Below are 57671 nucleotides of genomic sequence, written 5' to 3'. Positions count from 1 at the left end.
CGCGCGCCAGGTTTAATCCCTTGGCGCCGTCGCTGGCCTTGAACTGGTCCAGCCACTCGGCCTGGGCCTCGGCGTCGAGTTCGCGGTACAGGCCCATTGCTTCCTTGGCGCGCTCGACGAAATACCGCTCGCGGATCGCTTCGATGGAGGCATCGGCTTTCGACTTGGGCGGCAGCGCCTCGATTGTCTTTTGCGCGACCGCGGTGTTGCTGACATAGCCTTGGCGCAGCGCCTGCTTGAAGTATCCCGCCGGCGAGGTCAGCTCGGGCGCCTTCTTGTTTCGCAGCCTGGCCTCGACCAGGTCCAGCGTCGCCTTGAGTTTTGGCTCCTCGGTCGTGGCCAGCAGGTTGCAGGCGTCTTCCTGGGACAGGCCCAGTGCCATCATCCGCTGCACGAGTTCAGCGTCGACAACCGGCGGCGCAGACAGGGCGAGCGATTCCTGGTTGGCAGGCGCGACGCGGAATTGCAGGCTGGCGACCTTGCGCCCGTTCTTGTGCTCGATCAGCTCGACGTTGATGTCGGTGACGGTGTTGATTTCGGTGATTGCGTATTTCAAGACATCACGCTTGAAATACTTGTATTCGGGTATGGTCTCTCCAACGGGGTTGCCGGTCAAGACGCCGTACCACCATTCCCATTCGGCCCTGTTCGTGACACGCGAAGGGTTGGTGGCGTACCGGCGGCAGATTTCGTAGAGCGCCAGGCTTGCGCCGCTGCGCAGCAATGCTTGGTAATAGACGGACAACTTGGTGTACGAGCCCGGCGCCATCACCATGTTTTCGACCTCGGGCGGAAAAGCGAAGCCAAACCACAGCATGCCGCCCTGCTTTTTCAATCCCTTGGGATTGACCAGCTTGACCGACGACACGAGCCGCTCGCTCGTCCACTGGATTGCGTCTTCCGAGTAGATTCGTATGTTCTGCAGTTCTTGCACCTGTTCCTTGAACAGCTCGGTGTCCCGGCTGTCGTACGCCGCGTCGCGGGCGAGTTCGGCCATCGGGATCCAGTAGTAGTTCTTTGCAACCTCGGTGTCGATCGGCGCGTTCTCGCCCTTGTTGCGGATGCGCTGGGCGTGGTACACCATGACATTGAAGATCTTGCGGGACAAGAGCGACAACCGGCCTTCGGATATGCGCAGTCCGATGGCTTCATTGGTCTTGCGGAACTCCTTGAGTTCCTGGCTGTTCGCTGCGAGCGCTTTGCCGGGCTTCTTTTTCGTCGCCATGGGATGGTGAACGGTACGGGGTAATTTTCCTCACCTTCGGATGTTGCCTGAAAAGTGAACGGGTAGCAATCACCTTGTCCTAGCATGGCTTGATTCCCTGTAAAAGCTCACCATAGCCGATGCCATCTACCCTGTATCCACTCACCATACCTCCTGCAAAGGCTCACCCAGATTGGATAAGGTCCCTGATTACACTCACCTTGATCCCTGTGGAGGCTCACCTTTGTTCCCGTCGAAGCTCACCTCACCGGCTGGAAAGCCAAGGCTGGCGCGGGTTTCACAGTCTTTAAGGTTTACAAGGTTTCAAGGTGTTTACTTTCAAATCCTCAATCCCGGCGGAAGGCGGTGACGGCAAGCAGGAAAACTGAGGCAAGGAGTAGGTTGATTTGAAAGCAAGTGCCTGTAAAAGCTCACCATTCGATGTCATAGGTAGCGAGATCTGGCTTCGCGGTTGGGTGAAGTGCGTTTCGGCGCTCGGAATGAAGAAAACGGCCTTGGCCAAGGTGTCTAGGGCTTTTAAGAGCGTGGTTTGGGTATATCAATCTGCTTTGAATCCCTGTAAAAGCTCACTTTAACGGTTTGGTCCCTGTAGAGCCTCACCTTTCAGCACTATCTGGCCGACGTTGAGGTTAGTGTGTGCGGGGCGGATAAAGACTCGCAGAAGCGTATTTGTTTCAAATCGGCAAACCAACTCGCGCGAAAAAGACAAAAGGTGAGCTTCTACAGGGACTGTGATTCCCGTAGAAGCTCACCTTTAGCTGGTGAGAGCAGGTCCTTTTCTAGCGATACCCGTAAAAGCTCACCTTTGCGTCGGCGCAGAGTGCGGCAATAGCATTTTTCTGCACGACATGGCGTTTCGGTTCAACAAAGAGTGGAATCAACTGCCTACGGGGCTGCCAAGGCGGTTCTGTGCTTGCTTGACGGCCCGGGGCATCGTTTCTAGTCCCTGTAAATCCTCACCATTCCCGCTTCAGGTTGGCCTAAGCGAGGGCAAGAACCCATACCGACCTGTCTCTTCGTCGTTACGAGTAACGTTTGAAATTCTTCAAGATTTTCCGAATTAGATAGTATCATGCCATAAATTCGGAAATTTTCAAAAAAGGGAGAAAAGATGGATAACAGTACAACTGGGCTCGCGCAAGTGTCCATGCACGAGCTTGCCGAACTTGCAGGCACGGCCGAGGATGTACTTGCCCAGGTAAGGGAGGCGATGATCGAGCCCCATCCCCGCAAAGTGGCACCGACTTTCAGTAGCGCCATGATCGCCGATTTATGCGGCGTCGACAAAACGCAGGTGAAGTATCTGGCGCAGAAGCATGGACTGCCACAAGGAAACAAGCAACCCGGTTCCAAGGCCAAGGATTATTCACTGGAGGACGTCATCACCTGGGTTCGCACGGTGGCGGGCCGTCCGCAGCGTCCCCAAACACAGCAAGGGAAGGTCATCGCGGTCTGTAATTACAAGGGTGGCGTAGCGAAGACTTCCACGACCGTGGCCCTGGCACAAGGCCTGACCTTGCGGGGACTCAGGGTCTTGGTCATCGATTGCGACGGACAAGGGACCGCGACCCAGCTGCTGGGCATCAGTCCCGAGCAAGATGTCGACGTCGAGCAGACGATCATGCCTTTCATTCATGGCGATGAGCCGGACCTGGGTTACGCCGTGCAGCCAACCTACTGGCACAATCTTTCCGTCATTCCGGCATCGAGCGGATTGCTGGCCGCTGAATTTGCCATCCCTGCCAAGGCAATGTCGCAGCGTGGCTTTCGGTTCTGGGAAATGCTGAAGTCTGGCGTAGCGCCCTTGCGCACCGAGTTCGATGTTATTTTGATCGACACGTCGCCCAGCCTTTCGCACCTGACCGTCAACGCCATGATTGCGGCTGATGGCTTGCTGATGCCTTGCCCGCCTGACGCCCTTGACTTTGCTTCCAGCGTCCAGTTTTGGGGAATCTTTTCCGAATTGATGGAGGGTTTGCCGGACGCCATGGACAAGCGCTATGACTTCATCTCCGTCATCTACACGAAGGTCCAAGCCAATGAAATCTCCCGAATCGTAAAAACCTGGATGCACCAGGCCTACGGACGCCACATCAATGGCATCGAGATCCCCGACAGCACGGCGGCGCGGACCGCCTCGGCGCAATTGAAAACGATCTATGACCTGAGCAAGCCGGACGGCAGTGCGGAAGCCTATCGCCGCTACAAGGATCCCCTTGACCGGCTGGCTGACTACGTACTGGATCAACTAGCGCTCGCATGGAGGCAGAAATAATGAGTATCTACGACAAGATTGGTGCAAAGACGGCCGGCATCAAGGCGAGGACGGTTGAAAAGACGGGTGACAAGACGCCCCGTACGGCTCCTGGGATGTTCTTGAACGCGACGCAGCGCATGGATGCCGCAGAGGCGAAGATCGAGGAACTGGAAGCGCAGCTGAAAGAGGCCCGTACGCAGACTGCGGAAATCGCTCTCGACGAACTGCATGAAGTCGACGGACGGCGCCGCAAGCTGACCGGACAGCAGTACCACGAGCTTCGCGAAAACCTGCGCCAGAATCCGCTGGTGACACCGATTACCGTGCGACGCCGTGCGGAAGGTGGCTATGAGATCGTGTCCGGCAACAACCGAGTCGCCGCCTTTCGGGAGTTGGGCCGTACTCACATACCCGCCGCATTGCTCGAAAGCGACGATGACCAAGCCGAGATTAATTCCTTTTACGCCAACCTTCTGCAACCCGACTTGCCCGATTTTGAAAAATACCAAGGATTCCGAAAGATCCTTGAGCGGCGGCCTGACTTGACCCAGGCCCAGATCGCGGAGGGAGCAGGAGTTTCGCGTTCGTTCATTTCCCAATTGATGGCGTTCGACGATTTGCCGGCTGAAGTCCTAGCTGCGTTGTCGGACCGGCCGAATCTGATTGGGGCCAACGCGGCACAGGATCTTGGGGCGCTGACGAAACGAGGACGGGCGGATCAGGTGACACAATCCGTCTACCGCTTGGCACGAGGTGAAATCGATCAGTCCACTGCAGTACGTGAGGCTAGCCTTGACCCTGCGGTAAAGGTAGAAGCAAAGGCAAAGCCGGAGCCAGTACGCATCAAGATGGGAAAGAAAACCTACTGTGCGCTACAGCGTGCAGACAGGGTCTTGCGTATCCAATTTCAGACCCCGGAAGAAGCGGCGGCAGTACAGGATGCAATATGCGAAGTGCTGGAGCGTCGCGCGAAAGAACTCAAAGAGGCTGAGGATTGATAGTATCACTCCCAATAAAATCAATAAGTTAGGAAAAGCAATCTATATCGGCATTCTTTGGCGACATCGACGCAAGCCTTTTGCATGCCGCAACACCATTGGCCCCAATTCACTGGGGCCTTTTGTTTGGTGAATCGAGCGTAATGGTATTGATCGGCACGTTTTGCCTTGATCGATAGTATCACCCGCTTATAAAACAAGGGCTTAGCGAAAATCGAGATTCGAGCGTGCGCCTTTGGACATGCCTAATCCTTATTCCATGAAACCAAGATCTGTCATTCAGCCGATTGTGGCCCTTACCTTCAAACTTTCAATGGTGAGCTTCCACGGGGATTAGGCGATGACCCAGTCGGTCAGTATCACTGCCTCCCGATATCCTCGTGCTTGCGACAGCTAGCGAGCTTGGTTATGGCTCAAAAATCAAAACAGGGCAGTTTCCGGATTGGTCGCATTTGAGCATCACCTCCTCCACATCCGAAAACGCGTCCTCACCCTGTCCAACAATGAAGAGCGAAGGTGAGCTTCTACAGGGAAGATGTTCACGCAAAATCACATTGAATGAAAAGGTGAGCTTTTACGGGTATCGCAGACGCCTAGTCGCCTCACGCCCAAAGGTGAGCCTTTACAGGTACCTCAAGCCAACCATTCACTGATTTTCCCCGTACAGAGTATTGCCTAGCGCATATACTTATCATCCATCAAAAAAGCAGTGTACACTTGGACCATCTTGCCGTACTGCAGCCATATAGTCCATGCAATCAACCACTTACATCCGATTCTTGGCAACGAGTCTTAAGCGCCTAGCCTCGAGCGCAAGTTCCCTTCGAGGCGCTGCGTACAAAGAGCTCCAAAATCCCTGCTACTTCTCAAGCATGCCAAACCCGATGGTGGGACGCTAGCCATGAAGCATCCCGCACCTCCTCGCAAATTACATCGCGGCCACATCGCATTCATGCGCGCAGTGGTGCAGGGCCTGGATCCAAGACGAAGCTGGGAACGTTATCTGCAAGGGGAGGGCGAGCATGCCTCCTCGCACCGGATACGGCAGACCATCCGATGGATCCGCGACGAATTTGCCTCCGCCGCGCGTCGTCACGCACGGCATGGCCTGGCGCGCCTCGTCCAGATCGATGCCTCCACGGTGGAAGACTCGCGTCATGTGCCGCCTCTCGCGGACTTCGTGCACGAGCACAATCTGGAAGATTTTTCGGAAGAGGAGCAGCTTTCGCTTTACCGGGAGCGCCATCCCTTCGTCGCGCGCAGTCATGGCCGGCGCGCACGCCTGGTGGCGCGCCAACTGGAGGCACTGGCCTGGTTCGAGCAGCGAAGCGTATCGTCTCCACTGCCCGACGATCCGCTGGCGTCTTGGTTGGCGCCTAACCTCGTGGCTCGACTAGAAGCAGCGGATCTGCACACGCTACGGGCTCTCGTCGAGCGAATCAACCGACGCGAAGGGCGATGGTGGAAAGGAATCGATGGCATCGGTGCCGGCAAAGCCGAGCGCATCGTTGCCTGGTTGCTTGACCACGAAGCGACGACCGGCCTGGTCCTGGGTGCCCGTGTCTGGGCAAGGCAACCAGGCAGTTCGGCCAACCAGCACGGGCAAGCCGATGCGGAGGAGCAGGCCATCGTGCCCTTCGACCGGCTGACCGTTCCGAACCGCCTGGATGGATCGCGCGGAAGCTTGCGGGCCCCGGCGCACCTCTGCGAGATCGGCGCAAGTACCGACCGTGACGCTATCCTGGCCTGGCTGCATGCGCTTCGCCGGTCACCCGGTGTCCAGGCGCCCGACGAGACCGCATGCCGGCAGACAGGCGAGGTCAGCGGCGCCCGCGTGGCGGCCGAAGCGCCGATCACCTTGCCCAGGTCTCACACCTGCCGCGCCTACTTGCGGGAAGCCGAGCGCTTCCTGCTGTGGGCGCTTCATGAGCGTGGAAAGCCTTTGTCGTCGATGACCAGCGAGGATTGCGAGGCATACAAGCAATTCCTCGCCGACCCGCAGCCTGCGGAACGCTGGTGCGGTCACCGAGCGACGCCGCGCCACAGCCCGGGCTGGAAACCATTCGAGGGACCGCTTTCCGTTTCCGCGCAGCGCCATGCAACGACGGTCTTGAAGGCGCTCTTCAACTTCCTGCTCGAGAAGCGTTACATCGTCGCCAACCCCTGGAAGGAAATGGCTGCCAGTACCTCCCGCGCCATTCATCCTTCGCAGCGCAGTTTCACCGAATCACAGTGGGATTTGCTGCAACGCGAAAGCCGCGATCTGCTTCCGACACCGGCCAATGCGCGGTTGTGCATGGCACTGCGGTTACTCCAGGAGACAGGATTGCGCCTGAGCGAAGCAAGCGCCGCGACCGCCGATGACCTTGACCCGGCAAGCGGCGGCACGGCCGTGGCGGCGAATGGCTGGACCCTGCGCGTGCGGGGAACCAACGGCCGGATCAGGCGCATCCCTCTCTCGGACGCCTTGATGGCACAAATTGCCGAGTATCTGGATGCACGCGGCTTGCATGCCGACGTTCGACACGAAAGCAATGCCGGCGCGTTCCTGCTCGGCGGGGCGGGGCAGGGAGGCAGGATCCGCCGCAAGAAGGGCGCCGCCGATAGCGAAGCCGTCCCGACCCAGGAGAATGTCCGGCACGCGAAATCAGGGGTGAGCGCCTCGGTGCTGGCGCGCCAGCTCAAGGCATTTTTTGCCGCGTGCGGCGCATGCATCGCCGAACACGATGAACAGGCCGCCCGGAAGTTCGCAAGCGCCAGCGCACATTGGCTGCGACACACGAACGCGACGCAATCTATCGCCGGCGGCATGCCCATTCCTGTCCTGCAGCGGCGGTTGGGGCATGCGGCGCCATCAACTACTGCGCGGTATTCGCGTCCCGCGCCTGAGCAGCCGAGCCCTCAGGATCGCTGAGCCGGCCGACGAGAAAAACTGGTTACAACAAGCTGTGAATCAGATCCCGCAACGCCTGTACCGCCTCTGCATCGCCCAGTTCGCGGCGCCAGGCCGGAAAATTGACCGTCTCGCTCGCGCCAATCAACTTTGCCGACTTGAGGCTGGCTTCGATCAGGGATTCGGTGAGCAAGCCCTGCGATACCTTGAGAACCAGGAAGGGAGTAAGGCTGCACGACGGCGTCGCCCTGACGAACTGAAGGAGTTCCGCCCAGCGGCTTTCATCGAACTGCAGGGTGCAGATGATGAGATCGCATTCTCCGGCGAGAAGAAAGGACTCGGCATCCTCGACGGTGTGGCAGAAAGTCGTTGAGGCATTCAATGGCTCAAGGACAGCGAGAAACATGTCCCGCACTGCCGGGTTTGCTGCGACGAGGATGTTTTTCCTGTTCATTGGATTCCGGTAACCCCACCATGAGACAGTCACTTCGCGATTGTAACTGTTATGCCAGGGAACTTAGCATCTTGAACAGGACAAAAAAAAACCCGCCGACCTTTCGGTGGCGGGTAAATCCAATTCAAGGAGAGTTGGAGGAGACAGTTCCTACTTTAGTGCGGTGCAACATCAAAGTCCAATTCATTTTCATGATGACCTGATATTCACCAACTCCATAATGGAAAAGCCCGCCTGGCTTGTGGCCGGCGGGCTTTATTGTCTCGTCTCTCGTCCTTGTGTCTGGATTTTTTTGTGAAGCTGCGAAAGCATACAGCGAATGTGCACAAAAATGAAGCATTCATGTGAAATCATTTTTAAGAGTAGCGACATCGGAGCGTCATCATGATTCCCTTGTGAAATTTTTGCCGTCCCGGGCTACTGGACCCGGATAATTGCCCGCAGATCGCGATACGGCTGCTACCTTGAGTCGCGCGCAGGCGCGGTCAAATAATGCAGCCGGCGTCGTGCCGCAGGATCTCAGGCAAGGCTTTCACGCTCAACGAGCGCAAGCGGTGGCCGACACGATCAATGGCAGGCCAAATCTCTTCAAGGAAACGAAAGGCAGCAAGGTAAATGGAAAAGCTGATCGCGCAACTGAACAGGCTTTATCTTCCCCGAGGCGAAATATCCCCCGACGAATTATTGCGTCACCTGCGCGGCGAGCAAACGACCTCGGTCAGCCTGGCGGCGCCGGATCGACACCTGCGCGCCGTGATGATTCCCTTCGACAGAATGGCAAGGAACGACGAGCTCGACCACTGGCATCAGCTATGCGCAGTCGCCAACGTCTTGCACGCCGACCTGGAGTTGCCGACGCCTGCGGTCAGCGTATCGGGCAACAAAGGCTATGGCCTGTGGATGTCCTTCGAGACACCGATGCCCATGGAGCGGGTGAGCCGTTTCCTCGACCTGCTCCGCAAAGCCTACTTTCCAGACATGGCGCTGCCGCCCAATGTCCTCGATGCACCGGTCGAGATTCCTCCCTGCCTGAACCAGCACACCGGCAAATGGGCCGCCTTCATCCATCCGGGAATGGGAGCGTCCTTCGCCGAGGATGCAGGGCTGGAAATGGCGCCGCCGCCGGCCGGACAGGTCGCCTTTCTGGAACACCTTGAAAGCATCGGTTCGGAACGGTTCGCGCAAGCGCTCGACATCCTGCAGCGCGCCATCGATACACATGCGTCCGGCGTCGCGACGAGCACGCCACCGGTCGAGGCGGCCAGCCCTGGCAAGCAGTCAGCCGCTTCAGGTTCAACCCCCGCAGATGATCTCCTGCTCAAGGACGCGACGCTGGAAGACATCGTGCGCTTCCTGCACGCCAGGAACATCGAGCCAACCTTCAGGCACCTGATCCCGCGTCAAGATTCGCACAAGGGTTCGCAGCAAGACGAGCCGTGACCAGCGGGAGGCCGCATAGGAAGAACCCTGCCGGTAGTCTGTCCCGAGCCGTCATGCTCCGGCCACGTCATCAAGCGGATAAACCGGACGGCGCACCTTCTTGAATGAAAACAGCGCATAGTTCGAGCTGGTCGGACCGCCACTGTCGGAGTCGCACTCGACCAAGCCCTTGCCGAGCGGCTCGAACACCGGGCGGCAATACATGCGCGACTTGAGCACCAGGTAGGACTTCTCGGCAGGATTGATGCCGACGCAGGTATAGACGCCGACGTCATAGGGTTCCACCCGCTCCTCCGTCACGACGATCTGGGCGGCGCCGATGTCGAACAGCACCGTGCGTCCCATGTTGACGATGGACCCGGTATAGATCGGCCCGCTGACCCGGAACCGTCCGTCGCCGATCTGCCGCACGATGCCGGTCATCACCGGCGCCTGCTTGGTCAGTCCCAGCGCATCGAGCCGGGTCTTGTTGCCGAGCGCCACGGTCGCCGTGCCGCCCACGCCAACCTTCACCAGTTCGGCGACCGCCTCCGGATCCCATATCGGCCCGGCGGCGATATTCGCGAGGCCTGCGGCCAGCGCGGCCTGCAGCACGTCCATCGTGTCGCAGCTGCCGCCCGACATGACGTTATCGCTATGGTCGAGCAGCAGCACCGGGCCGCTTCCCGGGCCGGCGGCGAGTTCCTTCGCACGCTGCAACGATTGGCTCAATGGCTCGCTGGCATAGACGAAATCGCGGCGCTCATTCCAGATGAGGTCCGCGATGCGGTCCGCCACCGCCTCGGCATGGGCTCGGTCCCGGTTTGCCACGACCACCGCCGAGACGCCGGCATCGTTGAAATCCGCCAGCGAAAAACCGGCCAGCACCGAAACCGCCAGGATGTCAGGTTCGGCTTCCGCAGCCACCGCCGCATTGACCGCGCGCTGCATCGCCGAGGCCGAGGTATTGCTCATCAGCGTGTGCGACAGCAAGGGCAGCTGCCGCCAGGTCATTACGGGGGCGATGCGCTTCTCGAGCATGTCGACCAGCAAGCGGCCCGCATGCGCTCCGGTTTCGTACATGTCGATGTGCGGATAGGTCTTGAAGCTGACGATGATGTCGCAGTTTTCCACCATCTTGCGCGTGACGTTGCCATGCAGGTCGAGCGCGACGCAGATGGGCACGCCGGGAGCCAGTTCCCTGATCCGTTGCAGCAGCGTGCCTTCGCCGTCGTCCGCTTGCCTTGCAACCATCGCGCCGTGCAGGTCGAGCATGATCGCATCGCAGCCTGCCTCGACGGCTTTCAGGATGGCGGCAGAGATGGCCTCATAGGCTTCGGCCTCGACCGTGCCGCTGGGATAGGCCATCGCCGCGACCGGCGTCGTCATGGTCGCTCCCGGAATGGCTTCCGCGATCTCGATGAAGGCGCCCATTGCGGTGCGCGCGCCTTTCTGGTCGCGGTAGGCGTCGCCGTCCCACATCGGATTGAACGCCTCGAGCGGCGTTGCTATCGGCGAGAAGGTATTGGTTTCGTGATTGAAGCGAGCGATAACGAACCTGTATGACATGGCCGTGCTCCTGTCAGGTTGATGGGGCGGCAACTATTTCATGCCGCGCGACGTGGATAGCATGGCCTGCAGCAGCACGTTGGCACCCGCCGCGAGGTGCGCGGGATCCGCGTCTTCGATTTCGTTGTGGCTCACGCCGTCCTTGCACGGCACGAAGATCATGCCGGCCGGCGCGACCCGTGCCGCGTAGATCGCGTCATGGCCAGCGCCCGACACCACATCCATGGTCGAGTAACCCAGCATGGCGGTGGCCGCCCGCACCGCATCGACGCACGTCGGATGAAACGGGCAGGGCGGATAATGAGAGACCTGCTGCAAGGCGATGTCGAGGCCGGTTTCGCGCCGGATGCCTTCGATGTAGTCATGCAGTTCCTGGTTCATGCGGGACAGCAATTCCTCGCTGACGTTGCGCAGGTCGATGGAAAACTTCACCTGGCCCGGGATCACGTTGCGGCTGTTGGGGCTGACCTGCACCATGCCCACGGTACCGCGGCCATAAGGCGGCGTGCGGTTGGCGATGGCCACGACCTCCTGCATGATGCGCAGCGCGACCTGCAGCGCATCCTTGCGTATCGCCATCGGCGTGGGGCCGGCGTGCGACTCGAAGCCCGTGACCACGCAGTCGTACCAGGTGAGGCCGAGCACGGCCGGCACGACGCCGATCACGCGGTCGGCGTTTTCAAGTACCGGGCCCTGTTCGATGTGGGTCTCGAAGTAAGCGCCGATCGGGTGGTCGCCGGGAGTCTCCGGCCCGATGTAGCCGATGCGTGCGAGTTCATCCTTGACCGTCTTGCCGGCGGTGTCGGTCGCGGCATAGGCATGCTCGAGGCTGAACGCGCCGCAAAACACCCCGGAGCCCATCATGACCGGCACGAAGCGCGAGCCTTCCTCGTTGGTCCAGACGACGACCTCGAGCGGCGCCTCGGTCTGGATGCCGTGTTCGTTGAGCGTCCGGACCACCTCCAGGCCGGCCAGCACGCCATAGTTGCCATCGAACTTGCCGCCGGTGGGCTGGGTATCGATATGCGATCCGGTAACGACCGGCGGCAGGGCATCGTTGCGTCCGGGACGGCGCATGAAGATATTGCCGATCCGGTCGACCGTGACCGTCATGCCTTCCTCGCGCGCCCATCCCGTGACCAGATCGCGCCCCTGGCGGTCGAGTTCGGTCAGCGCCAGCCGGCATACACCGCCCTTGGCGGTTGCGCCTATCTTTGCCAGCGTCATCAGGCTTTCCCAGAGGCGCGCCTGGTCGATGCGCAGGGTGTCGAGCGAGAGTTCGGTATTCATTTGTGATCTGCCTGTGGTGTCGGGGTGGAGACATTGACGCCGAGATAGCGGTCCTTGATGGAGTCGTCGGCCAGGAACTCGGCATTGCCCGCGCAATGGACGATGCGGCCCTGCTCGATGATGTAATGCCGGTCGCCGAGCTGAGTGCAGACCGCGAGGTTCTGCTCGACCAGGATGATCGGCATGCCGGCCTTCTTGATCTGCGTGAGCTGCGCCACGATTTCCTCGACGATGACGGGGGCCAGGCCTTCGACCGGCTCATCGAGCATCAGCACCTTGGGATGCGTCATCAGGGCGCGGCCGATCGCCAGCATCTGCTGTTCGCCGCCCGACAGCTGCGAGCCGCCATTCTTGCGCCGTTCCTTCAGCCGGGGGAAGATCCGGTACACGTCGTCGAGCTGCCAGGGAGAATCCTTGCGCGCCGCCATGGTGAGGTTTTCCTCGACGCTGAGCAGCCTGAAGATGCCGCGGTGCTCCGGCACCAGGCAGATGCCCCCGGCCGCGATGCGGTATGCCGGCAGGCCGGCGATGTCCTTGCCCATGAAGCGGATGCTGCCGCCGCGCGGCGCGACGACGCCCACGATGGTCTTGAGTGTGGTGGTCTTGCCGGCGCCGTTGCGGCCGAGCAGCGTCACCAGCTCGCCGGGGCCGACCTCCAGCGACACGCCTTGCAGGATGTGGCTCTTGCCGTAATAGGCGTGTACCTCGCGGACTTCGAGGATCATGCCGCGCCTCCCGTGATCATGCCGCCGAGATAGGCCCGGCGGACGCGTTCATCGTTGCGGATCTCATCGGGCCGCGCTTCCACCAGCACCTGTCCGAGCTGCATGACGGTGATGCGGTCCGAAATGTCCATCACGATGTCCATGTTATGTTCGATCAGGACCACGGCGCATTCGTTGCGCAGGCCGTGGATCAGCCGCTTCATTTCGCCGATGTCGTCGATGCCCATTCCTGATGTCGGCTCGTCGAGGAAAATCACCTTGGGCCGGCCTGCCATCGCCATTCCCACCTCGAGCCGGCGCTGCTGGCCATGCGACAGTTCACCGGCGGGGCGGCTTGCGACCGCGGCCAGGTTCAGGCGCTCGAGCAGCGCTTCCGCCGTGTCGCAGGCAGCGGTCAGTGATTCCGCGTCCCGCCAAAGACGGAAGGCCTGGCCGGGGTGGCGTCCCTGCGCGGCCAGGCGCAGGTTCTCGCGCACGCTCAGGTTCAGGAACAGGCTGGTGACCTGGAAGGAGCGGGCGATGCCCTTGAGCACCCTGCGGTAATCGGGAAGGTGGCCTACCTCTTCCCCGTCCAGCAGGATGTTGCCCTCGGTGATCGGCACCGTCCCCGTCAGGGAATGGAAAAGCGTGGTCTTGCCCGCGCCGTTGGGGCCGATCACGGAATGGACCGTGCCCGGCATGATATCGATCGACACGCCATTGACCGCCGTGAACTTTCCATAGCGCTTGACGATGTTGCGCGCCGAGAGGATGGGGGCGGTCATTGCTTGCCTCCTTCCTTCAGCGCCGCCGGAGGCTGGTCGCCGTGTCCTGGACGCACGATGCCGGCCAGCCGCATGCCCAGTCCCCACAATCCCTTCTGCATGTAGAGGCTGACCGCAATCAGCAGCAGGCCGAGCAACATCAGCCAGCGCGGCCACAGGGTCGAGAGCCAGTCGCCGACCAGGACGTAGAATGCCGCGCCCAGCACCGAGGCGAACAGGTTGCCGGTGCCGCCGAGCACGGTCATGATCAGGATGGATTCGCTTGCGTGGTACTCGATGTTCGAGAGCGGCGCAATGCCGGTCAGCATCGCATGCAGCGCGCCGGCGAGGCCGGTGACCGCGCCGGAGATCACGAACGCGATCAGCTTGAACGATTTGATGTTGTAGCCGATCGCCGCCGCCCTCGCCTCGTTGTCGCGGATGGCAAGCAAGGTGCGGCCGAACACCGAGTCGGCGATGCGCTGCAGCAGCGCGAAGGCGATGAGGAACAGCACCGCGACCACGCCATAGTACTGCCATGGCGTGGCTGTCGGCATCAGCGTGGCCCCTAAAAGCGAGAGCTGCGGCCGGGGGATGTTGAGCAAGCCGTTGTCGCCGCCGGTGATGTTTTTCAGGGTGTAGGCGAGGAAATAGAACATCTGGGCAAAGGCTAGCGTCAGCATCACGAAATACACGCCGCGCTGGCGGATCGAAAACCAGCCCACGACCAGCGCCGCCAGCGCTCCTGCCAGCATGGCGAGCAGGAGCGCGGCCAGCAAGGGCGCCTTCAGGTGCAGCAGCGCCAGGCCGGCGGCATAGCTGCCCAGCCCGAGGAAGATGCCTTGCCCGAAGGACATCAAGCCGGTGTACCCGAGCAGCAGGTTGCAACCTAGGGCAGCCAGCGCGAAGATCAGGACTTCCGTGGCAAGCGAGGCGGAACTCAGGGTTGCCGGCAGCAACAGCACCACGGCGAGCGCGAGCAACAGATAGCGGTAGGTCTTGAGGATCTTCATCATGCCCTTTCAGGTGCGGCCGAACAGGCCGTTCGGACGCAGCAGCATGACCGCCGCCATGGCGACATAGATCATCAGGCGGGCGCCTTCCGGCCAGATGGTGCTCATCAGGCTTTGCACGATGCCCACCAGCAGTCCGCCCGCGAGCGCGCCCCAGAAACTCCCCATGCCGCCGACGACCACCGCGACGAAGGCGATGCCGAGCGCTTCCACGCCCATGAAGGGCTCGACGCCGCGGATGGGCGCCGCCAGCACCCCGGCCAGCCCCGCGGTCAGCGCGCCCAGCGCAAAGACCAGGCTGAAGACCCGGTTGATGTTCAGGCCGAGCAGCGACACCATCTCGGTGGATTCGCTGCCCGCACGGACGATGGCGCCGAGGCGGGTGCCGTCCAGGAGCCACCAGAGCAGCAGCGCCATGGCGGCGGTAAAGCCGATCACGAACAGGCGGTAGGTGGGATAGACGAAATCGCCGAGGATGAACACGCCTTGCAGCTCGGACGGCGGCGCCACATTCTGGCCAAGCGCGCCCCACTGCAAAATGACCGCTTCCTGCAAGACCAGGGCGACCCCGACGGTGAAGATGATGTGGAACTCATGCGGCAGCTGGTAGATGTGGCGCAGCAGCGCCTTTTCGGCCACCCATGCGAAGGCGCCGACCAGCAGGGGAGCGAGCAAGAGCGTCCACCAGAAGTTGAGGCCCATGTCCACGGCCTGGAAGCAGACGTAGGCGCCGATCAGGAAAAAGGCGCCGTGCGCGAAATTCACGAAGCCGAGCAAGCCGAAGACGATGCTCAAGCCCACGGCCATCAGGAAGTAGAGCATGCCGATCCCGATGCCGTTCACGATCTGAAGCAGATAGATGCTCATGCAAGGACAACCATGGAAATGCCCCTTCTCTGAAAAAGCAACCGCGCCAGGCGCGGTTGCGGGCGTGCGTCTTTACTGCGCCAACGTCAGCTCATCTTGCACTGGGTCTTCTCCAGCGGCAGGAAGGATTTTCCGGAAGAGATGATGTCGGCGAAATCCGTCTTGTTGCGCATCTTGCTCTTGCCCTTGCCCTTGAGCAGGTAGTAGTTCTTGATGACCTGGTGGTCGCCCTTGCGGATTTCCTCTGTGCCGGTCAGGCCCTCGTACTTCATGCCCTCCATCGCCGCGATGACCGCCTTGGGATCGGTGCTGTTGGCTTTCGCGATCGCGTCGAGCACGATTTTCGTGCAGATGAAGGAACCGGCCAGGCTGTAGTTCGGATCTTCCTTGAAGGCCGTGTTGGCGAGCTTCACGAATTCCTTGTTGAAGGGCGCGTCGATGGCGTGCCAGTACTGGGCGCCAAAGTACACGTCTTCGCACAGGTCCGCGCCCAGCGACTCGAACTGTTCCAGCCCCGAGGCCCATGCCATCACGATCGTCATGTTCTTCTTCATGCCGAAGCTCACCGCCTGCCGCAAGGTGTCCGAGCTCTGGGTGCTGAAGTTGAGGAGGAGCAGGACGTCGGGCTTGGCGGCGATCGCATTGGTCAGGTAGCCGCTGAACTCCTTCTCTGCGAGCGAGTGATAGCTGTTGCCGACATGCTCAATGCCTTTTTCCTGGAATACCGCCTTGGCGGCACTGAGCAAGCCTTCGCCGAACACGTATTGCGGCGTGATGGTGTACCAGCGCTTCGCCTTCGGCAGCTTCTCGATCAGCGGCCGCACGGTCTGCTCGATGGCGCCGTAGGTCGGAACCGACCAGCGGAAGGTCGACCGGTTGCATTCGCTGCCGGTGAGTTCATCGGCGCCCGCCGTGGTAATGCACACGCCGCCCGCCTTGTCGACTTCCTTGCCGATCGCCAGCGCCTCGGACGACAGGAAACCGCCGAGGAAGAAGCGGGTTCCCTTCTGCTGCGCTTCCTGTACCTTGCGGATCGCCGTGGCCGGCTTGCCTTCGGTGTCGATGACGGTGTAGCTGGCGCTCTTGCCCAGCACCTTTCCGTATTTGTCGATGGCGAGCTTCATGCCCATGTCGGCAAACTTGCCGTTCGCCGCGAACGCGCCGGACATCGGCACCGCGCACCCGAACTGGATCGCATCGGCTTGGGCAGCGGCGACTCCCAGGTAGCCAAGCATGGGTGCGGCGGCGGAATACTTGAGGAAATCGCGTCTGCTAGTCATGTTTTCTCCTTATTGGTCTTCGTCGTTCATCAGTCATGCTAACCAAGCTCCGGCGGCGTGCGCCGGTGCCAGTCCGTCACCTGCTGGAATGCGGCGCCAAGCTGCAGGAGCAGGCCTTCCTGCCACTGCTTCCCGACCAGCTGCACGCCGATCGGCAGGCCGTCTGCGGAGAACCCCGCCGGAAGGCTGATGGCGCAGGTATCCACGTAATTGATCGCGCGGTTGAAGGCGCCCAGCGGCGTGACGTTTTCATCGATGTCTTCCACCGGACAGGCAACGAACGGCAGGGTGGGCGTGAGTAGCGCGTCATAGGGCTGCATCCAGCGGCTGAAGCTTGCGATCGTCTGCTCGCGATGGGCAAGGATGGCCTGGTAGGCGGTGGCATCGACCGCCTTGCCGCCGAGGATGCGCTGGCGCACCCAGGGACCGATAGGCAAGTCCATGTCGTCGATGTAGCCGGCATGCACGTGGTGCGCTTCGGCCGCGATCAGCGTGCCGTTGCGGCGCATCAGGTCCGCGAAGTCGAAGGGCACGTCCACTTGCTCCACCGTCGCGCCGAGCGATTGCAGGGCCCGCACCGCGTTGTCGGTCGCGGCCTGCACGTCCGCCGTCACCTCCCACGGATACTGTTCGGGCCGCATGACGGCAATGCGCAGATGGCGCGCCTGCAGCGGTTCGCCGGACGGAGGCTGGAAGAAAGCAGGATGCGCCAGGGTGCCCGGATCGCGCGGATCGGGTCCGGCCAGGGCAGCGAGCAGCAGGGCGGCATCCTCGGCGGTGCGGGTCATCGGTCCGATCGTGTCGAGGCTGGGCGACAGCGGCACCGTGCCGTACAGGCTGACCAATCCAGAGGTCGTCTTCAGCCCGGTCAGCCCGTTGAACGCGGCGGGGGCCCGGATCGAGCCGCCGGTATCCGATCCGATCGCGGCCGGTGCCAGTCCCGCCGCGACGGCAACCCCGGAGCCGCTGCTCGAGCCGCCCGGCGCGCGGTGACGCCCGCGCATGTCCCAGGGATTGCGCGGCGTTCCCATCAAGGGATTGGAACCCCAGCTGCCGAACGCGAACTCCACCATATGGGTCTTGCCGAGAATGATCATGCCCGCGGCCAGCAAGCGCTCCACGACCGTGCTGGTGACGGTGCTGCGCCGGGACAGCCATGCCTTCGAGCCGGCAGTGGTTACCTGTCCGCGGATGTCGCACAGGTCCTTGACCGCGATCGGCAGGCCGTGCAGGGGCGCCAAGGGGATGCCGCTGCGCCGTTGCAGGTCGGCTGCCTCCGCCTGCAGCAAGGCTGCCTCTTCATGGATGCTCACGTAGGCATTCAAGGCGCTGTTGAACCGGGCAATGCGGCCGAGGAAAGCCTTGGTGAGCTCTACCGATGAATACTCTCGTTCCTGGAGACCGCGGGCCATGTCGGCCAGCGTCGAAAAGGCGATCTGCTGAGGCAGGGTCATGCTTCCATTTCCACGAAATGCGCCTCCTGCGGCGAGGCGCGGCTACGGATGGCGGGCGAAAAAACCAGAAGTAAACAATATGATTCCTTGTCGCAATGGCGGCATTGCGCACGATCAAACCGGAAAGCCGTTTTGCCTGGACCGATTCCGGTGCAGGAATGCAATTGGCGCACTTTCCATCACGGCGAGCGCTAAAGCGGCTTCCGCATGGCGAATGCGCTTATGTCGATTTTCGTAGCCTGGTTTCTGCCGGTGTCAGTTCTTCGGTCAGCAATTGGGACAGGCGCAGCGCCAGCGGCGATTGGTAGGCATGCTTGCGCATCAGCAGGGCGATTTTGCGCTGCAAGGCGGGAAGGTTGACGGGCAGGGGTCCGAGTCCGAGGCGGCGCAGCGGTTCCAGCGACCACGCGCTGCCAAGGCCGAGCATGGACGTGCCGCAGATAAGGCGCGCGCTGTTCATGGTGGTGGCGGTGGTCTCCACGCGGACGTTCAGCGCGGGCAGGCCGGCCTTCTGGAATAGCGCTTCCATCTCCGTCCTCAAGCGCGTATCGCGCGCCGGCAGCAGCCAGGGCTGCGCCCCCAGGTCGTCCAGGTCGAGGGTCGTCCGGCGATGCAAGGGGTGTTCGAGGTCGGCGATGACGTAAAGATTGTCGTCGTACAAATCGATCACTTCCAGGTCGGCGACGGCGGGACGCGGCGAAGGCGCGATGACCAGGTCGAGGTCGCCTTCGACCAGCATCTCGAGAAGGTATTGCATCAGCTTTTCGACAAGGTAAAGACGTGCCGCAGGGCGCTCGACCAGCAGGCGGCGAATGACCGACATGACCTTGTCGTTGTCCAGGCTCGGGCTGAAGCCGACCCGCAGCAAGCCGAGTTCTCCGGTCTTCATCTGGTGCATCTCGCGCATGGCATCGTCGAACTCGATGCGGATGCGATGCGCCCGCAGCAGGAACGCTTCGCCGGCAGCGGTCAGCATGACGCCCTTGGGATGGCGTTCGAACAGCGGCATGCCGGCGAGCGCCTCCAGCCGTGCGATCGCCTTCGTCAGCGCCGGCTGGCTGAGGCCGAGCGCCTCGGCGGCCCGTCCCACGCTGCGGTGCTCCGCGACGGCTTCCAGGTAATCGATGTCGTTGAGATTCATTGCCGGTCTACTGTGTCCTCGTCAGGGATGGATTGCCATCAAGGCCATAACTTCTTTTTATCAGGTTAAACCATTTGGTGCATTGTGTGAATCGCGTGCCGCGCCGACACTGACGCCAGAACAAAGACCCAACCAACCTGGATCCTGGAGGACAGACAATGGATATCTGCAGGCATATCCGCCGCGGCGCGCGCTACTGGCCGCAACAGCCGGCCGTCGTTTGCGGCGCCCGGAGCGTGACCTTCGCGCAACTCGACGAACGCAGCAACCGCCTCGCCAACGCCCTGATCGAACTCGGCCTCAGGAAAGGGGACCGCGTGGCGTTGCAGGCGCGAAACTGTACGCAGCTGGTGGAACTGGAAACGGCCTTGCTCAAGGCGGGCCTCGTCAAGGCCGCGCTCAACGCTCGGTTCACGCCCGCCGAAGCGATGGACGTGGTTTCCAACGCCGCCCCCAAGGCTTTCGTTGCCGGCCCCGGCTTCACGCATTACCGGAAAGGAATGCAGGGCCTCGAATCGGTCGGGCATTTCATCAGCATGGATGGCACCGGCGAAGGCATGCTCGACTACGAAGGCCTGATCGCCGCCGCGCCTGCCAGCGCGGTGAACGTTGCAGTATCGGCGGACGACCTTGCCGTCCTGCATTTTTCATCGGGGTCGACGGGCAAGATCAAGGCGGCCATGCAGACCTTCGGCAATCGCATGGCCTGCATCCGGAAGGTGCTGTTCCGCAACGAAGGCGCGCCGCGTCCGGGCGACCGCATCGCCCTGCTCGGGCCGGTCACCCATGCCAGCGGCATGCTGATGCAGCCTTTCCTGTACGCCGGCGCCACGCTGCATCTCTTCGAGAGGTTCGACCCGGCGGAATTCCTGGCCGCCGTCGAGCAGTTCCGCATCACGCATTCCTTCATGGTGCCCGCGATGATCAATGCACTGCTGCAGGATCCGACGCTCGGCAAGCGCGATCTGTCGAGCCTGCGCCAGCTCACCTATGGCGCCGCCCCGATGGCTCCCGCGCGCATCCGCGAAGCCTGGGATCGCATCGGCCCGGTGCTGGCGCAGGGCTACGGGCTCAGCGAATCGACCTCCGCGATCTGCACGCTGACCACGCGCGACCATGCCGAGGCCTTGCGCAATGCGCCGGATCGCCTCGCCTCCTGCGGACGTTCCTACGGCGAGTCGGAAGTCCGGGTGGTCGATGCGCGCGGCGAAGACGTCCGTGGCGATGACATCGGCGAAATCGTCGTCCGCGGCGACGATGTGTTCAAGGGATATTGGGGCGAACCCGGCCTGAGCGCCGAGGTTCTGGTGGACGGCTGGCTGCGCACCGGCGACCTGGCGCGCATGGACGAGCACGGCTTCATTTACATCGTCGATCGCATGAAGGACATGGTGGTGTCGGGCGGCTTCAACGTCTATCCCACGGAAGTCGAGGCCGCGCTCTACCAGCATCCCGCCGTCTACGAGGCATGCGTGATCGGCGTGCCCGACGAACGCTGGGGCGAAGCCGTGAAGGCGCTGGTCGTGCCGCGTCCCGGGGCCGAGGCGCGGGAGCCTGACCTGATCTCGCATTGCCGCACCCTGCTGGCGGATTACAAGGCGCCGCGCAGCATCGACTTCGTCGCGGCCCTGCCGAAGAACGCGAACGGCAAGATGGCGCGCAAGGAAGTGCGGCAGCCTTACTGGGCAGGCCAGGAACGCATGGTGAACTGACCGGGCGGCGCCCCCCCAACATGCGCCTGGCATCGCTGCGAGCATGCCAGGCGGAACACGAGGAATGACATGAGACACCTGACCACCCCTGTCTACGACGACATCCGCGAGCGCGCGATGCGCTTCATCCGGGAAGAACTGATACCGCTGGAACGCGAAGCCCGCCTCGGGCCGGAAGATCCATGGCCGCGACCGCTGCTGGGCCAGGTCTGGAAGCGCTCCTGCGAGCTGGGCCTGCTCACCGCGGCCATGCCCGAGGAGCTCGGCGGACCCGGCTTGTCGACCGTGGAACTTTGCCTGCTGAAGGCGGAGATCGCCGAGAGCGGCGCCTTGCTCGCCCTGCATGTGCTGGGCGAACTCAGCGGCCCGCCGCGCATCGGCAGCCTGATGCGCTTCGCCACGCCCGACCAGGTCGAGCGCTTCTTCAAGCCGGTCATGCATGGAGACAAGGGCATCTGCTTCGCCATGACCGAACCCCATTCCGGATCGGATGCCGCGAGCATCAAGACCAGCGCGGTACGCGACGGGGACGAACTGGTCATCAACGGCCACAAGCACTTCATCACCGGCAGCCCGTTCGCGGACATCGCCATCGTGATCTGCGTGACCGACCCGGAGGCCGGTCCCAAGGGCATTTCCGCCGTCTTCGTGGACCTCAATGCGCGCGGCGTGCGCGTGGACGAAAGCTGCGTGCCGATGTCCGGGCAGCACATGGACGCCGACATCATCTTCGACAACGTGCGGGTGCCGGTGGCCAACGTCATCGGCGGGTTCGGCAACGGTCTGCGGCTGGGCATGGCGCGCGTCAGTTTCAACCGCCTGCTGCATACGGCGACCATGATCGGCGCCGCGCGCATGGTGTACAAGATGTCGCTCGACTATGCCCGCACGCGGCAGCAGTTCGGCGGACCGATCGCCCGCTTCCAGGCCATACAGCACATGCTTGCCGACATGGCATCGAGCCTCTTCGCCTGCGAGAGCATGATGCTGCACGCCGCGATGAAAGCCGACCTCGGAGAAGAGCTGCGCATGGAAGCTTCCGCCTGCAAGCTGTTCATTTCCGAGCGCTGCTTCGAGATCGCCGACAAGGCGGTGCAGATCCACGGCAACGTCGGCGTGACGCATAACCATCCGGTGGAAATCACTTTCCGCAAGCTGCGGATGATGCGTATCCTTACCGGAACCAGCGAAATCCAGCGCAACACGATCGCGAAGGAAATCCTCCAAGGCTGATTCCCGGCCGGCTTCAAACAACGTGCCCGCATTGGCGCGCCAGACGGCAAGCGGGCTCCAATCGTGATGCAGGGCGGAGATCGTCCAGGAGACAGGAATGCGCAACACCAAGCTTCACTCACCCCAACCGTCGTCTTACCAACCGCTGCGCGCGTGGGCCATGGCCGGCATGCTCGCCGCCATGATGCTGACCAACTTCCTCGACAAGGTCGTCATCGGCCTGGTTGCGGTTCCGATGATGCAGGAACTGCATCTCACGCCAACCGAATTCGGCATCATCGGCGGCAGCTTCTACTGGCTGTTTGCCATCGGCGCGCTGATCGGCGGCTTCGTTTCCAACCGCGTGCCGGCCAGCCGGGTGCTGCTGGTCATCGCGGTTGTCTGGGCCGTGCTGCAACTGCCGCTTGCCGCGTCGGCGTCCTTCCTTACCTTCATCCTTTGCCGGGCGTTGCTGGGCGTGACCGAGGGACCGGCCTCGCCCGTGGCGACGCATGCCTTGTACAAGTGGTTTCCCAACACCAAGCGCAGCCTGCCGGTGGCATTGCTGCATCAGGGCAGTTCCGCCGGCCTCCTGCTCGCGGGACTCGTCATTCCCTTCGTCACCCTGCACTGGGGCTGGCGCGCCAACTTCTACCTGCTTGCCGCGGTGGGGCTGGCATGGTGCGTCATCTGGTTCCTGTTCGGCGAGGAAGGGCAGGTGGAAGAATCGACGCTCGAGCCTGCGCGCGCCGAAGAGCGCATACCCTACCGTCGCCTGCTGAGCGACCCCACCGTCATCGGCAACTTCGTCGCCCACTTCGTGACCCACTGGGTCCTTGCCGCCTCGCTCACCTGGCTCAGCGCCTACCTGCAGAAGGGATTGGGTTACCAGCCCATCGAGGCCGGCCGCATGTTTGCGCTGTTCATCATGATCACCGCGCCGGTGAGTCTAGGCCTTGCATGGCTGTCGCAGCACTTGATGTCGAAGGGCGTCCCCTCTCGCCTGGCGCGCGGCGCCTTCATCGGCGTTGCGCTGATCGTGGCCGGCGTCCTGCATTGCGCGCTCAGCCTCGTCGACATGGGCAATCTCCAGAAATTCATCACGCTCGCCATTGCGGGCGGCATGACGCTGGTGATGAATTCCGTCGGTCCCGCCGTGCTTGGCGAAATCGTGCCGCGTTCCCAGCGCGGCGGCATGCTGGCGATCGGCAATGCCGTGGCGTCGGCCTCCGGGCTTGCGGCGCCGGTCATCATGGGGTGGCTCATCCAGATGTCGGGCAGCCAGGGCGGGCGCGGATACGAGCACGGCTTTTTCGTCGGCGGCCTGCTGCTGACCGCCGGCGGCCTGGTTGCGCTGGCCACGATGAATCCGCAACGATCGGGCCGCAGGCTGTGCCCGCCGGTTGCCGAGGCCTCTGCCGCATGAAGTTCCGCCGCCATGAGCCGTGATGCGCTCGCGCTGCTGGCCAGCGCGCTCATGGTCGCCGCCTATGCGGTGCGTGCGTTCGCGAGCTTGCGGCGCGACTCGGCGGCCACGGTGCAAGGCATCAGCCGCCATGCGCGCCTGCTGTGGGTGAAGAATGTCATGCATGACAAGGGGAAGGACGTCATGGCGGTGCAGACCTTGCGCAACTACGTCATGGCGGCCACCTTCAAGGCGTCGACCGCGGCAATCCTGATCATGGGAACGCTGACCTTGTCGGTGCAGGCCGGCCGGTTCGGGCTGAATACCGGCTTGCGCCTGCATGACCTGCCCGATCCCTGGTGGACGGCCAAGATAGCGGGCCTGCTGGCCATGCTGACCCTGGCATTCTTCTCCTTTGCCATGGTGATACGCAATCTCAACCATGTCGTGTTCATGATCGGCCTTCGCGTGGAAGACGCGACGGGCGTGCTGGCTCCCGAGCGGATCGCATACCGGCTTAACCAGGCGGGAAACCTGTACACGCTGGGCATGCGGGCCATCTTCATGACGGTGCCCATGGTCTTCTGGCTGCTCGGGCCGGGTTTCCTGCTTGCTGCCACCGCGGCTGTCATCGCTGTGTTTCATCTGCTCGACAAGCCCCTGGCTCCCGACCTTATTTCCAACGCCCGCGACTGACACTTGATCTCGATGCGAAGGATGCATCGAAGCGCCTCGGCAATCCCCGGTCGGTGCGATGCCTGGTGTCATGAATCTTTACACTTTCAAGCCCGGCGGAAAGAGTCGCCTCCGGCTCCTCATAAAAATCCCTTGTGTATCAGATGTTTACAAAAAAGGACGAAATCTGGTCCGGCTATTGCTATAGACCGCCGCTGCAAGGACGCGTAGTCGGGGATGCCATTTCATCGTTCAACAGAAGCGGCGGACCTGGTCCTTGTCAGGAAAAACTTCGTCAATTTTCATGTCAGCACCTAGGAGATTCACCATGCGTACCGTCATTGCCCTTTCCGTCCTCGCCACGCTGTCCTCTGCCGCATTCGCAGTCGATTCCGGCCCGGTCTTCACCGTCCCCGAGCCGGACAGCCTGGCGCTGCTGGGCATTGCCCTGGTTGGCATGCTCGCCACGCGCTGGAAGCGAAAGTAAGAGAAGCCAGGGTTGCAGCTGCCGCGCAGGGCAGGGTGCATGCGGATCGGCCTGATGCGATCCGGAACCCCGCAGCCGGCAGCTGACTACGCCCGCCGGGACGGCGCCGCCACGCTTTGAAGCATCCTGCTCTGGCGGGCGGATGCTGTCCAGGTGAGCACACAAGAAAACCACGAGCGCCTGACAACATTCCGGCGGCGAGCCGCGCCGATTTTTCGCCGATGTCTTTCCGATTTTTTGGCAACGACGCACTCCGGCGGCATGCTGCCAGGCGCTCCGATAAAAACCAGGGAGCACCATGTCTCAACCAACAGGGACGTTCAAAATCTACAATCCTTACGGCGTCAATGCCGCATCGGACGATCAGCTCGGAGGCTGGCCTTGGGACACCGTTCCCGCCATCACGCCTCAAAACTCGCAGGAGAGCCTGCGCAGCTACTTCGATATCTACATGACGGGGTCTTCCCTGGGCGGATACGCCAACACCTGGTATGACGCCTGGTGCATGAACCCGAATGTATCGATCACGGGCGGCTACGCAGCCAACATACTCAACAACAATCCCGCGATCGCGTCGCCGACCTACACCGCGACGCTGTACTCGAGCTACCAGCTCAACCTGCTGCCTTCCTACATTCCGACCGGCGCCACTTCGTCCGATCCCTCGAAGCTGGACGAGATCAACTGGCTGCTCAACCAGTCCTCCGCCTCCCTCGGCAGCCAGGTAGGCGCCACCGTCAACTACGGCGAAAGACAGGTCGCCATGTGGCACCTGCTGGGCTATACCAACGATTCGGTATGGAATTCGGGATACACCTTGTTGTCCCTGACGAAGGACGGCGCCATCGATGGCAACGTCGTCAACTCCCTGGTGACATTGGCCGATGCCCATGACGGCTTCGTCCCCGCCGCGGGCCAGACCCTGGGCGTCATCCTCGACCTCGGCCCCAACTACCAGCCCCTCATCCTCCACACGCAGGCATCCACGCTCGCGGGTACGGTGTATCACGACAAGGACAACAGCGGCAGCTTCAGTACCGGCGACGCGGGCCTGGTCAACGTCACGCTGACGCTGAAGGATGGCAGCGGCAACGTGGTCGGCACCACCGTGACCGACAGTTCCGGCCACTACAGCTTCGACGGACTGATGGCCGGCACCTACACCATCATCGAGACGCAGCCGGCAGGCTTCATCGACAACAAGGAAACGCTGGGCAGCCAGGGAGGCACGGCGAATCCCGGCGGCGCCAATGACGTCATCCTGGCCACGCTGGGCGTCGGCGTCAACGGCGTGAGCAACAACTTTGGCGAACTCCAGCCGGCGAGCCTCGGCGACCGGCTGTGGATCGACGCCAACGGCAACGGCAAGCAGGATGCCGGGGAAGCTGGAATCCCGGGACACATCGTGACCCTGATCGGCGGCGGCGCCGACGGCGTCATCGGCACGGCGGACGATACCACCCAGACCGTCACCACCGGCGCCGACGGCATCTACCAATTCACGAACCTCACGCCTGGCCAGCAATACCAGGTCGTGTTCGGCGACATTCCCGCCGGCACGGTCTTCACCACGGCCGACGTGGGCGGCAACGGCAACGACCTCATCGATTCCGACGCCGCGCCGGCCACCGGCAAGACGCCAATCGCTACCCTGGCGCAGGGTGAAAACAACACGACCCTCGATGCCGGCGTCTATACTCCGGCCAAGCTTTCCGGCTACGTCTACCAGGATCTGGGCAACGATGGCGTGCGCAACAGCGAGCCCGGCATTGGCGGAGTGACCTTGACGCTCACCGGCACCGATGGCGCCGGCAATGCGGTCACCCTCGCAACAACCACCGACGGCAACGGCTACTACCACTTCGATAATCTTGCGCCCGGCACCTACCAGGTCGTCGAGACGCAGCCGGCCAGCTACCTCGACGGCAAGGACACCGCCGGCAGCGCAGGCGGGAACACCTCGACCAACGACGTCATCAGCCAGATCTCGCTTGCCAGCGGCACCAACAGCATCGAGAACAACTTTGGCGAACTTCTCCCTTCGGGAAACATCGCGCTGGACAAGACCGTACGCATCGACCACGTCGATTGCCCGGCGGGCGTCATCGGCAGCGGCAGCGACGCCAATCCCGCCATGCCGGGCGTGCAGCCGGCGTCGGGAGTCAACCTGGGCGCATTGACCGAGTACCTGTTCTACTTCGGCAATGGCAGCACCGATGCGAACTGGCAGGGCGCGACCAAGGGCTTCGTCGGCGACGTGGCGGTGAATGGCATCCTCGCCAGCGAGCGCACATCGGGAGGCGTGCCGTACGCGGGCACGATCTTCACCAACGATGCTACGCTCGGCGCGTGGCAGGGCATCGTCAATCAGAACGCAGGCCAGGCTTCCGCGCAATACAACCAGACATCGCTGATTTCGGGATTGCAGGGCGACCTCGTGAATGCCCTCCACCAGATCAACGGCCTTGGTGCTACGCCCACCTCGACCTTCAACGGCACTGCCTATAACTTCTCCAGCATTTCCTCGACGGCGCTGAACGGCCTGAATACGCAGGATGGCGTCAACGAAACCATCGTCATCAACGTCACCTCCGACCTGCAGGTATCGAAGCTGATCAACATCACGGGCGATGCCGGCGACGTCTTCATCCTTCGCTGGGACACCGATGCCAACCCCGCGAATGGCTACCAGGGACAGGTGAAGTTCCAGAGCGGCGGCGGCATCAATCCTCTGGGTGGGCTGACGGCCGGCAGCTTCATCAATGCAGCCGGCGACATCAACGCATCGGGCGGCGGCTCCACTCCCTCCGGGCTGTCGGGTGCATTGTCGCAAATCAAAGCCATCGACGGCGGGCAGGCCGTGGCGGGCGGCGGCTTCTTTACGGGCTACTGGCTGACCACAGGTGCGCCGACGACGTATGATGCTTCGACCGGTCTCTGGGTCGGCGCGACTGCTCCGCTCAGCAACGGAATCTTCGTCGGAGGATGGTATTCGCTGGCGACGAAATTCAGCATGACTTCCGGCACCAGCGGCGTTCATGTCTGTCCGGATGCCTGCACGGTAGAAGTCAGCTCCCAGGTGGACAATCCCTTCAACCCGAATAACATTGGCAGCGGCAGCGGCAGCGCCAGCGGGACGATCGATGATCTCGTGACTTATACCTACAAGGTCACCAACACCGGGTCCGTCGCGCTCACCAACGTCGTCGTGCGCGACGACAACGCAACGCCTCAAAACGCCGCCGATGATTTCACCGCCACTGCTGTCATGGCGAACGGATATCACGTCGGCGACACCAACCAGAACGGAAGCCTCGACCCGAACGAATCGTGGTATTACCAGGCAAAGGACTATGCGTGCCACAGTGGTGACTTCACGAACATCGCGTCGGTCACGGCGACGGAAGTCGGCATTGTCGGGTCGGTGACTGCCAGCGCGCAGGCGGCCGTGCACATCGCTTGATCGGGCGCTGCGGCACGGATTGAAGGATGGCGGCCCGCTAGGGCCGCCATCTCGACCGGCACGTTGCGGGCAGTCCGATACCGCAGTTGGTCAGTGTCTTTCCTCAGAGCGCGACGATCAGCCGCGGCGCGCATTCATCATGATCCGCCTTCGCGACTTGCCGAGGACACCGCTTCCCCGTTGTTCAGTCAATAAGCAAATTGAAACGAGCGGAATAGTTAAACGCAACCCTCTCCAAATCCAATTGACCATACTGGCCTGGCATTTTCAACAATTGGAAGGAGACCAAATGAAACACTCTCGTCCGCGCGGCGCGTTCGCACGGGTTCAACAACGTGCGGCATCCCTGCTCACGTTTTCCATCGTGTGCGTCAGTGCCACTTTGATTGCCGCTTGCAGCGGCGGTGGAAGCACGACAACCGGCACCGGCAGCGCCACAGACAACTCTACCGTTACCAGTACCGCAACCGCGCTTACCGTCGTCAAGGCCGCGGTCGATTGCTCGCAGCTTGCATCGGTCGATGTCAGCGACATCGGCGGCACCGGCAGCAAGATCACTTCCGCGACCGTGAGCACGGCAACGGTCGATGGCACCACGGTGAGCTACTGCAACGTGAAAGGCGTGCTGGCCCCCGCCAACAACTTCCAGGTGGCCTTGCCGGTCAGTACATGGACGCAGCGCTTCGCCGCGCTTGGCTGCGGCGGCCTGTGCGGCAGCCTCAGGGACGCAACGAGCCAGGCCAATTTCAGCTTCAGCTACAAGTGCCCGCTCGTCCAGCAAGGCGGCTTCGTGACCGCCACCACCGACATGGGCCACCAGGGCAACGGCACGGACTGGACCACAGACATCCAGAAGCAGGCCGACTTCGCATACCGCGGCCAGCACATCACCACGCTCGCGGCCAAGAAGCTGATCAAGGCCTACTATGGACAAGCGCAGAAGTACTCCTACTTCATCGGCTGCTCCGATGGCGGCCGCGAAGCCTTGATGGCGGCGCAGCGTTATCCGGCGGACTACAACGGCATCGTCGCCGGCGCGCCCGCGGCCCACTTCCAGATCCAGAATTCCGTCTTCCACGGCTGGAGCGTGGTGGCCAACAGCACCACGGGCAACAGCAGCGGCAACGCGATTCTTTACCCGGACAAGATCGCCCTGCTGCACAAGGCCGTGGTGGCCGCTTGTGCCGACACGCCGGACGGCCTCATCTCCGATCCGCGCGCATGCAATTTCAATCCGGCATCCATCGAATGCCCGGTTGGCGCAACCGATACCAGCAAGTGCCTGACTTCTGCCGAAGTCGACGCGGCGTCGAAGATCTATGGCGGCCCGACGGATGCCAGCACGAGCGCGCCGATGCAGGCCGGCCGCCCGCTGCTGGGTTCTGAAGTCAACTGGCCCGGCGTGGAAGCCCCGGGCACCGGCACTGCGGCGGGAACGCCCGTTCCGGTCACCACCGGCATCTTCAGCTACAACATCGTTGCCGGCGCCTATAACCTGATCTTTACCGGCAGCCCAACCATGCCGACGATCGATACCTTCGGCTACAGCGACAGCAATTTCTACGCGACCTACCTGGCGGCGAATCATCTGCTGAACGACGCGACGAATCCCGATCTGTCCGCGTTCCAGAAAGGCGGCGGCAAGCTGATCCTGTGGCACGGGCTCGCCGACCAGCATATTTCTCCCCGCTATACGATCGCTTATTACGAGGCAATGCAGAACCAGATGGGACAGGCCGTTGTCGATCAGTTCAGCCGCATGTATCTCGTTCCCGGCGTGGGCCACTGCGGCGGCGGCGAAGGACTGGCGAACATCGATCTCGTCAGCCAGGTCACCGCCTGGGTCGAGAAAGACGCGGCGCCCGCATCGGTCGTCACCTACAGGACGGATACCGCGGGCACGGTGACCGCATCGCGTCCCGTATATCCATACCCGGCCGTGGCTAGGTATACCGGAAACGGCGACTGGCATGACGCCGCGAACTACACCAGCGGCTCGCCCCTGTATAACGTACGCACGCCGTCCTGGCCCGGTTCGATCTTCTACACGCCGTATGCACCGAAGCAGCAGGGCGTAGCGACGCCGTCCTGAGCGGCTTGCACGAACCGGCCCTCCGGTCGAAGCGGGATTGCCCATGCGGCAATCCCGCTTTTTGTTTTGGAACGAAGAAGGCAAATGCGCGGCATCGATTGAAGTCGCGCCCGGCAAAGCAACGTCCAGAAAAGATAACGCCTCCAAGGCGGAGGCGTTATCTTGATCGAGGATTCTGCGCAATATAGTGGGCAGGCGCGGAGCAGGCGCTCCGCCGTATGCTACGGGTCAGTCCTGCGGATCCTGCTTCTCCTTCGTCCGTGCAAGGATCTTGTCCGAGGCGTCGCGCCAGTCCGCCAAGGTCTTGCCAATTGCCGCACGTGGGCCGAACAAACCTTCATCCGACAGATCCGCGACCCAGTCCTGGCGTTGCGCCGTGCCCGATGCCGACCACGGCGCGAGGCCGGCATCTTCCACCGTGCGCGCCACCTCGCGCATTTCTTCCGCCCGCCGGCGTCCATGTTCGATCACGCGTTGGAAGAAGTAGGTTCCCTGCCTTTCCCAGTCCATGCCGGGAAATGTTTCCCGCAAGGAAGCGATTACCGCATCTTCCACGCCATATGCGCGGGCCGTGGTGAAGCTTTCGATCACCATCGCTTCCAGGCCCTTGATCATCACGCTGCGGCACATCTTCACTGCCGATGCGACGCCCGTTTCCTCCGACGCTACCTTGCTGGCGAAGCCGATCGCGTTGAGCAGGGGATGCAGCGCGGCGGCGTGGGGTCCGCCGAGCAGGAGCGGCACGCGCTGGCGATAGGGCGGCACCGAGGTCATCACCGCGCCTTCGACATACCGTCCGCCGCTGGCCGCAATGACTTGCGCCGCCTCGCGCTTGGCGTTCGGCGACGCGGAATTAAAATCAAGAAAGAAGGCCGCCTCTCGCATTCCCGGGGCGCATTCCCGGGCAACCGTCACTGCCTGGCTTGCCGTCACCGCCGACACCACGAGGTCGGCGCCGGCCGCGAGTTCGGCCGCGCTGGAGGCCAAGGACACGCCCTGCGCCGCCGCATGCGCCTGCAGCGCCTCTCCGGCCGCCTTGCCCAGCTTGACATCGAACGCGCTGACCGTAATGCCTTGCGCGCGCAAGTCTTCCGCCAGAATGCGGCCGACTTCGCCATAGCCCAACAGGCCGACCTTCCACTGCCCGGGATTGTTTTCCATGTTTTCCGCCAATCTGCGCAGTTCAGTCGATGTATTTCAGGCCGGCCGCTTCGAGCGGGCCGCGCATGTCGTACATGTCCAGGCCCAGCACGCCGGCGGCAAGCTTCGCCCGCTTCTCGCCTTCGAGGTCTTCGCGCTTCTGCGCGATACCGGCCACGCGCTGCGCATCGGCGGCGGGCACGACGACGACGCCATCGTCATCGGCAACGATCGCGTCTCCGGCATTGATCAAAGCGCCGGCGCACAGCACCGGGATATTGACCGACCCCAGCGTGGCCTTGATCGTTCCCTTGGCGCTGACGGTCTTGCTCCACACCGGAAACCCCATTTCCTTGAGCACCCGGACGTCGCGCACGCCGGCATCAATGATCAATGCCTTCGCGCCGCGCGCCATGAAGCTGGTGGCAAGCAGGTCGCCGAAATAACCGTCGGTGCACTCGGCGGTAATGGCAGCCACCACCACGTCGCCGGGCTGGATCTGCTCGGCCGCAACGTGCATCATCCAGTTGTCGCCGGGGTGCAGCAGGACCGTGACCGCGGTGCCGGATACTTGCGCGCCGGGATAGATGGGCCGCATGTATGGCTTCAACAGGCCGACGCGGCCCATGGCCTCGTGCACCGTGGCGCTGCCGAACTTGCCGAGCTGCTCGACCGCGGCTTTGTCCGCACGCACGATGCTGCGCTTGACGACGCCGAGCTGGTTTATCGGGGGAGTTGTCATGATCAATATCCTTTCTGCTTCAGGGCCGCGTCCAGGCGCGGAAAGACGCGCCGGGCATTGCCTTCGAAAATCTGGAAGCGGTCTTCATCGGAGAGACTGGCAGCCTCGATGTAGCGCTTCGTGTCGTCGTAGTAGTTTCCGGTCTCCGGGTCGATGCCGCGCACTGCGCCGATCATCTCGGATGCAAACAACACGTTCTTTACCGGGATCACCTTGGTCAGCAGGTCGATGCCCGGCTGGTGGTACACGCAGGTGTCGAAGAAGATGTTGTTGAGCAGGTGTTCCGCCAGCAAGGGCTTCTTTATTTCCTGCGCCAGGCCGCGGAAACGTCCCCAGTGATAGGGCACGGCGCCGCCGCCGTGCGGGATCAGGAACTTTAGCGTCGGAAAGTCCTTGAACAGGTCGCTGGCCAGGCACTGCATGAAGGCGGTGGTGTCGGCGTTCAGGTAGTGCGCGCCGGTGGTGTGGAAGCAGGCATTGCAGCTCGTGCTGACATGGATCATCGCCGGAATGTCGTACTCCACCATCTTTTCGTAGATGGGATACCAGTGGCGGTCGGATAGGGGAGGAGAAGTCCAGTGGCCGCCGGAAGGATCAGGATTCAGGTTGATGCCGACCATGCCGTATTCCTTCACGCATCGTTCAAGTTCCGGAATGCAGGTGCGCGGATCCACGCCCGGCGACTGCGGCAGCATCGCGGCGCCGATGAAATTGTCGGGAAAGAGCTGCGAGACGCGGTAACACAGCTCGTTGCAGATCGCGGCCCAGGTGGCGCTCGTTTCGAAGTTGCCGATGTGATGCGCCATGAACGACGCGCGCGGCGAAAAGATCGTCAGGTTGGAGCCGCGTTCATTCATCAGGCGGAGCTGGTTCTTCTCGATCGACTCGCGCAGCGCATCGTCGCCGATCCTGAGGTCGGATGCGCGCGGGCCTTGGGCTGGCGTGTTCAGGTTCGCGATCTGATCGTTGCGCCAGTCTTCCAGGGCCTTGGGGGCCGTGGTGTAGTGGCCATGACAATCGATGATCAGGGGCTTGCGCATGTTGCTTATCCTCTCCAGAGCGTTTCGGGAATCATGACTTCGCCGCGCATGATGGGGCGGGCGGTGCGCAGCAGGGCGGCGCGCGTCACTTGTTGCGGGGTCGAGGCGTCGAGTCCGAGCTCGACGCTGAATTCGCCGGTCGGATGTTCGACCGATATGGTTTTTTCCAGGCCTGCCGCGACGCTGGCGATGCCGGCGGTAATCGATCCTTCCAGCACGCAGGCCGTCGCCACCGTGACCGCGGCGAGCACGCCGATGGCGTCGTGGCAGACATGCGGGATGAAGCAGCGGGTAGCGATGCTGCCGCCATCCTTCGCAGGCGCGACCAGGCACATCTTCGGGTAGTTCCTTGCCCTCACGTCGCCCAGGCCCATCAGCGGGCCGGCGGCAAGGCGCACGGCCTCGAGCCTGCCTCGCAATTCATCGTTGCCGTTGAGTTCGGCGGCGCCTTCGTAGCCGCTGATGCCGAAATCCGCCGCGCGCACCAGGACCATCGGCATGCCGTTGTCGATCAGCGTGGCTTCCGCGGTGAACGGCGGCACGCCTTTCGCCTCCACTTCGACGCGGTCGCGCACGCGGCCGCTGGGCAACAGGGAAGGGCACACAGAACCGGCGGTGTCGAGGAAGTTGATGCTGATCGGCGCCGCGGTGCCGGGAACGCCATCAATGCGGGCATTGCCGGTGTAGCGCAGGAGGCGGGCAGGCGTCTGCACCGTCACGTCGCATTGCATGCCGGTGTTGAGCGTGAGGATGCGCGCGGTCGTCGTGCCGTCGCCAGTCGGGAAGATGCCCCGCTCCAGCGCGAACGGCAGTACCGCCGCGAGCATGTTGCCGCAGTTGGGCGTGACGTCGACCTTGTCGGAATCCGGCTGCAGCTGGGCAAACAGGAAATCGAGATCCACGCCGGGCGTCGTGCTGCGGCGAACGATGCCCACCTTGCTGGTCAGCGGATGCGCGCCGCCCAGGCCGTCGATCTGGCGCGGATCGGGCGATCCCATCGCCGCAAGCAGGAAACGGTCGCGCGCACCGGGATCGGAGGGCAGGTCCGATTCCAGGAAGAAGGGGCCGCGCGAGGTGCCGCCCCGCATCAGGATGCATGGCACGCCATGCAGGTCGGATTGAATGTCGGTAGTCATGAGAGAGCCTGCTTGCGAAAGACGTGAACAAGTATTCATGCCTTTCATTCGGCCTTGGTTGCTTTGTTCATGCGGTTTTGTTCTAATTTCCTTATTGCTTACCGCGGCGCAAGAATGCATGCCCGAAGGGGCCGCCCCATGCGCCGCCGATCACCGATGGAGTGGTATGGGTCTGGTCAGTCTGCGTCACCTGCATGCGTTCAACGTGGTTGCGGTCACCGGCGGCATCCGCCGTTCCTCCGAATCGCTCTACCGCGCCTCGTCGGCGGTCGCGCGCTCCGTCGGCGCGCTGGAGGAGAGCCTGGGCGTTCAACTTTTCGAACGCAAGGGGCGGGGAATGTTGCTGACCGCCGCGGGCGAGGTTGTCCGCCTGCGCGCTGAGCGCATCGAAGCGGAACTGCAGGAAGTGCGCGACGAGGCGTCGCGCTACCGCAATGGCGGCAAGGTTGGCGGCATCGAAGCCTTGCTGAGCGAAAGCAGGCTCCAGGCAGCGGCGCTGCTGGCGGAAGTGCATCACATGCCCAGCGTCGCCAATGCCATGGGCATGTCGCAATCCGCCGTGAGCCAGGCCGTCTCCCGCCTCGAGGACATGCTCGGGCAACCTCTCTTCATGCGCACCGCGCACGGCATGGTGCCAACCGATGCGGGGCGGCGCTGGACGGAGCGCTTCGAGCGGGTGCTGGCGGAACTGCGCAACATTCCCGACGACATCGCCGCCCTGGCGGGCGTGCTGAAGGGCACGGTGACTATCGGCGCCTTGCCGCTGGCGCGCTCCCTGCTGCTGCCCAAGGCCATCTCCGCCATCCTGGAAAAGCACCCGCAATTGAGAATCCGTTCCCTCGAAAGCCCCTACGAAGAACTCATGGCCGGGCTGCTGAGCGGAAGGGTCGATTTCATCGTCGGCGCGCTGCGCACGCGGGCCGGGCAGGGCGTCGAGTCGCGTACCCTCATCGAAGACAAGGTGGCGCTCATCGCCCGAAACGGCCATCCCCTTGCCCGCCAACGTCCGCTCGGCCTGGCGGACATCTCCGGCTATCCCTGGGTGCTGTCACGCGCCGGCACGCCGCTGCGGGAAGCGCTGGAGCGCTTCTTCACCGAACGCGGAACATCCTGTCCCGAGCCCGCGGTCGAAACCGGCGATCTCGCCCTGCTGCGCGGCCTGCTGGTGTCGAGCGACATGCTGACGGTCCTGTCCGCCCACCAGTTGCATTACGAGATCCAGACGAAGCAGCTTGCGGTCCTGCCCTTCGAGATGGACATGGATCGCCGCATCGGCGTGATGACCCGCAAGGGCGCCCATCTTTCCCCCGGCGGCCGCGCCCTGCTCGAGCTCATCGAGCAGATCTGCGCCGAGTGGACGCGCTGATTTTCCTGCGCGCGGCGCGCAACTCTATGAACCTTCAACGCAGAGGCGCGCATCCTGCTGCTCCAGCGCCGCAAAGCCGTTCCCCGCGCCGCAAGCCCTCCGGGAAACCGAAGACCGATAAGGAGATTGCAACGCTGCGGTAGCCAAAAGCAATACACCCTCTTCATGCAGATCGTACACTGCGCTTCCAGTAGCCCTTGATTATTCGCCAAAGGGCGCCCTGGCGACCGCGGAAAGACTTTCGCGGCGCAGCACGCAATTCATGTGCTTGAAGAGGAGACTTAATGAATACCGCGCAAACGCTCGACGTCCGGGCGTACATCAACGGCCGGAAAATGTCCGGCTATCAATGGCTCTTGCTGATCTTGTGCTTTCTCATCGTCGCGACCGACGGCATGGATGTGGCAATCATGGGCTTCCTGGCGCCCGACATCACCAAGGAGTGGGGCATCACCAAGGCCGCCTTCGGCGCGGTCATGAGCGCCGCGCCCATCGGACTCGCCATCGGCGCGATCCTGGTCGGGCCCCTGTCCGACCGCTATGGACGCAAGACGCTGCTGATGTGCGCCGTTGCCTGGTTCGGCGCATTCAGCTTGCTGAGCGCCACCGCCAACGATGTCTTTACCTTGTCGCTGTTCCGTTTTCTCACCGGCCTGGGCCTGGGCGCCGCCATGCCCAACACCACCACGCTGCTTTCCGAATACGTTCCCGAGCGCTCCCGCAGCACCTTGCTGGCCATCATGTTCACCGGCTTCAACCTCGGATCGGCGCTGGTGGGCTTCGGCGCCGCTGCCCTGCTGCCGCAGCACGGCTGGCGTGCCGTGCTGATGGTTGGAGGCATCATTCCCCTGGCCTGCCTGCCGCTGTATCTCTGGCTGGTGCCGGAGTCCGTCCGCTTCCTGGTCGTGCGCCGCTTTTCCGCCGATCGCATCGGCCGCACGCTGCGGCGCGTGGTCGGCGGCGACGTTCCCGCCAACGCCAGCTTCGTCGTCAGCGAGCCGTCCGTCCAGAGCGGGCAGCCGGTCGTGACGCTGCTATCTTCCGCTTATCGCAAGACCACGCTGTCGTTGTGGAGCACCTATTTCATGGGCCTGCTCGTCATCTACCTGTTGAGCGGATGGTTGCCGACGCTCATCAAGGACGCCGGCCTGCCGATCGAGCGCGCCGCCAGCATCACCGCCCTGTTCCAGCTCGGCGGCACGGTGGGCGCGCTGGTCGTGGGCTACCTGATGGACCGCGTCAAGCCCAACAAGGTGATCTCTGCCGCCTACGTCGGCGGCGCGGCCTTCATCCTGATGCTGTCTTCCGGCAGCGTGACGTCCTCGATGTTCGCGACATACGTCCTGCTTGCCGGCTTCTGCATGAGCGGCGCGCAGACCGGTCTCAACGCTTTCGCGCCGCAATGCTATCCGACCGCGGTGCGGGCAACCGGGGTAAGCTGGATGCAGGGCATGGGCCGCTTCGGCAGCATCTTCGGCTCCTTCGCCGGCGGCGTGCTGCTCACCATGGGCTGGGGCTTCGCCTCGGTGATCGCCATTCTTGCGATTCCCGCCACCATCGCCGCGCTCTCCATCATCATCAGCAGCCTTGGCCGCCGCCAGGCAATTGTCGCTTAGGAATCAAACATCATGGCAAGGATCATCGGCGCGATCGCATCGTCGCACACTCCCACCATCGGCTTCGCCCTGGATGCCGGCAAGCAGAACGACCCGGCATGGGCGCCCATCTTCAAGGCTTACGAGCCGGTGCAGCGGTGGCTGGAAGACAAGAAGCCGGACGTGATGCTGGTGGTCTACAACGACCACGTCACCTCGTTCTTCTTCAATCATTACTCGGCGTTCGCGCTCGGCATCGGCAAGCAGTACGAAGTGGCCGACGAAGGCGGCGGCCCGCGCCAGCTTCCGCCGGTCAACGGCCATACCGGACTGGAACATCACATCGGGCGCTCGCTGGTTGCCGACGAATTCGACATGTCCTTCTTCCAGGACAAGCCGCTCGACCACGGCTTCTTCTCGCCGCTTTCCATGCTGTGGCCGCACGAGAAGGAATGGCCCGGCACGGTGGTGCCTTTGCAGGTCGGCGTGCTGCAGTTCCCCGCGCCCTCGGCGCGCCGCTGCTACAAGCTCGGCCAGGCGCTGCGCCGCGCCATCGAAAGCTATCCGGAAGACCTGAAGGTGGTGATCGTTGCCACCGGCGGACTGTCGCACCAGGTCCATGGGGAGCGCTGCGGCTTCAACAACACGCCATGGGACCAGCAATTCCTCGACCTGTTCGAAAGCGACCCGGAAGCGATCCTCGCCATGACCCATGCCGACCTCGCCAGGCTCGGCGGACTGGAGAGCGCCGAGGTGGTGATGTGGATGATCATGCGCGGGGCGATGTCTTCCCGCATGAATTGCCTGCACCGGCAGTACTACCTGCCCTCAATGACCGGCATCGCGGTGGCCTTGTACGAAAACCTGGCCAACACCGATCCCGCGCTCGCCGCGCGCGCCAACGAGCAGCATCGGGCGCATATCCTGCAACAGGTCGCCGGCATCGAGGAGTTGCCCGGCACTTATCCCTTTACCCTGGATGTCAGCGCACGCACCTACCGCGTCAACAAATACCTGCACCAGCTCGTCGACCCCGCGTTCCGCGAGCGGTTCCTGTCGAATCCGGAAGCCACCTACGAGGAAGCCGGCCTAAACGAGACCGAGCGCCAGATGATCAGCCAGCGCGACTGGCGGGCAATGATCCGTTATGGCGTGATCTTCTTCCTCCTCGAAAAGCTTGGGGCAGTGGTCGGGGTATCCAACCTTCACATCTATGCCGCCATGCGCGGCGAATCGCTGGACGATTTCCGCAAGACGCGCAATGCGCCCGGCGCGTTGTATTCGGTCGCCGGCAACAAGCCGGGGACGGCGGAGTGGAACAAGGAAGGCGGCTCCGGCGAGCAGGGCAGGAAATAGGCAAAAACCAACACGAATTGCGCGGGACGCGCGCCGGCAATGGCGCGCGCGTCGAGGATTGCCTGCGGCATGCGGGCAGGGGGAAGTCTTGCCCGGCGGACGCGCTTGCCCCGGGCCCAGGACTCCGAAGTGCGGACGGTTCGCAGTACCGATTTTTTTGAGGAGAGAGCAATGAAAACGAAAAAGGCCTTGGCCGCGGGTGCTGCGCTGGCAGCGATGTCCTTGATGGGGATCGCCAACGCGCAGACGTCGGTGAACGTCTACGGCATCATGGATGCCGCGGTCGAGTACTACACCAATTCCAACGCGACGGGCGACAGCCTGTGGCGCATGCCCAGCCTGGGCGGCGGCATGTTCCCATCGCGCATCGGGTTCAAGGGCAGCGAAGACCTCGGTGGCGGCATGTCGGCCATCTTCACGCTGGAAAACGGCTTCACGCCCGATACCGGCAGCCTTGGCCAGGGCGGACGCCTGTTCGGCCGCCAGGCATGGGTAGGCCTGTCCAGCCCCTACGGCCAGCTGACCCTCGGCCGCAACTACAATATGATCTACCTGTCGTCCTTCGACGTCGACATCTTCGGACCGTCGCAGTATGGACTGGGCTCGCTGGACGCGGCGATTCCCAACGGCCGCAGCGACAACTCCATTGCCTACAAGGGCACGTTCAACGGCTTCACCGTCGGGGCGACGTACAGCCTGGGACGCGACACCTCCGCGGCGGGCGGCCCCGCGGGCACAAACTGCCCAGGCGAAAGCGCCACCAACAGCCGTGAATGCCGCGAGTGGTCCACCATGCTGCGCTACGACGCGCCGTCCTGGGGCGCGGTGGCAGCCTATGGCCGCCTGAACGGCGGTCCCAACGCCTCCGGCGGCATCAACAGCGCAGACCGCAGCGACAGCCGCCTGCACGTGGCAGGCTACGCCAAGTTCGCCAGCTGGAAAGTGGGCGGAGGCGTGGTTGCGCGCAACAACGAAGGCAGCGCCACCACCCCGCGCAGCAACCTCTACTATGTTGGCGCGGCATACCGCCTGACTCCCCAGGTGACGATCGACGGCCAGCTCGCCAAGCTGGACTATCGTGACAGCCCGAATGATTCCACCCAGCTTCTGCTGCGTGGAATCTATGACTTCTCCAAACGCACCTCCGGCTATGTGGCGGTCGGCCGCATCAACAATGGCGGCACCGCTGCGGTTGCCTTGTCCGCCGGCGGTTCCGTCGGCGCCGGACTGTCGCAGACCGGCCTGATCACCGGCATCAAGCACGCATTCTGACATCCGGAGCCAAGACGTCCTTGGCTTTTGCGCCTATGGCCGGGCCATGCATGCCCGGCCGGCGACGACGACCACATTACAACATTCACGCATGCGGCTGCCGGCAATCCAATCATGTCCGCGGTCCGAGCATGGGAGAGGGACGATGAACAAATCAATTTTGGCAGCGCTGTTCCTGCTGGCCGGTGTCAACGCGCATGCGCAGGCGCCGACCGACGACGATGTCGTCAAGCTGGTGAAGAAAGCGATCGCGCAGGCGAAGCAGAGCGGCATGGAGCCGGCCTGCCGGCAGTTCGCGGATCCAACGGGTGGATTCATCCAGGGTGAGCTTTACGTTTATGTCCATGACCTCAATGGCAAGATGATCTGCCACGCGACGAACCCCAAGCTCAATGGCAAGGACATGATCGACATGCACGATGTCGAAGGCAAGAAGTTCAACCGCGAGATGATTGAACTTGCCAAATCGAAGGGCAATGGCTGGATCAATTACAAGTTCCTCAATCCCGCCACCAAGACCATCATGCCCAAGTCCTCTTATGTCGAACGGATGGACGGCTACATCGTCGGCGCGGGCGTCTACCGCGCGAAGTAAGCGCAAAAAGCCGATGCTTCCATGTGCTTTCAGTTTTCGATAAGCAAATTGGAACGCTGGCATCCCGACAATGCAACCCTCGCGTTCCGGTCCCGCTCGATACTTGCATGGCGCCGCAGGTTTTCAAGCCGCGTGCCTTCGAACAAGACAAAGGAGACGGATCATGCATCACCCCTCGGTGGCCTTCCGGCCATGCGCCGCACGGACATGGAGGCAGCCATGCTGACGAGCGCCATCGGTGTCCTGTTCGATGGCGTCGCGTATGGCAGCCTGCTGTTCCTGATCAGCGTCGGGCTGTCCGTCACGATGGGCCTGATGAATTTCGTCAACCTTGCCCATGGCGCATTCGCCATGGCGGGCGGCTATGTCAGCGTGGTGGTGATGAACCGGCTCGGCCTGCCTTTTCTCGCATCGTTGCCGCTGGCCTTCATCGCGAGCGCGGTGCTCGGCTTCGCGCTCGAGCGCACCCTCTACTGCAGGCTCTACAAGGCGACGCATCTCGACCAGGTGCTGTTCTCCATCGGGCTGGCCTTCATGGCGGTTGCCGCAGCCTCGTACGTGTGGGGGCCGTCGCAGCAGCCTGTCCACCTGCCGGAATTCCTGCGCGGTCAAGTCGAGGTCCTCGGCATGGATCTCGGCGCGTACCGGCTTTTCCTGATCGGCGTCGTCGTCGCCGTCACGCTCGCGATCGGCGGATTGCTGGAGCGTACCCGCTTCGGCGCGCAGATCCGGGCCTCGGTCGACAACCAGAAAGCCTCGGCCGGCCTCGGCATCAACGTTAGCCGGGTGTTCAGCCTGACGTTTGCGCTGGGCTCCGGCCTGGCCGGCCTGGGCGGCGGGCTGGGAATCGACGTGCTCGGACTCGATCCGACGTTTCCCATCAAGTACATGGTCTACTTCCTGCTCGTGGTCAATGTCGGTGGCGCCGGCACCATCAAGGGTCCGCTGATCGCCGCCATGATCCTCGGCGTATTCGACGTGGCCGGCAAATACTATGTGCCGGAAACGGGCGCCTTCGTGATCTATGCGCTCATGGTCGCGCTGCTGATGCTGTTTCCGACCGGCCTGCTCGGGAGGCGGGCATGAAACCGGATTCCCTCACCCTCATGCCGAATGACGCCATGCCCGCCGACACGTCCATTGCCTTGCCGCGCGACCGCTGGCATCCGCTTGAAATCGCATTCTGGCTCTTGCCGCTTGCCAGCTACTTTCTCTTTCCCGGTTACCTGGTGCTTGCCAGCCAGGTGATGATCGCCGGCCTGTTCGCCATGTCGCTCGATCTCATCCTGGGTTATGCCGGCATCGTGTCGCTGGGGCATGCGGCGTTTTTCGGGCTGGGCGCCTATACCGCCGGCCTGCTGTCGGTACATGGATGGGGCGAGCCCATCAGCGGCATGCTAGCCGGCGCCGCGGTCGCCGCCGCCTTCGGCTTCGCCGTCAGCTTCCTGGTGGTGCGCGGACAAGACCTTACGCGGTTGATGGTCACGCTGGGCATCGGACTCATGCTCTACGAGGCCGCAAACAAGGCGGCTTTCCTGACAGGAGGTGTGGACGGCCTGTCGGGCATGAACGTCGGCAAGCTGTTCGGCGCCTTCGAATTCGATCTTGAGGGAAGGGTGGCGTTCTGGTACAGCTTCGGCGTGCTTTTTCTCCTGTTCGTGCTGATGCGCCGCGTGGTGCGCTCGCCCTTCGGGCTGTCTTTGCGCGGCATCCTCGAAGGCGGACGCCGCATGCCGGCCATCGGCGCGAACGTGTCCTGGCGCCTGACGTGCGTGTACACGCTTGGCGCGGCCATTGCCGGCGTGGCGGGCGCGCTGCTCGCCCAGGTCACGCAGTTCGTGGGACTCGACAGCCTCGGATTTCCGCGTTCCGCCGAACTCGTCATCATGCTGGTCCTCGGCGGCACCGGTCGCCTCTACGGCGCGTTGCTGGGCGCGGCGATCTTCATGGTTGCGCAAAACTTCGTCGCCAATCTCAATCCAGCCTACTGGCAATTCTGGCTGGGCCTGCTGCTGGTGATCATCGTGCTGTTCGCGCGCGGCGGCGTGCTGGGCGGACTCGAAAGTTTGCGCGATAGGACACGGGGCGTGGCCGCATCGAAAAGGAGCTTAGGATGAACCAGCATCACGACGCTTTGCTGCGCACCGAAGGACTGACCAAGCAATGGGGCGGTTTCGTCGCCAACAGCAACGTCAGCCTGTCCTTCCCGCAAGGCGCGCGTCACGCCCTCATCGGCCCGAACGGGGCTGGCAAGACGACATTCATCAACCTGCTGACCGGCGGCTTCCTGCCTTCCAAAGGCAAGGTCTTCCTTGATGGCGCCGACATCACCAGCATGTCGCAGCATGAACGCGTCAAGCGCGGCATGACGCGCACATTCCAGATCAATACTTTGTTTGCCGGCCTCACGGTGCTCGAGTCGGTGATGCTTGCGATCTGCGAACGCAAGGGCTTGCAATATGTCTGGCACAGGACTGTTTCAAGGCAGCGCGAAGAGGTGTCTGAAGCCATGTCGCTGCTCGCAATGCTGAAGCTGGATCGTGACGCCAATGTCATCAGCCGCAATCTGCCCTATGGCAAGCAAAGGCTGGTGGAGATTGCCCTCGCCCTGGCTACCAAGCCCAAGGTGTTGCTGCTCGACGAACCGGCAGCCGGCATCCCGCAAGCCGAAAGTGCCGAGCTGTTCAATGTGATTGCGCGCCTGCCGCGCGACGTGACCATTCTCTTCATCGAGCACGACATGGGACTCGTATTCCGCTTCGCCGAGCGCATCACGGTGCTGGTCGCGGGCGCGGTGCTGACGGAAGGCACGCCGGACGAGATCGCCGCCGATCCGCGCGTCAAGGAAGTCTATCTGGGGGAGGCGGAACATGCCTGAATTGCTCGCGCTCGAGAACGTCCGCGCCGGCTATGGGGAATCGGTGATCCTCGACGGTATTTCGCTGGACATGCAGGAAGGGGATAGCCTGGCGCTGCTGGGCCGCAATGGCGTTGGAAAGACCACCTTGCTGGTGACGCTGATGGGCCTGACCGAGCTGCATGGCGGTGCCATACGCTGGTGCGGCAACGACATCTCCCGCATGCAGACCCACCGCCGCGCTCATGCGGGGCTCGGCTGGGTGCCCCAGGAACGCTACATGTTTCCTTCCCTGACGGTGGAAGAGCACCTGACGGTGGTGGCGCGTCCGGGCGAGTGGGACTTGAACAAGGTGTACCAGGCCTTTCCCCGCCTGCAGGAACGGCGCGCCAACATGGGCAACCAGCTGTCCGGCGGCGAACAGCAGATGCTGGCCATCGGCCGCGCGCTGATGACCAATCCGCGCCTGCTGCTGCTCGACGAGCCGATGGAAGGCCTTGCGCCCATCATCGTCCAGGAACTGGCGCGCGTGATCCGTCGGCTGGTCTCCGACACCGGCATGTCGGTCATCGTGGTGGAGCAGCACGCGCGCCTCGCCCTGTCGCTGACCGGACGGGCCATCGTGCTCGATCGCGGCCGCGTGGTGCACGCCTCGGACAGCGGCAGCCTGCTCGATGACCGGGACACCCTCGACCGGTTGGTGGCCGTCGCCGCATGAACGAGGTTTCAACTTCACCATCCCATGGAGAGATAAGCATGCATTTTCATCGCCTGTTCAGCAGCATCGCTACCGCCGGCGCAATCGGCTTTAGCGCATTCGGCGCCTACGCGCAGGAAACCATCAAGGTCGGCGTGATCGCGCCGTTCTCGGGACCGTTTGCCAACCACGGCGAAATGATCGAGGGCGGCATCAAGGCGTACATGGCGCAGAATGGCGACTCGGTCGCCGGCAAGAAGATCGAGATCATCAAGAAGGACACCACCGGCCCGCAGCCGGACGTGGCCAAGCGCCTCGCCCAGGAACTCGTGGTGCGCGACAAGGTGGATTTCCTCGCGGGCTTCGGCCTGACGCCGGAAGCCATGGCCGTGGCCCCCATCGCGCAGCAGGCGAAGAAGCCGATGATCATCATGAACGCCGCCACGTCGGCGATCACGACCAAGTCGGTCTATATCGCGCGGGTCTCGCATACCTTGCCCCAGCTTGCCGCGCCGATGGGCCCGTGGGCCTTCAAGAACGGCATCAAGAAGGTCGTGACCCTGGTGACCGATTATGGTCCCGGCATCGACGCGGAATCGGCATTCAAGCAAAGCTATACCTCCGCCGGCGGACAGGTGCTGGAATCGGTGCGCGTGCCGCTGAACAATCCAGAGTTCGCCCCTTTCGTCCAGCGCATCAAGGACGCCAAGCCCGATGCGGTGTTCGTGTTCGTTCCCGCGGGCGAACAGGCCATCGGCTTCATGAAGAGCTATCGCGAGCGCGGCCTCGCGCAGGCGGGCGTGAAGGTGATCGGCACCGGCGACCTGACCGATGACTACGTCCTGCCGGCGATGGGAAATGCCACGCAGGGTGTCATTACCACCTTCCATTACTCCGCGGCCCACGAGTCCGTGGAAAACAAGAACTTCCTCGCCCAGTTCGCGAAGGCCAATCCCAATGCCGGCCGTCCCAATTTCATGGCGGTTGCGGGCTATGACGGCATGGACGCGATCTATCGCGTGGCCAGGCAGCTGAACGGCAAGATCGACGGCGACAAGGCGATGGAAATCCTGAAAGGCATGAAGATCGACAGCCCGCGCGGCCCCGTCATGATCGATGCGCAGACCCGCGATCCGGTCCAGACGGTGTACGTGCGCGAAGTGAAGATGGTCAACGGCCAGCCTTACAACATCGAGTTCGACAAGTTCGTCGATGCGAAGGACCCGACCAAGTAAGATATTGCGCTGCAACTAACCCGGTTGTCTCCCCCGAGGGCTTGAGGTGGGTACCGCTTGCGGCGCCCACCTTTTTTTATGGTGAGCTGCCTGCCTCGTCAGCCGTCAACCACCGTGGCATGTTCCGTCGGCAAGATGATCTCAAGCAATTCGCAATCGTCCGACCAGCCGAGGACCCGGTGGCGGATGTTCGGCGGCTGCATCCAGCATGACCCCTCGCGCATCGTCTGTACGCCCACGCCTTCGAACTCGCTCTTGAACCATCCCTTGAGCACGTAGATGAGCTGGAACTGCACGTCGTGATGGTGCCATTGGCTCAGGCTTTCCGAGTATGGCGCGGTCATGCGGATGACGTGCGCCGTGGCGAGCCCCCTGGTCGCCATCGCGATGCCGAGGTCGCGATAGGCGGAATAATTGCGCAAGCCTCCCGTCCTGAATTCGGCGTCGTCGAGGTGGCTGACTGTGAATGTTTGTGCGGGCGAGGAAGAGGCGTTCATGGCGGCTTGTCCTTGGGTTGGTCAGGAAAGATCAGAGCATGGTTTGCCGCGGCACGCAACGGCCTGGAGGCGCTTGCCGCACGGTGCATCGACCGGCTGTTTTTGCGGCGTTGTTCCCCGCCCTGAATCCCTTCGGCAAACGGTGTATTCTAGTGGCTGTCCTTCAGGCAATGGTTGCGCCGGCCAAGCCCGATGCAGCGGATTTCCACTTGAAGGACCAGTGAACTTAGATGGCGGATCCCCGGTCTGCCATCTACCTCAACATGACTAGAAGAACCAAGGAGACAAGATCCAATGAAGATCGAATTCAAGCATGCCGCAGGCATGACGCTGGCCAGCGCATTCTTACTCGCAGGCTGCGGAGGCGGGAATAGCGATGACCGCGGCTCGCTGATCGAGACGCCCCAGATCCTGGGCACGCTGACCGCTGCGCAGGTCGATTCCGGCACGGCATCCAGCGGCCTGCAGCCTATTTCGGGCAAGGCGAAATGCGACGTCCAGGTCGTCGGCCTGAACTATGCGACGGTCGGCGTCAACAACGAAAAGACCAACGCTTCCGGCGTGTTGCTCGTGCCGGCCGGCGCCTGCGCCAATGCCAGCTATCCGCTCGTTGCCTACGCCAAGGGAACCGACGTGCAGAAGCCGCGCACCCTGGCCAGCGCCTCCGATCCGGAGACCTTCCTGCTCGCGGCGATGTACGCGGCGCAAGGCTATGCGGTGGTGGCGACCGATTACCTCGGCTATGCCAAGTCCGGCTATTCCTATCATCCTTACCTGCACGCCGAATCGGAAGCCAGCTCGGTGATCGACTCCATTCGCGCGGCGCGGAAGGCGGCGGGCTCGCAGAACGTCAACCTGTCGGGCAAGGTGATGCTGACCGGCTACTCCCAGGGCGGCCATTCGTCGTTCGCGGCGCAGCGTGCCATCGAACGCGACAATGCGAACGAAATCAACGTCGTCGCCGGCGCCCACCTCGCCGGTCCGTACAACCTGTCCGGCTCGCTCAAGCTGACGCAGGCCATCGCCGGCTACCAGTTCTTCGTCCCCTTCCTGGTGACGTCTTACCAGAAGGTGTATGGCAATGTCTACACCAGCACGTCGCAGGCCTACAAGGCGCCGTATGCCGACTACATCGAATCGCTCCTGCCCAATCCCACGCTCACCTATACGACGCTGGTGACGTCCGGAAAGCTGCCGGGAGGAACTCCGAACGAGGCACGCGACGCGGTCTTCCAGTCGGCGTTCCTTACCGACGTGCAGACCAACGCCAACAATGGCTTCTACCTGGATGCCAAGAAGAACGACCTGCTGGGATGGAACCCGAAGGCGCGCACGATCCTGTGCGGCGGCGCGGGCGATCCGACGGTGTCGCCTGCGGTGCATCGTGACGTTGCCCAGGCCGACTTCAACAGCCGCGGCCTGACCAACGTGTCGTCGGTTGACGTGGACGCGCAGGTGCAGGCGGCATTCGGCGTCGCAGGCAAGGCGCCGACCGACCCGACCTCGGCCGCGTTCGCCACCTACTACGGCAGCTACCACGGCACCTACGAGCCGCCGTTCTGCCACCAGGCGGCACGCGCGCTGTTCGACAAGCTGAAGTAAGAGCCAGAGGACGATCCCCGCGGCGCTTGCCTCGCGGGGATGTCATCTTCCAAAGCGCTCGCGTCCGGTTGCTCGCTGATTCATGAGCGGCTGGGCGCGAGCGTCATTTTTTGAACGGGAGACACCATGGGACTCCTGACCTTCTCCATCAACCTTACCCTGGACGGCTGCGTCGACCACCAGGAAGGAATCGCCGACGACGAGACCCTCGCCTACTTCACCCGCCTCATGGACGAGGCCGGCGCAATGCTGTGGGGCCGCGTCACCTACGAGATGATGGAGAGCTACTGGCCTGCGGTCGCCCGCGGCGACGAGGAGGCGCCGCCGTCGATGCGCGAGTGGGCGGTCAAGCTCGAGACCAAGCCGAAGTACGTGGTGTCTGCGACGCGAAAGAAATTTTCCTGGACCAACAGCCACCACATCGCCGGGGACCTGCTCATGGGCGTACAGAAGCTCAAGGACTCGACTCCGGACGGCGTGCTGCTTGGCAGCGGCAAGCTCGCCACCGAGCTGGACCGGCTGGATCTGATCGACGAGTACAAGTTGCTTGTCCACCCCAGGGTCGCCGGCCACGGCCCGACCCTGTACGCGGGCGGGCTGCCCGGCACGCGGAGGCTCGAATTGATCTCATCGACGCCGTTCCGCAGCGGCGTGGTCGCGATGCACTACCGGCGCGCGCGTTGAACGTTCGCTTCCCGCTTGATTGTCCCTTGACGTTGGCTATGCTGCTAGGTGCATGCCCAGGATTCATCTCCAGGCAAGCCCTTTGAATGCGACTCAAGCCGGCAAAAAGAGGAGCCAAGCCATGAAAAACCAGCCATTCGTCGTCACGCCGGACGCCTACGATCGACCACTCAATGTGGTGGGTGAAAAAATCACGGTGTTGGCATCAAATGCCTTGACCCAAGGCTACGAGATATTCCTGCAGCAGGGCGATGAGGGAACAGGGCCCCCACCGCACAGTCACGACTGGGACGAATCGTTTTACGTGACCAAGGGCAATGTCGCAATCCGCTTCGACGACCAGACCGTCACTGCAACGCCGGGCACGCTCGTTCACCTGCCCGCGCGCACGGTTCATTCATTCCAGTTCGGCCCGGGAGGCGGCGAGATGATCTCGGTCACCAGCCACAACGGCCAGGCTGCAAACCTGTTCAAGACGATCGACCAGGAAATTCCCGCTGGCTTGCCCGACGTGCCCAAACTGATCACTGTCGCCGAGCGATGCGGCGTAGCCATTGCGGTTTGATGCGGCTGCTCGGGCGTGCGACCCTGTACCTGCTGCGCAGTCGGGGTTTCCAGCGTGACATGCCCAGGCGATTCTTGAACTAAGCACCATAAAACCGTCCAAGCCTTTACATGGAACAGGACACCACCGTTGAAGCATGGAACCGAGGATCAGGCGCATCGTGATTGCCATCTTGCTGGCCCTGCTGCCGCTGCATGGCTTTGCCGTGGCGGCGCGCCTGCCATGCGCGATGGTTCACACTGCTGCGGCAAAGGGTCCTGCCGCCAAGCCGGCGGTGCGTGACCTGCGGCACCGGCAAGTGCAACGGGCGCTACCGGCTTACGCAGATGCGCGCAATGCGCTTCCCCGAAACGCGGCCAGCATCTCGACGATGAAGCATCGCATGCAGCAGGGAAGCGACGCCTGCTCCCTGCATTGCCATGCCGCGTTCGCATTGCCATACTCCTTCCCGCATGCCGCACCCGACACCAGTTCGGACGCGATCCACGTCGTCACGTCGGCGCCGTTGCCGAATTCCCTGCCTTACCGCCTAGAGCGCCCACCAAAGCCGATCGCGCTCTAATCCTCCACGCAAAACACGCTGCGCGAACACGAGGCTCGCCGACACCGGGTCCCCCGTCTGTGCACCAATGCGTCCGCTTGGCAACCGCCTGCCGGTGCCGCGCAGCGTTTCTGATCCGCCCGGGAAAGATTTCCCGCGGCATGCCTTTACCGTTTAAAAGGAGATTCAAATGGCACAGCAACAATTCGCATCCTGTATCGAAGCCTGCAACGACTGCGCCGACGCTTGCGACAACTGCGCCGCGTCCTGCCTTAGGGAACAAGACGTGAAGATGATGGCGCACTGCATCGCGCTCGACATGGATTGCGCGCAGATCTGCCGGATGGCTGCGGCGTACATGGCGCGCGGCAGCGAGTTCGCCGACCTGGTCTGCCAGGCGTGCGCCGAAATCTGCGATGCGTGCGCCGACGAGTGCTCGAAGCACCAGATGTCCCACTGCCAGGAATGCGCGCAGGCATGCCGCCGCTGCGCCGACGAGTGTCGCCGCATGGCGGGCGGCGGGCAGCAGCGCACGGCGGGAACGACGGGGGCAAGGGCGCATTGATGCCATTCGCTTCGGAGGCCGCGCGAGCGGTCTCCGTCGCCGGCAGGCGTTCCGGCGCGCGGAAGGGTTTCGGTCTTGACCTTCCCATCGCTGGAACGTCTACAGTGATCTCTCACGCAACGAGGAGGGTTTGATATGTACGAACTGCAAGTGGATGGCATGACCTGCGCCGGCTGCGCCGGACGCGTTACCCGGGCCGTGCGAGGCGTGGATGGCGCTGCCAAGGTGCATGTCGATCTGAAGGGCAAGACGGTGCAGGTCCAGACGTCGGCGCCGCTGGACGTAGTGCGGTCTGCCATCGTCGGGGCCGGATATCCCGTGACTTCGGAAGATCTCGATTAACGACGTCGAGGATGGGCGTCCGCCCGTGCTCGATTTGCTGGATGGATACATCATGGGAAGCAAACTCGATTTGTTCCATGGCCGGCAGCACGACAATACCGGGCATGGAGATCCGCATGGACGCCATGAGCATGCGCCGCATGATCATGCGCATCACGCTTCGCCGGGGGAAGCCAGGCATGCCAGGCAAGCCGAACCGGCCCCCGCCGGGACGATATACACCTGCCCGATGCATCCCGAGGTGCGCCAGCCCGCGCCGGGCACCTGCCCGAAATGCGGCATGGCGCTCGAACCCGAGATGCCGTCGCTCGAGGACGAAGGGAACCCGGAACTCGCCGACTTCCGCCGGCGGTTTTGGTGGACCCTGCCGCTGTCGGCCGCGGTGTTCGTGCTGGCGATGTTCGGCCATCTCCTGTTCCCGCGAGGACTGGCCGGGCAGAGCTGGATCGAGCTGGCCTTGAGCACGCCGGTGGTGATATGGGCCGGCTGGCCGTTCTTCGTGCGCTGGGCGCAGTCCATCGCCACGCGCCATCCGAACATGTGGACGCTGATCGGCACGGGCGTGTCGTCGGCCTACGTGTACAGCGTCGTCGCCACGGTCGCGCCGCGGTCGTTCCCGCCGACTTTCGCCATGCATGGCCGCGTCAGCGTGTATTTCGAGGCGGCCGCCGTCATCATTTCGCTGACCCTGCTAGGACAGATCTTGGAATTGCGCGCCCGCTCGCAAACCTCGGCGGCCATCAAGTCCCTGCTCGCCATGGCGCCCAAGACCGCGCGCAGGATCAATCCCGACCGCTCGGAGGAGGACGTGCCGCTCGCGCATGTCCACATCGGAGACCTGTTGCGCGTGCGTCCCGGCGAGAAGGTGCCGGTGGATGGCGTCGTGGTCGAAGGGCAGAGTTCGCTCGACCAATCCATGCTCACCGGCGAGCCGGTGCCGATACACAAGCAGGCGGGCGACAAGCTGATCGGGGCGACCATCAACACCAGCGGCAGCCTCGTCATGCGCTCGGAAAAGGTCGGGTCCCAGACCATGCTCGCGCAGATCGTGCAGATGGTCGCGCAGGCGCAGCGGTCCCGCGCGCCGCTGCAGCGGCTGGCGGACGTGGTGGCGGCGTATTTCGTCACCGCAGTGGTGGCGATCGCGCTGATCACGCTGCTGTGCTGGGGGTTCTTCGGGCCGTCGCCAAGCTGGGTGTACGGTTTCGTCAACGCGGTGGCGGTGCTGATCATCGCCTGTCCGTGCGCGCTCGGGCTGGCCACGCCGATGTCGATCATGGCGGCGACCGGACGCGCCGCAACGCAGGGCATCCTGTTCCGCGATGCGGCGGCGATCGAAGCGATGCGTACCATCGATACGCTGATCGTCGACAAGACAGGCACCCTGACCGAAGGCAAGCCGGCGTTCAACGCGGCGATGCCGGCGGCGGGACGCACGGAGGAAGACGTCCTGCGGCTCGCGGCGAGCATCGACCAGGGCAGCGAGCACCCGCTCGCGCATGCGATCGTCGCCGAGGCGCGGCGCCGGAACCTGGAGCTCGGGACGCCTCACTCCTTCGAGTCGTCCAGCGGCATCGGCGTGCGCGGCGCGGTCGGCGGCAAGGCGATTGCGCTCGGCAACACCGCGCTGATGGAAGCCGAGGGCGTCGACTGGCAGCCGCTGAAAGGCGAAGCCGAACGATTGCGTACTGATGGCGCCAGTGTCATGTACCTGGCCGAAGAGCGCCGCCTGGTGGGACTGATCGCCGTATCCGATCCCGTGAAGTCCACCACCCTCGAGGCGCTCGACAGCCTGCGCGGAAGCGGCCTGCGCGTCGTGATGGCGACCGGCGACGGCATCACGACCGCCAGGGCGGTCGCGAATCGCCTCGGCATCGAGGAATACCACGGCGAGGTGAAGCCCCGCGACAAGCTGCGCCTAGTCGAGGCGCTCCAGGCCAGGGGCCGGAAAGTCGCGATGGCCGGCGACGGCATCAACGATGCCCCGGCGCTGGCCCGCGCCGACGTCGGCATTGCCATGGGCACCGGGACCGACGTTGCCATCCACAGCGCGCATGTCACCCTGGTCAAGGGCGACCTGCGCGCAATCGCACGGGCTCGCCAGCTATCGAACGATGCCGTGCGGAACATGTACCAGAACCTCGGATTCGCATTCGTCTACAACGCCCTGGGCATTCCGCTGGCGGCGGGTTTGCTCTATCCGCTGACCGGCCACCTGCTGTCACCCATGGTGGCGGCGCTGGCGATGAGCCTGAGCTCGGTGTCCGTCATCGCCAACGCCTTGCGGTTGCGGGCGCCTGCCAAGGCAGCCTAGTCGCCGGACGATTCCGCAGGCCTGCAGACGCCTTCCCCATGAGGCGCCGCGCGGAAGGCCGGCAGCTTTTCCGCTTCCAGCGAGAAAGCCTGCAATAGAAGGTAACGTTCCTTGGGAGCCGCATCCGCGGTCATGGCCTGGATGAAGTGCCAGGCCACCGCCGCGGTGATTCCTCCCTGCGACAGCGCCCCCGACTCTAGCACCGTCGCCTGCGGCCGGTCCATCTCCTTTTCCATCGCGTCGCAAGCCGCGCGCAGCTGATCGGTGACCCGCTCCAGCCAGGGCGCATGCAGCTTTTCGGGAGGACGCAGCATGTGCTCGTATACGATCTGCACGCTTTTCTCGCAGGCGGCAAGCGCCAGCCCGGTCAGCCGCAGGTCGCGCACCAGCGCATCGGCCTGCGCCGGCCTGAGCGAACGCGGATGGGCAACCGACTCGGCATACTCCAGGATCAGGGTCGAGTCGAGCAATACCGTGCCGTCGTCGCACACCATGGTGGGGACCTTGATGACGGGATTGATCTGCCTGAAGGCTTCCATGTGGCGGAACACGGAAAGGGACTCATGCTCGAAGCGCAATCCCAGCATCTGCAGCGAGATGGCAACCCTGCGGACGTAGGGGGAATCGAGCATACCGACGAGTTTCATGATTGCGCCTCCATGGTGACAAGGTTGACCGGCTGCTGGGATGCAGCATGGCTTGACTATAGCCGACATCGTACGATGACGTCGCTGCCCGGTGGGCAAGTCATGTCCGCCAATCAATCATCCGGGTCCGGGCCGATCGGCTTGAAGGGCTTGCGGAAGCGGGCGAGGAGAAAGTCGATGAAGGCGCGGGTGCGCACGGGCAGGTTGCGCTGGCCAGGGTAGTAGGCGAACAAGTCCGCGGAAGGCAGCCCGAACTTCGGCAAGACGATTTTCAGCCTGCCGCTTTCGATGTACTTCGCTAGGTCCCATTCGGAACGGATCGCGATGCCGTGGCCGTCGAGCGCCCAACCAAGCACGATGTCACCGTCGTTGCTCGACAGCACGCCGTGTACCTTGATGGCCTCGCTATGGTTGCGGCTCACGAAGCGCCAGATGCCGTAGGTATCGTCGTTCTGACGATGGATGATGCAGCGGTGACGTGCCAGGTCCGCGAGGGTTTTCGGGGTGCCGTGCTGCTTGAGATAATCCGGCGACGCGCAGAGGTAGCGGCGGTTCGACATGATCCGGCGCGCGCTGAGCCGCCGGTCGGGCAGCGTGCCGAAGCGGATCGCGAGATCGAAGCCGCTTTCCACCAGGTCGATCGGCCGGTCCGTCACCTCGACCTGCACTTCTACATCCGGATACTCCCTGGAGAACTCGGAAACGAGCGGCGCGATCGTCGTGCGGCCGAAGCCGAGCGTCGCGTTCACGCGCAACAATCCGCGCGGCGTCGCCCGCCCGGAGGTGACTGCCTGCTCCATCTCGCCGATCTGTTCCAGGATGCGCGTCGCATGGGCAAGGAAGGTTTCGCCCTCGCTGGTCAGGCTGATGCTGCGCGTCGTCCGGTTGACGAGCCGGATGCCGAGGCGGCTTTCGAGCTGGGCCAGCCGCTTCGTGGCTGCGGGAGGCGTGATGTCCAGGCCGCGCGCGGCGGCGGACAAACTGCGGTGCCTGGCGACAAGCACGAAGAATTCCAGGTCGGCGGAAATGTTGTTCTTCACTTTGACTCACTTATGAATTGAATCGGGGTGAATTTTAAACGGCTTCATCGGGCGTAATCTCACGTCTTCTGCACTTTTTTCGTTGCCCGTCGAACAGCCCAGCACTGACCTGCACAGCCCCGAGGAGATTACCCATGAAAATCGTCGAGATCCGCGAAAAGACCGTCCCCATCAGTTCCCCGATCCGCAACGCCTACATCGACTTCAGCAAGATGACGCTCAGCCTCGTGGCAGTCGTGACCGACGTCATCCGCGACGGCAAGCCCGTGGTCGGCTATGGCTTCAACTCGAACGGCCGCTACGGCCAGGGCACGCTGATGCGCGAGCGCTTCATTCCCCGCATCCTCGAGGCCAGTCCGGACAGCCTCGTCGATGCCACCGGCAACAACCTGGATCCGGAAAAGATCTGGAATTGCATGTTCACCAATGAAAAGCCGGGCGGCCACGGCGAGCGCTCGGTGGCCATCGGCACCATCGACATGGCGGTGTGGGACGCGGTGGCCAAGATCGAAGGCAAGTCGCTGTTCCAGCTTTTGGCAGACCGCTATGGCAACGGCAAGCCCAACCGCAAGATATTCGTCTATGCCGCCGGCGGCTACTATTACCCCGGCCAGGATCATGAAAAGCTGAAGGACGAGATGCGCAGCTACATCGACCGCGGCTACACGGTGGTGAAGAAGAAGATCGGCGGCGCGTCGCTCGACGAAGACCTGCGCCGCATCGATTCCATCCTCGGCGTGCTTCAGGATGGCCAGAAGCTCGCCGTCGACGCCAACGGCCGCTTCGACCTCGATACCGCGATCAAGTATGCGAAGGCCTTGTCCCAGTACGACCTGTTCTGGTACGAAGAGGCGGGCGATCCTCTCGACTACGAACTGCAGGCCACCCTGCGCAACTACTACGACAAGCCGATGGCGACCGGCGAAAACCTGTTCTCGATGCAGGACGCGCGCAACCTGATCCGCTACGGCGGCATGCGCCCGGACCGCGACTGGCTGCAGTTCGACTGCGCCCTCAGCTACGGCCTGGTCGAGTATCTCCGCACGCTGGACATGCTGCGCCAGCACGGCTGGTCGCCGAGCCGCTGCATTCCGCACGGCGGCCACCAGATGTCGCTCAACATCGCCGCGGGCCTCGGCCTCGGCGGCAACGAATCCTATCCCGACCTGTTCCAGCCCTATGGCGGCTTCCCAGATGGCGTCAAGGTGGACAAGGGCTACATTACCATGCCCGACCTGCCTGGCATCGGCTTCGAAGGCAAGGCGGACCTCTACGCCGAGATGCAGAAACTGTCCGCCTGAGGCGGAGCCGGGCTGTCGCGCGGCGGCCCGGCGATCGCCATGCTTTTCCCTTGCCGCCCGCATCATCCCGTTGCGATGCTGCCGCACGATCCGCCAGATCGAATTGGCAGTGCCGCCCCGGCAACGTACAATCTGCCCACTAGAGACGTGGTCGTGGCGTTTGGCAGTCAGTCGGAGAGCGGGAAATGCATTTGGATGTCAGAACGGTTTACCTGATGCTTGCCATTGCGGCATTGGCATCGTCGGCGTCTCTCTTCCTTGCTCAGCGAATGAAGATTTCCGTCCACGGCATCAAGCACTGGGCCTGGGGCTTCGCTATTGCCGGCAGCAGCGGCTTTCCGCTCGCGGCGCGCGGGATGTTGAACCCGGCATTGTCCGTCGTGCTGGGCAACTGCATGCTCATGCTGGGCTATTCCTTCATCTGGACGGGCATGCGGCAGTTCGTCGGCGCCCCGGTGCGCAAGTGGTGGGTGCTGGTGGCGCCCCTGCTGGCCCTGCCGGTGCTGAGCCTCTTTTTCCTGGATGACGGCAACGTCCCGGGGCGCATCGCTTTTCTTTCGACGCTCATTGCAGGCCTGAGCGCATTGCCCGCATGGGAACTTCTGCGCCGCAATGACGAACGCCGTCTCGGGCAGCGCTGGGTTGCATGGATACTGCTGGCCCATGTCGGCTTCAACGTCTGCCGGGCAGCGTATTACGGCTTTAGCACGAGCGTCCCGGATGCCTACGCGCTGGCGGCGTTTCCGACGGCAACCGGCGTTGAGGCTTTCCTCTACATGATCTTCCTGGTGCTCGGCCTGATCATCATGATGAGCAACACGCTGCAGATGGAACTCAACCGCCTTGCAAGCCGGGATCCGCTGACCGACACCTATAACCGGCGCGCATTCCATGAGATGTTCGAGCGGGAGTTGTCCAACGCCGAAAGGACGGGCAGGCAGCCGGCCCTGCTCCTGATCGACATCGACAATTTCAAGCAGTTGAACGACAAGCATGGCCACGCCGTTGGCGACCTCGCGCTCAAGCATTTCGTCACGCACGCCGGACTGTGCCTGCGCAGCCAGGACGTTCTGGCCCGGTTCGGCGGCGAGGAATTTGTCGTCGTGCTCCCGGAGTGCAGCCTCCATGCGGCCCACGTCGTCGCGGAACGCATCCGGACGAGGATCGCCACGCATCCGATGTCGACCGCGAACGGGGACATCTCTTTCACCGTCAGCACGGGCGCGACGACCGCGATAGCGAAGGCGCCTGACCTGAAGGAAGTATTCGATCGCGCCGATGCGGCGCTCTACCAGGCGAAGATGAGCGGCCGGAACTGCACCGTCACCGCCTGACGACGAGCTTGGCATCGTGCCGCTCTCGTAGCGGTGCCAAAGTCATTGCAACTGGCGCCACAGTGATGGAACTGGATGCAATAGTTAATGCGACTGACCTACGGATCGCCGAGAGTGATGTATGCAATAAACCGAAATTGGGGTTGAACCCGACGCGGCGGGACGGGCGCTGCCTGACTAACCTGTGCCGGTCACCTTCGCTCCACGAACGTCGGCTTGTTGACCCGAAGCTGCCTGTGAACGGGAAATCTTGACCTGCAGAAATCGGCCAGAAGCAGACGATTGGAGGCTGACTATACAAGTACGAATTCCATGATCTAGCTAATCAATATCCAAATGACGTAAAGTAATTTTCGCTCCCCTTACAGGCTTTGCTGTGTTGCAGATCCAAATTAGCAATGCTCTTCCGAGTACAATTCAAGGACTGAGCGTCAATCGCCTTGTGTTCCACGAGCTAGGGGTTGAATTTTATTCATACCATCAAGCCAGAGCGGCCTTCAGGATTCTCATGGTTATTACACAAAATGCGTCCAGCAATGTCTTTATCTCCACCGGAATCCCTGGACTCGACAACATTCTTGGCGGCGGTTTGACCAAGGAACGCCTCTATCTCTTGGAAGGCGATCCAGGCGCAGGCAAGACCACCATGGCGTTGCAGTTCCTGATTGAAGGCGCTAGGCTAGGGGAGCCGGTTCTCTACATTACCCTGGCTGAGAACGACATCGAGCTGCACTCCGTTGCACAAGCTCACGGTCTTTCGATGAGCGGCGTCACCGTGCATGAGGTCATTCCTGAGGAAAGCATCCTGGATCCGGACGAGCAATATACCGTTCT

General features: G+C 62.9%; 49 protein-coding genes (1 of these 49 running past the window's edge). 31 read left to right on the top strand and 18 right to left on the bottom strand.

Going from position 1 to position 57671, the window contains the following annotated elements:
• Positions 1-1225, bottom strand: the 5' portion of a protein-coding gene (locus G3574_RS18130) for a replication initiation protein (protein WP_163966280.1). It extends 131 nt beyond the left edge of the window; the window shows 1225 of its 1356 coding nt (coding positions 1-1225); its start codon is at positions 1223-1225; the stop codon falls past the left edge of the window.
• A gap of 1111 nt (positions 1226-2336) precedes the next feature.
• Here G3574_RS18130 and G3574_RS18125 point away from each other — a divergent pair.
• The 3 genes from G3574_RS18125 to G3574_RS18115 all read left to right on the top strand — a co-directional run bounded on the left by G3574_RS18125 (position 2337) and on the right by G3574_RS18115 (position 7394).
• The gene (locus tag G3574_RS18125; protein WP_163966277.1) at positions 2337-3500 is read left to right on the top strand and encodes a ParA family protein; all 1164 of its coding nucleotides are present in this window, start codon (positions 2337-2339) and stop codon (positions 3498-3500) included.
• Complete coding sequence (locus tag G3574_RS18120) at positions 3500-4480, top strand: ParB/RepB/Spo0J family partition protein (RefSeq protein WP_163966274.1); 981 nt, start codon at positions 3500-3502, stop codon at positions 4478-4480. The genes G3574_RS18125 and G3574_RS18120 overlap by 1 nt, the downstream gene beginning before the upstream one ends.
• Before the next feature lie 901 nt (positions 4481-5381).
• A complete protein-coding gene (locus tag G3574_RS18115; RefSeq protein WP_163966272.1) occupies positions 5382-7394 on the top strand; it encodes a phage integrase family protein in 2013 nt (670 codons plus the stop codon).
• A 22-nt stretch (positions 7395-7416) separates the two neighbouring features.
• On the opposite strand, the gene G3574_RS18110 is transcribed toward G3574_RS18115, so the two are convergent.
• On the bottom strand, positions 7417-7827 hold the full coding sequence (locus tag G3574_RS18110; RefSeq protein ID WP_163966267.1) for a type 2 periplasmic-binding domain-containing protein: 411 nt from the start codon (positions 7825-7827) through the stop codon (positions 7417-7419).
• 615 nt (positions 7828-8442) lie between these two features.
• On the opposite strand from G3574_RS18110, the gene G3574_RS18105 reads away from it, so the two are divergent.
• On the top strand, positions 8443-9267 hold the full coding sequence (locus tag G3574_RS18105) for a hypothetical protein (RefSeq protein ID WP_163966264.1): 825 nt from the start codon (positions 8443-8445) through the stop codon (positions 9265-9267).
• Positions 9268-9318: 51 nt separating this feature from the next.
• On the opposite strand, the gene G3574_RS18100 is transcribed toward G3574_RS18105, so the two are convergent.
• The 9 genes from G3574_RS18100 to G3574_RS18060 all read right to left on the bottom strand — a co-directional run bounded on the left by G3574_RS18100 (position 9319) and on the right by G3574_RS18060 (position 19328).
• Positions 9319-10815 carry a M81 family metallopeptidase gene (locus G3574_RS18100; protein WP_163966261.1) on the bottom strand — a complete coding sequence of 499 codons (1497 nt, stop codon included), beginning with the start codon at positions 10813-10815 and terminating at the stop codon, positions 9319-9321.
• Positions 10816-10848: 33 nt separating this feature from the next.
• Positions 10849-12105: a Zn-dependent hydrolase gene (locus G3574_RS18095; protein WP_163966258.1), complete on the bottom strand. Its 1257-nt coding sequence runs from the start codon at positions 12103-12105 to the stop codon at positions 10849-10851.
• A complete protein-coding gene (locus G3574_RS18090; protein WP_163966255.1) occupies positions 12102-12830 on the bottom strand; it encodes an ABC transporter ATP-binding protein in 729 nt (242 codons plus the stop codon). The genes G3574_RS18095 and G3574_RS18090 overlap by 4 nt, the downstream gene beginning before the upstream one ends.
• Positions 12827-13594, bottom strand: a complete 768-nt coding sequence (locus G3574_RS18085) for an ABC transporter ATP-binding protein (RefSeq protein ID WP_163966254.1) — start codon at positions 13592-13594, stop codon at positions 12827-12829. Before G3574_RS18085 ends, G3574_RS18090 begins: the two co-directional genes overlap by 4 nt.
• Positions 13591-14586, bottom strand: coding sequence for a branched-chain amino acid ABC transporter permease (locus G3574_RS18080; RefSeq protein ID WP_163966297.1), 996 nt, complete (start codon positions 14584-14586; stop codon positions 13591-13593). Before G3574_RS18080 ends, G3574_RS18085 begins: the two co-directional genes overlap by 4 nt.
• A gap of 9 nt (positions 14587-14595) precedes the next feature.
• Positions 14596-15453, bottom strand: a complete 858-nt coding sequence (locus G3574_RS18075; RefSeq protein WP_163966250.1) for a branched-chain amino acid ABC transporter permease — start codon at positions 15451-15453, stop codon at positions 14596-14598.
• Between the two features lie 86 nt (positions 15454-15539).
• Positions 15540-16733 (bottom strand): ABC transporter substrate-binding protein, encoded by a 1194-nt coding sequence (locus tag G3574_RS18070; RefSeq protein ID WP_163966248.1) that lies wholly within the window; start codon positions 16731-16733, stop codon positions 15540-15542.
• A 38-nt stretch (positions 16734-16771) separates the two neighbouring features.
• Positions 16772-18187, bottom strand: coding sequence for an amidase (locus G3574_RS18065; protein WP_163966245.1), 1416 nt, complete (start codon positions 18185-18187; stop codon positions 16772-16774).
• Positions 18188-18407: 220 nt separating this feature from the next.
• Positions 18408-19328, bottom strand: coding sequence for a LysR family transcriptional regulator (locus tag G3574_RS18060; RefSeq protein WP_163966242.1), 921 nt, complete (start codon positions 19326-19328; stop codon positions 18408-18410).
• Positions 19329-19486: 158 nt separating this feature from the next.
• Between G3574_RS18060 and G3574_RS18055 the strand changes: the two genes are divergently transcribed.
• The 7 genes from G3574_RS18055 (at position 19487) to G3574_RS18025 (ending at position 30374) form a co-directional block, all read left to right on the top strand.
• The gene (locus tag G3574_RS18055) at positions 19487-21040 is read left to right on the top strand and encodes an AMP-binding protein (protein ID WP_163966240.1); all 1554 of its coding nucleotides are present in this window, start codon (positions 19487-19489) and stop codon (positions 21038-21040) included.
• Between the two features lie 69 nt (positions 21041-21109).
• The gene (locus tag G3574_RS18050) at positions 21110-22273 is read left to right on the top strand and encodes an acyl-CoA dehydrogenase family protein (protein WP_163966237.1); all 1164 of its coding nucleotides are present in this window, start codon (positions 21110-21112) and stop codon (positions 22271-22273) included.
• Between the two features lie 97 nt (positions 22274-22370).
• The gene (locus G3574_RS18045) at positions 22371-23678 is read left to right on the top strand and encodes an MFS transporter (RefSeq protein WP_163966234.1); all 1308 of its coding nucleotides are present in this window, start codon (positions 22371-22373) and stop codon (positions 23676-23678) included.
• Positions 23679-23690: 12 nt separating this feature from the next.
• Complete coding sequence (locus G3574_RS18040) at positions 23691-24353, top strand: DUF599 domain-containing protein (RefSeq protein ID WP_163966232.1); 663 nt, start codon at positions 23691-23693, stop codon at positions 24351-24353.
• Between the two features lie 307 nt (positions 24354-24660).
• Complete coding sequence (locus G3574_RS18035) at positions 24661-24819, top strand: PEP-CTERM sorting domain-containing protein (protein WP_163966229.1); 159 nt, start codon at positions 24661-24663, stop codon at positions 24817-24819.
• A 298-nt stretch (positions 24820-25117) separates the two neighbouring features.
• Positions 25118-28282 carry an SdrD B-like domain-containing protein gene (locus G3574_RS18030; protein WP_163966227.1) on the top strand — a complete coding sequence of 1055 codons (3165 nt, stop codon included), beginning with the start codon at positions 25118-25120 and terminating at the stop codon, positions 28280-28282.
• 289 nt (positions 28283-28571) lie between these two features.
• A complete protein-coding gene (locus tag G3574_RS18025) occupies positions 28572-30374 on the top strand; it encodes a tannase/feruloyl esterase family alpha/beta hydrolase (protein ID WP_163966225.1) in 1803 nt (600 codons plus the stop codon).
• Positions 30375-30602: 228 nt separating this feature from the next.
• On the opposite strand, the gene G3574_RS18020 is transcribed toward G3574_RS18025, so the two are convergent.
• Genes G3574_RS18020 through G3574_RS18005 form a run of 4 tightly spaced genes read right to left on the bottom strand, consistent with a single transcriptional unit; the run spans position 30603 to position 34432 of the window.
• Positions 30603-31535 (bottom strand): DUF1932 domain-containing protein, encoded by a 933-nt coding sequence (locus G3574_RS18020; RefSeq protein ID WP_163966223.1) that lies wholly within the window; start codon positions 31533-31535, stop codon positions 30603-30605.
• A gap of 22 nt (positions 31536-31557) precedes the next feature.
• On the bottom strand, positions 31558-32241 hold the full coding sequence (ligK, locus tag G3574_RS18015) for a 4-carboxy-4-hydroxy-2-oxoadipate aldolase/oxaloacetate decarboxylase (RefSeq protein ID WP_163966295.1): 684 nt from the start codon (positions 32239-32241) through the stop codon (positions 31558-31560).
• Positions 32242-32258: 17 nt separating this feature from the next.
• Positions 32259-33284: an amidohydrolase family protein gene (locus tag G3574_RS18010; RefSeq protein WP_163966294.1), complete on the bottom strand. Its 1026-nt coding sequence runs from the start codon at positions 33282-33284 to the stop codon at positions 32259-32261.
• A gap of 17 nt (positions 33285-33301) precedes the next feature.
• Positions 33302-34432: a 4-oxalomesaconate tautomerase gene (locus G3574_RS18005; protein ID WP_163966222.1), complete on the bottom strand. Its 1131-nt coding sequence runs from the start codon at positions 34430-34432 to the stop codon at positions 33302-33304.
• Positions 34433-34598: 166 nt separating this feature from the next.
• Here G3574_RS18005 and G3574_RS18000 point away from each other — a divergent pair, with 166 nt between their 5' ends.
• The 10 genes from G3574_RS18000 to G3574_RS17955 all read left to right on the top strand — a co-directional run bounded on the left by G3574_RS18000 (position 34599) and on the right by G3574_RS17955 (position 45405).
• The gene (locus tag G3574_RS18000) at positions 34599-35798 is read left to right on the top strand and encodes a LysR family transcriptional regulator (protein WP_163966219.1); all 1200 of its coding nucleotides are present in this window, start codon (positions 34599-34601) and stop codon (positions 35796-35798) included.
• 284 nt (positions 35799-36082) lie between these two features.
• Positions 36083-37414: an MFS transporter gene (locus tag G3574_RS17995; protein WP_163966217.1), complete on the top strand. Its 1332-nt coding sequence runs from the start codon at positions 36083-36085 to the stop codon at positions 37412-37414.
• Between the two features lie 12 nt (positions 37415-37426).
• The gene (locus G3574_RS17990) at positions 37427-38749 is read left to right on the top strand and encodes a gallate dioxygenase (RefSeq protein ID WP_163966215.1); all 1323 of its coding nucleotides are present in this window, start codon (positions 37427-37429) and stop codon (positions 38747-38749) included.
• A 171-nt stretch (positions 38750-38920) separates the two neighbouring features.
• The gene (locus tag G3574_RS17985) at positions 38921-40021 is read left to right on the top strand and encodes a porin (protein ID WP_163966212.1); all 1101 of its coding nucleotides are present in this window, start codon (positions 38921-38923) and stop codon (positions 40019-40021) included.
• A gap of 145 nt (positions 40022-40166) precedes the next feature.
• Positions 40167-40616 (top strand): cache domain-containing protein, encoded by a 450-nt coding sequence (locus tag G3574_RS17980; RefSeq protein ID WP_163966210.1) that lies wholly within the window; start codon positions 40167-40169, stop codon positions 40614-40616.
• Between the two features lie 219 nt (positions 40617-40835).
• Positions 40836-41702, top strand: a complete 867-nt coding sequence (locus G3574_RS17975; protein ID WP_163966207.1) for a branched-chain amino acid ABC transporter permease — start codon at positions 40836-40838, stop codon at positions 41700-41702.
• Between the two features lie 20 nt (positions 41703-41722).
• Positions 41723-42733, top strand: coding sequence for a branched-chain amino acid ABC transporter permease (locus G3574_RS17970; RefSeq protein ID WP_407941684.1), 1011 nt, complete (start codon positions 41723-41725; stop codon positions 42731-42733).
• Positions 42730-43494 carry an ABC transporter ATP-binding protein gene (locus tag G3574_RS17965; protein ID WP_163966204.1) on the top strand — a complete coding sequence of 255 codons (765 nt, stop codon included), beginning with the start codon at positions 42730-42732 and terminating at the stop codon, positions 43492-43494. The genes G3574_RS17970 and G3574_RS17965 overlap by 4 nt, the downstream gene beginning before the upstream one ends.
• Complete coding sequence (locus G3574_RS17960) at positions 43487-44191, top strand: ABC transporter ATP-binding protein (RefSeq protein WP_163966203.1); 705 nt, start codon at positions 43487-43489, stop codon at positions 44189-44191. The genes G3574_RS17965 and G3574_RS17960 overlap by 8 nt, the downstream gene beginning before the upstream one ends.
• A 38-nt stretch (positions 44192-44229) precedes the next feature.
• On the top strand, positions 44230-45405 hold the full coding sequence (locus G3574_RS17955; protein ID WP_163966202.1) for an ABC transporter substrate-binding protein: 1176 nt from the start codon (positions 44230-44232) through the stop codon (positions 45403-45405).
• A 98-nt stretch (positions 45406-45503) separates the two neighbouring features.
• Here G3574_RS17955 and G3574_RS17950 read toward each other — a convergent pair whose 3' ends face one another.
• Positions 45504-45902, bottom strand: a complete 399-nt coding sequence (locus tag G3574_RS17950; RefSeq protein WP_163966201.1) for a cupin domain-containing protein — start codon at positions 45900-45902, stop codon at positions 45504-45506.
• 294 nt (positions 45903-46196) lie between these two features.
• Between G3574_RS17950 and G3574_RS17945 the strand changes: the two genes are divergently transcribed.
• The 7 genes from G3574_RS17945 to G3574_RS17915 all read left to right on the top strand — a co-directional run bounded on the left by G3574_RS17945 (position 46197) and on the right by G3574_RS17915 (position 52515).
• Entirely contained in the window at positions 46197-47504 is a 1308-nt protein-coding gene (locus tag G3574_RS17945; RefSeq protein WP_235953499.1) for a lipase family protein, read from the top strand.
• A gap of 126 nt (positions 47505-47630) precedes the next feature.
• Positions 47631-48188, top strand: a complete 558-nt coding sequence (locus G3574_RS17940; protein WP_163966200.1) for a dihydrofolate reductase family protein — start codon at positions 47631-47633, stop codon at positions 48186-48188.
• A gap of 121 nt (positions 48189-48309) precedes the next feature.
• Positions 48310-48753 (top strand): cupin domain-containing protein, encoded by a 444-nt coding sequence (locus tag G3574_RS17935; RefSeq protein ID WP_163966199.1) that lies wholly within the window; start codon positions 48310-48312, stop codon positions 48751-48753.
• Positions 48754-48889: 136 nt separating this feature from the next.
• On the top strand, positions 48890-49315 hold the full coding sequence (locus G3574_RS17930) for a hypothetical protein (protein WP_163966198.1): 426 nt from the start codon (positions 48890-48892) through the stop codon (positions 49313-49315).
• A gap of 169 nt (positions 49316-49484) precedes the next feature.
• Positions 49485-49859, top strand: a complete 375-nt coding sequence (locus G3574_RS17925; protein WP_163966196.1) for a four-helix bundle copper-binding protein — start codon at positions 49485-49487, stop codon at positions 49857-49859.
• Positions 49860-49994: 135 nt separating this feature from the next.
• Complete coding sequence (locus tag G3574_RS17920) at positions 49995-50201, top strand: heavy-metal-associated domain-containing protein (RefSeq protein ID WP_163966193.1); 207 nt, start codon at positions 49995-49997, stop codon at positions 50199-50201.
• Positions 50202-50253: 52 nt separating this feature from the next.
• Positions 50254-52515, top strand: a complete 2262-nt coding sequence (locus tag G3574_RS17915; protein WP_163966191.1) for a copper-transporting P-type ATPase — start codon at positions 50254-50256, stop codon at positions 52513-52515.
• On the opposite strand, the gene G3574_RS17910 is transcribed toward G3574_RS17915, so the two are convergent.
• Both G3574_RS17910 and G3574_RS17905 read right to left on the bottom strand, forming a co-directional pair.
• Positions 52512-53162 (bottom strand): glutathione S-transferase, encoded by a 651-nt coding sequence (locus tag G3574_RS17910; RefSeq protein WP_163966188.1) that lies wholly within the window; start codon positions 53160-53162, stop codon positions 52512-52514. The two genes, G3574_RS17915 and G3574_RS17910, sit on opposite strands and share 4 nt — an antisense overlap.
• Positions 53163-53275: 113 nt before the next feature.
• Positions 53276-54202, bottom strand: a complete 927-nt coding sequence (locus tag G3574_RS17905; protein WP_163966185.1) for a LysR family transcriptional regulator — start codon at positions 54200-54202, stop codon at positions 53276-53278.
• Between the two features lie 134 nt (positions 54203-54336).
• Here G3574_RS17905 and G3574_RS17900 point away from each other — a divergent pair, with 134 nt between their 5' ends.
• From G3574_RS17900 to G3574_RS17890, 3 genes are all read left to right on the top strand, one after another.
• Positions 54337-55503 carry a mandelate racemase/muconate lactonizing enzyme family protein gene (locus tag G3574_RS17900; protein WP_163966182.1) on the top strand — a complete coding sequence of 389 codons (1167 nt, stop codon included), beginning with the start codon at positions 54337-54339 and terminating at the stop codon, positions 55501-55503.
• A 269-nt stretch (positions 55504-55772) separates the two neighbouring features.
• On the top strand, positions 55773-56837 hold the full coding sequence (locus G3574_RS17895; protein ID WP_163966179.1) for a GGDEF domain-containing protein: 1065 nt from the start codon (positions 55773-55775) through the stop codon (positions 56835-56837).
• 508 nt (positions 56838-57345) lie between these two features.
• A partial coding sequence (locus G3574_RS17890) for an ATPase domain-containing protein (RefSeq protein WP_328804806.1) occupies positions 57346-57671 on the top strand: 326 nt, incomplete at its 3' end.

This window comes from Noviherbaspirillum galbum, assembly GCF_010974945.1.
In the GTDB taxonomy this organism is placed as follows: domain Bacteria; phylum Pseudomonadota; class Gammaproteobacteria; order Burkholderiales; family Burkholderiaceae_D; genus Noviherbaspirillum; species Noviherbaspirillum galbum.
This window is presented reverse-complemented; position numbering and strand designations above follow the sequence as displayed.

Coding starts and splice junctions, on each gene's coding strand:
- G3574_RS18125 (WP_163966277.1), top strand. CDS start 2,337: ATGGATAACAGTACAACTGGGCTCGCGCAAGTGTCCATGCACGAGCTT.
- G3574_RS18120 (WP_163966274.1), top strand. CDS start 3,500: ATGAGTATCTACGACAAGATTGGTGCAAAGACGGCCGGCATCAAGGCG.
- G3574_RS18115 (WP_163966272.1), top strand. CDS start 5,382: ATGAAGCATCCCGCACCTCCTCGCAAATTACATCGCGGCCACATCGCA.
- G3574_RS18110 (WP_163966267.1), bottom strand. CDS start 7,827: ATGAACAGGAAAAACATCCTCGTCGCAGCAAACCCGGCAGTGCGGGAC.
- G3574_RS18105 (WP_163966264.1), top strand. CDS start 8,443: ATGGAAAAGCTGATCGCGCAACTGAACAGGCTTTATCTTCCCCGAGGC.
- G3574_RS18100 (WP_163966261.1), bottom strand. CDS start 10,815: ATGTCATACAGGTTCGTTATCGCTCGCTTCAATCACGAAACCAATACC.
- G3574_RS18095 (WP_163966258.1), bottom strand. CDS start 12,105: ATGAATACCGAACTCTCGCTCGACACCCTGCGCATCGACCAGGCGCGC.
- G3574_RS18090 (WP_163966255.1), bottom strand. CDS start 12,830: ATGATCCTCGAAGTCCGCGAGGTACACGCCTATTACGGCAAGAGCCAC.
- G3574_RS18085 (WP_163966254.1), bottom strand. CDS start 13,594: ATGACCGCCCCCATCCTCTCGGCGCGCAACATCGTCAAGCGCTATGGA.
- G3574_RS18080 (WP_163966297.1), bottom strand. CDS start 14,586: ATGAAGATCCTCAAGACCTACCGCTATCTGTTGCTCGCGCTCGCCGTG.
- G3574_RS18075 (WP_163966250.1), bottom strand. CDS start 15,453: ATGAGCATCTATCTGCTTCAGATCGTGAACGGCATCGGGATCGGCATG.
- G3574_RS18070 (WP_163966248.1), bottom strand. CDS start 16,733: ATGACTAGCAGACGCGATTTCCTCAAGTATTCCGCCGCCGCACCCATG.
- G3574_RS18065 (WP_163966245.1), bottom strand. CDS start 18,187: ATGACCCTGCCTCAGCAGATCGCCTTTTCGACGCTGGCCGACATGGCC.
- G3574_RS18060 (WP_163966242.1), bottom strand. CDS start 19,328: ATGAATCTCAACGACATCGATTACCTGGAAGCCGTCGCGGAGCACCGC.
- G3574_RS18055 (WP_163966240.1), top strand. CDS start 19,487: ATGGATATCTGCAGGCATATCCGCCGCGGCGCGCGCTACTGGCCGCAA.
- G3574_RS18050 (WP_163966237.1), top strand. CDS start 21,110: ATGAGACACCTGACCACCCCTGTCTACGACGACATCCGCGAGCGCGCG.
- G3574_RS18045 (WP_163966234.1), top strand. CDS start 22,371: ATGCGCAACACCAAGCTTCACTCACCCCAACCGTCGTCTTACCAACCG.
- G3574_RS18040 (WP_163966232.1), top strand. CDS start 23,691: ATGAGCCGTGATGCGCTCGCGCTGCTGGCCAGCGCGCTCATGGTCGCC.
- G3574_RS18035 (WP_163966229.1), top strand. CDS start 24,661: ATGCGTACCGTCATTGCCCTTTCCGTCCTCGCCACGCTGTCCTCTGCC.
- G3574_RS18030 (WP_163966227.1), top strand. CDS start 25,118: ATGTCTCAACCAACAGGGACGTTCAAAATCTACAATCCTTACGGCGTC.
- G3574_RS18025 (WP_163966225.1), top strand. CDS start 28,572: ATGAAACACTCTCGTCCGCGCGGCGCGTTCGCACGGGTTCAACAACGT.
- G3574_RS18020 (WP_163966223.1), bottom strand. CDS start 31,535: ATGGAAAACAATCCCGGGCAGTGGAAGGTCGGCCTGTTGGGCTATGGC.
- G3574_RS18005 (WP_163966222.1), bottom strand. CDS start 34,432: ATGACTACCGACATTCAATCCGACCTGCATGGCGTGCCATGCATCCTG.
- G3574_RS18000 (WP_163966219.1), top strand. CDS start 34,599: ATGGGTCTGGTCAGTCTGCGTCACCTGCATGCGTTCAACGTGGTTGCG.
- G3574_RS17995 (WP_163966217.1), top strand. CDS start 36,083: ATGAATACCGCGCAAACGCTCGACGTCCGGGCGTACATCAACGGCCGG.
- G3574_RS17990 (WP_163966215.1), top strand. CDS start 37,427: ATGGCAAGGATCATCGGCGCGATCGCATCGTCGCACACTCCCACCATC.
- G3574_RS17985 (WP_163966212.1), top strand. CDS start 38,921: ATGAAAACGAAAAAGGCCTTGGCCGCGGGTGCTGCGCTGGCAGCGATG.
- G3574_RS17980 (WP_163966210.1), top strand. CDS start 40,167: ATGAACAAATCAATTTTGGCAGCGCTGTTCCTGCTGGCCGGTGTCAAC.
- G3574_RS17975 (WP_163966207.1), top strand. CDS start 40,836: ATGCTGACGAGCGCCATCGGTGTCCTGTTCGATGGCGTCGCGTATGGC.
- G3574_RS17970 (WP_407941684.1), top strand. CDS start 41,723: ATGCCGAATGACGCCATGCCCGCCGACACGTCCATTGCCTTGCCGCGC.
- G3574_RS17965 (WP_163966204.1), top strand. CDS start 42,730: ATGAACCAGCATCACGACGCTTTGCTGCGCACCGAAGGACTGACCAAG.
- G3574_RS17960 (WP_163966203.1), top strand. CDS start 43,487: ATGCCTGAATTGCTCGCGCTCGAGAACGTCCGCGCCGGCTATGGGGAA.
- G3574_RS17955 (WP_163966202.1), top strand. CDS start 44,230: ATGCATTTTCATCGCCTGTTCAGCAGCATCGCTACCGCCGGCGCAATC.
- G3574_RS17950 (WP_163966201.1), bottom strand. CDS start 45,902: ATGAACGCCTCTTCCTCGCCCGCACAAACATTCACAGTCAGCCACCTC.
- G3574_RS17945 (WP_235953499.1), top strand. CDS start 46,197: ATGAAGATCGAATTCAAGCATGCCGCAGGCATGACGCTGGCCAGCGCA.
- G3574_RS17940 (WP_163966200.1), top strand. CDS start 47,631: ATGGGACTCCTGACCTTCTCCATCAACCTTACCCTGGACGGCTGCGTC.
- G3574_RS17935 (WP_163966199.1), top strand. CDS start 48,310: ATGAAAAACCAGCCATTCGTCGTCACGCCGGACGCCTACGATCGACCA.
- G3574_RS17930 (WP_163966198.1), top strand. CDS start 48,890: ATGGAACCGAGGATCAGGCGCATCGTGATTGCCATCTTGCTGGCCCTG.
- G3574_RS17925 (WP_163966196.1), top strand. CDS start 49,485: ATGGCACAGCAACAATTCGCATCCTGTATCGAAGCCTGCAACGACTGC.
- G3574_RS17920 (WP_163966193.1), top strand. CDS start 49,995: ATGTACGAACTGCAAGTGGATGGCATGACCTGCGCCGGCTGCGCCGGA.
- G3574_RS17915 (WP_163966191.1), top strand. CDS start 50,254: ATGGGAAGCAAACTCGATTTGTTCCATGGCCGGCAGCACGACAATACC.
- G3574_RS17910 (WP_163966188.1), bottom strand. CDS start 53,162: ATGAAACTCGTCGGTATGCTCGATTCCCCCTACGTCCGCAGGGTTGCC.
- G3574_RS17900 (WP_163966182.1), top strand. CDS start 54,337: ATGAAAATCGTCGAGATCCGCGAAAAGACCGTCCCCATCAGTTCCCCG.
- G3574_RS17895 (WP_163966179.1), top strand. CDS start 55,773: ATGAAGATTTCCGTCCACGGCATCAAGCACTGGGCCTGGGGCTTCGCT.